Origin of the sequence: Isoptericola sp. BMS4 (genome assembly GCF_011634835.1) — a bacterium.
In the GTDB taxonomy this organism is placed as follows: Bacteria; Actinomycetota; Actinomycetes; order Actinomycetales; family Cellulomonadaceae; genus Isoptericola.
This window is the reverse complement of sequence record NZ_SIRP01000001.1, coordinates 3,777,748-3,834,288: the sequence shown is the minus strand read 5'-3', so window position 1 is coordinate 3,834,288 and position 56,541 is coordinate 3,777,748. Positions and strand designations below refer to the sequence as shown.

52 protein-coding genes and 2 tRNA genes (1 of these 54 only partly in view) are annotated in these 56,541 nt (G+C 73.9%); 30 read left to right on the top strand and 24 right to left on the bottom strand.

Annotated elements, in window-relative coordinates; all coding sequences use genetic code 11:
• Nucleotides 1-781, bottom strand: partial view of an NAD(P)/FAD-dependent oxidoreductase gene (locus tag EYB28_RS17290; RefSeq protein WP_166850453.1) — the 5' portion only. The gene continues 593 nt to the left of window position 1, outside the view; 781 of the gene's 1,374 nt are visible here — the first part of the coding sequence; it begins with the start codon at nt 779-781; its stop codon lies beyond the left edge, outside the window.
• Nucleotides 782-914: 133 nt separating this feature from the next.
• Here EYB28_RS17290 and EYB28_RS17285 point away from each other — a divergent pair, with 133 nt between their 5' ends.
• The 8 genes from EYB28_RS17285 to EYB28_RS17250 all read left to right on the top strand — a co-directional run bounded on the left by EYB28_RS17285 (nt 915) and on the right by EYB28_RS17250 (nt 8,552).
• Nucleotides 915-1,718 carry a thymidylate synthase gene (locus EYB28_RS17285; RefSeq protein ID WP_166850450.1) on the top strand — a complete coding sequence of 268 codons (804 nt, stop codon included), beginning with the start codon at nt 915-917 and terminating at the stop codon, nt 1,716-1,718.
• Between the two features lie 31 nt (nt 1,719-1,749).
• Nucleotides 1,750-2,280, top strand: coding sequence for a dihydrofolate reductase (locus EYB28_RS17280; RefSeq protein ID WP_166850447.1), 531 nt, complete (start codon nt 1,750-1,752; stop codon nt 2,278-2,280).
• Between the two features lie 198 nt (nt 2,281-2,478).
• Nucleotides 2,479-3,498 carry a sugar ABC transporter permease gene (locus EYB28_RS17275; RefSeq protein WP_166850444.1) on the top strand — a complete coding sequence of 340 codons (1,020 nt, stop codon included), beginning with the start codon at nt 2,479-2,481 and terminating at the stop codon, nt 3,496-3,498.
• Between the two features lie 11 nt (nt 3,499-3,509).
• Entirely contained in the window at nt 3,510-4,172 is a 663-nt protein-coding gene (locus EYB28_RS17270; RefSeq protein ID WP_166850440.1) for a YesL family protein, read from the top strand.
• A 14-nt stretch (nt 4,173-4,186) separates the two neighbouring features.
• Complete coding sequence (locus EYB28_RS17265) at nt 4,187-5,695, top strand: extracellular solute-binding protein (RefSeq protein WP_166850437.1); 1,509 nt, start codon at nt 4,187-4,189, stop codon at nt 5,693-5,695.
• A gap of 73 nt (nt 5,696-5,768) precedes the next feature.
• Nucleotides 5,769-7,115, top strand: coding sequence for a glycoside hydrolase family 28 protein (locus EYB28_RS17260; RefSeq protein ID WP_166850434.1), 1,347 nt, complete (start codon nt 5,769-5,771; stop codon nt 7,113-7,115).
• A gap of 7 nt (nt 7,116-7,122) precedes the next feature.
• On the top strand, nt 7,123-7,632 hold the full coding sequence (locus tag EYB28_RS17255) for a hypothetical protein (RefSeq protein WP_166850431.1): 510 nt from the start codon (nt 7,123-7,125) through the stop codon (nt 7,630-7,632).
• On the top strand, nt 7,629-8,552 hold the full coding sequence (locus EYB28_RS17250; RefSeq protein ID WP_166850428.1) for a carbohydrate ABC transporter permease: 924 nt from the start codon (nt 7,629-7,631) through the stop codon (nt 8,550-8,552). Before EYB28_RS17255 ends, EYB28_RS17250 begins: the two co-directional genes overlap by 4 nt.
• Before the next feature lie 68 nt (nt 8,553-8,620).
• Here the strand turns inward: EYB28_RS17250 and EYB28_RS17245 are convergent, their stop codons facing one another.
• From EYB28_RS17245 to xylA, 4 genes are all read right to left on the bottom strand, one after another.
• Nucleotides 8,621-10,000, bottom strand: coding sequence for a serine hydrolase (locus EYB28_RS17245; RefSeq protein WP_166850425.1), 1,380 nt, complete (start codon nt 9,998-10,000; stop codon nt 8,621-8,623).
• Nucleotides 9,997-11,556 (bottom strand): pectinesterase family protein, encoded by a 1,560-nt coding sequence (locus EYB28_RS17240; RefSeq protein ID WP_166850422.1) that lies wholly within the window; start codon nt 11,554-11,556, stop codon nt 9,997-9,999. The genes EYB28_RS17245 and EYB28_RS17240 overlap by 4 nt, the downstream gene beginning before the upstream one ends.
• A 124-nt stretch (nt 11,557-11,680) precedes the next feature.
• On the bottom strand, nt 11,681-13,165 hold the full coding sequence (locus tag EYB28_RS17235; protein ID WP_166850419.1) for a xylulokinase: 1,485 nt from the start codon (nt 13,163-13,165) through the stop codon (nt 11,681-11,683).
• Between the two features lie 107 nt (nt 13,166-13,272).
• Entirely contained in the window at nt 13,273-14,439 is a 1,167-nt protein-coding gene (xylA, locus tag EYB28_RS17230) for a xylose isomerase (protein ID WP_166850416.1), read from the bottom strand.
• Nucleotides 14,440-14,531: 92 nt separating this feature from the next.
• Here xylA and EYB28_RS17225 point away from each other — a divergent pair, with 92 nt between their 5' ends.
• The 3 genes from EYB28_RS17225 to EYB28_RS17215 all read left to right on the top strand — a co-directional run bounded on the left by EYB28_RS17225 (nt 14,532) and on the right by EYB28_RS17215 (nt 16,595).
• A complete protein-coding gene (locus EYB28_RS17225; RefSeq protein ID WP_166850414.1) occupies nt 14,532-15,791 on the top strand; it encodes an ROK family transcriptional regulator in 1,260 nt (419 codons plus the stop codon).
• A gap of 84 nt (nt 15,792-15,875) precedes the next feature.
• A tRNA-Arg gene (locus EYB28_RS17220) sits at nt 15,876-15,948 on the top strand.
• A gap of 122 nt (nt 15,949-16,070) precedes the next feature.
• Nucleotides 16,071-16,595: a DinB family protein gene (locus EYB28_RS17215; RefSeq protein WP_166850412.1), complete on the top strand. Its 525-nt coding sequence runs from the start codon at nt 16,071-16,073 to the stop codon at nt 16,593-16,595.
• Between the two features lie 3 nt (nt 16,596-16,598).
• On the opposite strand, the gene EYB28_RS17210 is transcribed toward EYB28_RS17215, so the two are convergent.
• Entirely contained in the window at nt 16,599-17,918 is a 1,320-nt protein-coding gene (locus tag EYB28_RS17210; RefSeq protein WP_166852681.1) for an MFS transporter, read from the bottom strand.
• 312 nt (nt 17,919-18,230) lie between these two features.
• On the opposite strand from EYB28_RS17210, the gene EYB28_RS17205 reads away from it, so the two are divergent.
• Nucleotides 18,231-22,670, top strand: coding sequence for a hypothetical protein (locus EYB28_RS17205; RefSeq protein WP_370459497.1), 4,440 nt, complete (start codon nt 18,231-18,233; stop codon nt 22,668-22,670).
• 104 nt (nt 22,671-22,774) lie between these two features.
• Nucleotides 22,775-23,068 (top strand): hypothetical protein, encoded by a 294-nt coding sequence (locus EYB28_RS17200; RefSeq protein ID WP_166843772.1) that lies wholly within the window; start codon nt 22,775-22,777, stop codon nt 23,066-23,068.
• A gap of 106 nt (nt 23,069-23,174) precedes the next feature.
• Here the strand turns inward: EYB28_RS17200 and mscL are convergent, their stop codons facing one another.
• The 3 genes from mscL to EYB28_RS17185 all read right to left on the bottom strand — a co-directional run bounded on the left by mscL (nt 23,175) and on the right by EYB28_RS17185 (nt 24,867).
• The gene (gene mscL, locus EYB28_RS17195) at nt 23,175-23,576 is read right to left on the bottom strand and encodes a large conductance mechanosensitive channel protein MscL (protein WP_166850409.1); all 402 of its coding nucleotides are present in this window, start codon (nt 23,574-23,576) and stop codon (nt 23,175-23,177) included.
• A 103-nt stretch (nt 23,577-23,679) separates the two neighbouring features.
• Nucleotides 23,680-24,438: an SAF domain-containing protein gene (locus EYB28_RS17190; protein ID WP_166850407.1), complete on the bottom strand. Its 759-nt coding sequence runs from the start codon at nt 24,436-24,438 to the stop codon at nt 23,680-23,682.
• 93 nt (nt 24,439-24,531) lie between these two features.
• Nucleotides 24,532-24,867 (bottom strand): FmdB family zinc ribbon protein, encoded by a 336-nt coding sequence (locus EYB28_RS17185; RefSeq protein ID WP_166850404.1) that lies wholly within the window; start codon nt 24,865-24,867, stop codon nt 24,532-24,534.
• A 220-nt stretch (nt 24,868-25,087) separates the two neighbouring features.
• On the opposite strand from EYB28_RS17185, the gene EYB28_RS17180 reads away from it, so the two are divergent.
• Nucleotides 25,088-27,655: a penicillin acylase family protein gene (locus tag EYB28_RS17180; protein WP_370459518.1), complete on the top strand. Its 2,568-nt coding sequence runs from the start codon at nt 25,088-25,090 to the stop codon at nt 27,653-27,655.
• Here the strand turns inward: EYB28_RS17180 and EYB28_RS17175 are convergent.
• The gene (locus EYB28_RS17175) at nt 27,633-28,322 is read right to left on the bottom strand and encodes a 5-formyltetrahydrofolate cyclo-ligase (protein WP_166850398.1); all 690 of its coding nucleotides are present in this window, start codon (nt 28,320-28,322) and stop codon (nt 27,633-27,635) included. The two genes, EYB28_RS17180 and EYB28_RS17175, sit on opposite strands and share 23 nt — an antisense overlap.
• 125 nt (nt 28,323-28,447) lie before the next feature.
• On the opposite strand from EYB28_RS17175, the gene EYB28_RS17170 reads away from it, so the two are divergent.
• The 4 genes from EYB28_RS17170 (at nt 28,448) to EYB28_RS20645 (ending at nt 31,341) form a co-directional block, all read left to right on the top strand.
• Nucleotides 28,448-29,089, top strand: coding sequence for a GNAT family N-acetyltransferase (locus tag EYB28_RS17170; protein WP_166850395.1), 642 nt, complete (start codon nt 28,448-28,450; stop codon nt 29,087-29,089).
• A gap of 89 nt (nt 29,090-29,178) precedes the next feature.
• Nucleotides 29,179-30,360: a hypothetical protein gene (locus EYB28_RS17165; RefSeq protein ID WP_166850392.1), complete on the top strand. Its 1,182-nt coding sequence runs from the start codon at nt 29,179-29,181 to the stop codon at nt 30,358-30,360.
• 51 nt (nt 30,361-30,411) lie between these two features.
• Nucleotides 30,412-30,487: transfer RNA gene (locus EYB28_RS17160), tRNA-Ala, on the top strand.
• A gap of 176 nt (nt 30,488-30,663) precedes the next feature.
• Entirely contained in the window at nt 30,664-31,341 is a 678-nt protein-coding gene (locus tag EYB28_RS20645) for an NUDIX hydrolase (protein WP_370459496.1), read from the top strand.
• On the opposite strand, the gene EYB28_RS17150 is transcribed toward EYB28_RS20645, so the two are convergent.
• The 3 genes from EYB28_RS17150 to EYB28_RS17140 form a co-directional block, all read right to left on the bottom strand.
• Nucleotides 31,290-31,955, bottom strand: coding sequence for an MBL fold metallo-hydrolase (locus EYB28_RS17150; protein ID WP_205710952.1), 666 nt, complete (start codon nt 31,953-31,955; stop codon nt 31,290-31,292). The two genes, EYB28_RS20645 and EYB28_RS17150, sit on opposite strands and share 52 nt — an antisense overlap.
• A gap of 56 nt (nt 31,956-32,011) precedes the next feature.
• Nucleotides 32,012-32,656: a TetR/AcrR family transcriptional regulator gene (locus EYB28_RS17145; RefSeq protein ID WP_166850389.1), complete on the bottom strand. Its 645-nt coding sequence runs from the start codon at nt 32,654-32,656 to the stop codon at nt 32,012-32,014.
• A 161-nt stretch (nt 32,657-32,817) separates the two neighbouring features.
• The gene (locus tag EYB28_RS17140; RefSeq protein WP_166850385.1) at nt 32,818-33,774 is read right to left on the bottom strand and encodes a zinc-binding alcohol dehydrogenase family protein; all 957 of its coding nucleotides are present in this window, start codon (nt 33,772-33,774) and stop codon (nt 32,818-32,820) included.
• A gap of 64 nt (nt 33,775-33,838) precedes the next feature.
• On the opposite strand from EYB28_RS17140, the gene EYB28_RS17135 reads away from it, so the two are divergent.
• Entirely contained in the window at nt 33,839-34,522 is a 684-nt protein-coding gene (locus EYB28_RS17135; protein ID WP_166850382.1) for a TetR/AcrR family transcriptional regulator, read from the top strand.
• A 219-nt stretch (nt 34,523-34,741) separates the two neighbouring features.
• Here the strand turns inward: EYB28_RS17135 and EYB28_RS20640 are convergent, their stop codons facing one another.
• The 3 genes from EYB28_RS20640 to EYB28_RS17120 are packed head-to-tail and all read right to left on the bottom strand — an operon-like array spanning nt 34,742 to nt 36,697.
• Entirely contained in the window at nt 34,742-34,909 is a 168-nt protein-coding gene (locus EYB28_RS20640) for a hypothetical protein (protein WP_370459495.1), read from the bottom strand.
• A gap of 49 nt (nt 34,910-34,958) precedes the next feature.
• Complete coding sequence (locus EYB28_RS17125; RefSeq protein ID WP_240930614.1) at nt 34,959-35,885, bottom strand: NADP-dependent oxidoreductase; 927 nt, start codon at nt 35,883-35,885, stop codon at nt 34,959-34,961.
• Nucleotides 35,882-36,697 (bottom strand): SDR family oxidoreductase, encoded by an 816-nt coding sequence (locus EYB28_RS17120; protein WP_166850377.1) that lies wholly within the window; start codon nt 36,695-36,697, stop codon nt 35,882-35,884. The genes EYB28_RS17125 and EYB28_RS17120 overlap by 4 nt, the downstream gene beginning before the upstream one ends.
• A gap of 168 nt (nt 36,698-36,865) precedes the next feature.
• Here EYB28_RS17120 and EYB28_RS17115 point away from each other — a divergent pair, with 168 nt between their 5' ends.
• Nucleotides 36,866-37,471: a TetR/AcrR family transcriptional regulator gene (locus tag EYB28_RS17115; RefSeq protein ID WP_166850374.1), complete on the top strand. Its 606-nt coding sequence runs from the start codon at nt 36,866-36,868 to the stop codon at nt 37,469-37,471.
• A 31-nt stretch (nt 37,472-37,502) separates the two neighbouring features.
• On the opposite strand, the gene EYB28_RS17110 is transcribed toward EYB28_RS17115, so the two are convergent.
• Genes EYB28_RS17110 through EYB28_RS17100 form a run of 3 tightly spaced genes read right to left on the bottom strand, consistent with a single transcriptional unit; the run spans nt 37,503 to nt 39,648 of the window.
• Nucleotides 37,503-37,853: a CHY zinc finger protein gene (locus EYB28_RS17110; protein ID WP_166850371.1), complete on the bottom strand. Its 351-nt coding sequence runs from the start codon at nt 37,851-37,853 to the stop codon at nt 37,503-37,505.
• Nucleotides 37,850-39,031 carry an FAD-dependent oxidoreductase gene (locus EYB28_RS17105; protein ID WP_166850368.1) on the bottom strand — a complete coding sequence of 394 codons (1,182 nt, stop codon included), beginning with the start codon at nt 39,029-39,031 and terminating at the stop codon, nt 37,850-37,852. The genes EYB28_RS17110 and EYB28_RS17105 overlap by 4 nt, the downstream gene beginning before the upstream one ends.
• Nucleotides 39,028-39,648: a TetR/AcrR family transcriptional regulator gene (locus EYB28_RS17100; protein ID WP_166850365.1), complete on the bottom strand. Its 621-nt coding sequence runs from the start codon at nt 39,646-39,648 to the stop codon at nt 39,028-39,030. Before EYB28_RS17100 ends, EYB28_RS17105 begins: the two co-directional genes overlap by 4 nt.
• Before the next feature lie 150 nt (nt 39,649-39,798).
• Here EYB28_RS17100 and EYB28_RS17095 point away from each other — a divergent pair, with 150 nt between their 5' ends.
• A complete protein-coding gene (locus tag EYB28_RS17095; protein ID WP_240930613.1) occupies nt 39,799-40,425 on the top strand; it encodes a maleylpyruvate isomerase family mycothiol-dependent enzyme in 627 nt (208 codons plus the stop codon).
• Here EYB28_RS17095 and EYB28_RS17090 read toward each other — a convergent pair.
• Genes EYB28_RS17090 through EYB28_RS17080 form a run of 3 tightly spaced genes read right to left on the bottom strand, consistent with a single transcriptional unit; the run spans nt 40,403 to nt 42,947 of the window.
• Nucleotides 40,403-41,284, bottom strand: a complete 882-nt coding sequence (locus tag EYB28_RS17090; RefSeq protein ID WP_166850359.1) for a metal ABC transporter permease — start codon at nt 41,282-41,284, stop codon at nt 40,403-40,405. The genes EYB28_RS17095 and EYB28_RS17090 overlap by 23 nt on opposite strands.
• Nucleotides 41,281-42,021 (bottom strand): metal ABC transporter ATP-binding protein, encoded by a 741-nt coding sequence (locus tag EYB28_RS17085; RefSeq protein ID WP_166850354.1) that lies wholly within the window; start codon nt 42,019-42,021, stop codon nt 41,281-41,283. Before EYB28_RS17085 ends, EYB28_RS17090 begins: the two co-directional genes overlap by 4 nt.
• Nucleotides 42,018-42,947 carry a metal ABC transporter substrate-binding protein gene (locus EYB28_RS17080; protein ID WP_166850352.1) on the bottom strand — a complete coding sequence of 310 codons (930 nt, stop codon included), beginning with the start codon at nt 42,945-42,947 and terminating at the stop codon, nt 42,018-42,020. Before EYB28_RS17080 ends, EYB28_RS17085 begins: the two co-directional genes overlap by 4 nt.
• A 78-nt stretch (nt 42,948-43,025) precedes the next feature.
• Between EYB28_RS17080 and EYB28_RS17075 the strand changes: the two genes are divergently transcribed.
• The 3 genes from EYB28_RS17075 (at nt 43,026) to EYB28_RS17065 (ending at nt 46,804) form a co-directional block, all read left to right on the top strand.
• The gene (locus EYB28_RS17075; RefSeq protein WP_166850349.1) at nt 43,026-43,547 is read left to right on the top strand and encodes a VanZ family protein; all 522 of its coding nucleotides are present in this window, start codon (nt 43,026-43,028) and stop codon (nt 43,545-43,547) included.
• A 75-nt stretch (nt 43,548-43,622) separates the two neighbouring features.
• Nucleotides 43,623-45,272, top strand: coding sequence for a hypothetical protein (locus tag EYB28_RS17070; protein ID WP_166850346.1), 1,650 nt, complete (start codon nt 43,623-43,625; stop codon nt 45,270-45,272).
• An 89-nt stretch (nt 45,273-45,361) separates the two neighbouring features.
• Nucleotides 45,362-46,804: a family 20 glycosylhydrolase gene (locus EYB28_RS17065; protein ID WP_240930612.1), complete on the top strand. Its 1,443-nt coding sequence runs from the start codon at nt 45,362-45,364 to the stop codon at nt 46,802-46,804.
• A 72-nt stretch (nt 46,805-46,876) separates the two neighbouring features.
• On the opposite strand, the gene EYB28_RS17060 is transcribed toward EYB28_RS17065, so the two are convergent.
• The gene (locus tag EYB28_RS17060; protein WP_240930611.1) at nt 46,877-48,661 is read right to left on the bottom strand and encodes a dolichyl-phosphate-mannose--protein mannosyltransferase; all 1,785 of its coding nucleotides are present in this window, start codon (nt 48,659-48,661) and stop codon (nt 46,877-46,879) included.
• Between the two features lie 38 nt (nt 48,662-48,699).
• On the opposite strand from EYB28_RS17060, the gene rsmI reads away from it, so the two are divergent.
• Complete coding sequence (gene rsmI, locus EYB28_RS17055; protein ID WP_166850340.1) at nt 48,700-49,596, top strand: 16S rRNA (cytidine(1402)-2'-O)-methyltransferase; 897 nt, start codon at nt 48,700-48,702, stop codon at nt 49,594-49,596.
• A gap of 22 nt (nt 49,597-49,618) precedes the next feature.
• Here rsmI and EYB28_RS17050 read toward each other — a convergent pair whose 3' ends face one another.
• Entirely contained in the window at nt 49,619-50,215 is a 597-nt protein-coding gene (locus EYB28_RS17050; RefSeq protein WP_166850337.1) for an isochorismatase family protein, read from the bottom strand.
• Nucleotides 50,216-50,693: 478 nt separating this feature from the next.
• Here EYB28_RS17050 and EYB28_RS17045 point away from each other — a divergent pair, with 478 nt between their 5' ends.
• From EYB28_RS17045 to EYB28_RS17025, 5 genes are all read left to right on the top strand, one after another.
• A complete protein-coding gene (locus EYB28_RS17045; RefSeq protein WP_370459494.1) occupies nt 50,694-51,458 on the top strand; it encodes a sorbosone dehydrogenase family protein in 765 nt (254 codons plus the stop codon).
• A gap of 60 nt (nt 51,459-51,518) precedes the next feature.
• On the top strand, nt 51,519-53,327 hold the full coding sequence (gene metG, locus EYB28_RS17040; RefSeq protein WP_166850334.1) for a methionine--tRNA ligase: 1,809 nt from the start codon (nt 51,519-51,521) through the stop codon (nt 53,325-53,327).
• A gap of 4 nt (nt 53,328-53,331) precedes the next feature.
• Nucleotides 53,332-54,264: a TatD family hydrolase gene (locus tag EYB28_RS17035; protein ID WP_166850331.1), complete on the top strand. Its 933-nt coding sequence runs from the start codon at nt 53,332-53,334 to the stop codon at nt 54,262-54,264.
• A gap of 148 nt (nt 54,265-54,412) precedes the next feature.
• A complete protein-coding gene (locus EYB28_RS17030) occupies nt 54,413-55,525 on the top strand; it encodes a ubiquitin-like domain-containing protein (RefSeq protein WP_166850328.1) in 1,113 nt (370 codons plus the stop codon).
• A gap of 189 nt (nt 55,526-55,714) precedes the next feature.
• Nucleotides 55,715-56,541: ubiquitin-like domain-containing protein (locus tag EYB28_RS17025; protein ID WP_166850325.1), on the top strand; the 827-nt coding region annotated here is incomplete at its 3' end.

The window sequence follows — 56,541 nt, the reverse complement described above, 5'->3', positions numbered from 1 at the left end:
GCCCGGAGGGGAACGACTCGCCGGACGAGAGGGTGACGACACCGCCCTCGGCGGACTCCAGCGCCGTGCCCAGGTGCACGTGCGCACCGCGGCGCCGGAGCTGATCGACCACCCAGCGGCCTGGCCGCTCCGTCACCTCGGGCAGGATGCGCGGGCCGCGCTCGACGAGGTGGAACGCGAGCTCGCCGGCGTCGATCTCCGGGTAGCGGCGCAGGAGGTCGTGCGCGAGCGACAGCAGCTCGGCGAAGCCCTCCACGCCGGAGAACCCGCCGCCGACAAACGTCACGGTGAGCAGGCGTTCCCGCTCCGGTCCGCGCGGCAGCCCCGCCGCCCGGTCGAACGACGTGAGCAGCCGGTCGCGGATCGCCACGGCCTCCTCGACGTGCTTCATCCCGATCGTGTGCCCGGCCACGCCCGGTACGGGGAAGACGCGCGTGACCGCGCCCGCCGTGACCACCACGTCGTCGTAGTGCAGCCGGTAGGGGGCGCCGTCGCGCGGTCGCACGACGACGGCGTGGTCCGCGTGGTCGATCCGCACGACCGACCCGTCGACGAGCCGCGTGCGGCGCAGGTGGCGGCGGTGCGCCACCGCGGCGTGGCGCGCCTCGACCGACCCGGCCACCACCTCCGGCAGGAACGGCTGGTAGGTCATGTACGGGCGTGGGTCCACCAGCACCAGCTCGACGTCCCCGCGGCGCAGTTCGCGGCGCAGCCGCTTCTCCAGCTCCCGGGCCGCCGTGAACCCCGCGTACCCGCCACCGACGATCACGATGCGTCGCATCACTACCTCCTGTGCCGCGCCCGTCGGGCGCTCTCACCATGTCGACCGAGAGGCCGGGCCCGGCGTGACGCCCGGGGGAGTGACGTCCGTCGCTTCCTCCGTCCGGAGGAGGCGCGACCCTAGACTGGCGCCCATGGCTGCCATCCCCACCCCGTACGAGGACCTGCTGCGCGACGTGCTGGAGCACGGCACGCACAAGGACGACCGCACGGGCACGGGCACGCGCAGCGTGTTCGGCCGCCAGCTCCGCTACGACCTGCGGCAGGGGTTCCCGCTGGTCACGACCAAGCGGGTGCACCTCAAGTCGGTGGCGTACGAGCTGCTGTGGTTCCTGCGCGGCGACTCCAACGTGCGCTGGCTGCAGGAGCACGGCGTGTCGATCTGGGACGAGTGGGCCGCGCCCGACGGCGACCTCGGCCCGGTGTACGGGGTGCAGTGGCGGTCGTGGCCGACGCCGGACGGGCAGCACGTGGACCAGATCGCCGGGGTGATCGAGCAGATCCGCACCAACCCGGACTCGCGCCGGCTGATCGTCAGCGCGTGGAACGTGGCCGAGCTCTCGAGCATGGCGCTGCCGCCCTGCCACCTGCTGTTCCAGTTCTACGTGGCGGACGGGAGGCTGAGCTGCCAGCTCTACCAGCGCTCGGCGGACCTGTTCCTCGGCGTGCCGTTCAACATCGCCTCCTACGCGCTGCTCACGCACATGGTGGCCGCGCAGACGGGGCTGGGGGTCGGCGACTTCGTCTGGACCGGCGGCGACTGCCACATCTACGACAACCATGTCGACCAGGTGCGCACGCAGCTGGAGCGCGACCCGTACCCCTACCCGACGCTGCGGCTGGCCCCGCGCGACTCGATCGTCGACTACACGTACGACGACATCGAGGTGCTGGGCTACCAGCACCACCCGGGCATCAAGGCCCCCGTCGCGGTATGAGGACACCGGTGGGCAGCGCGGGAGGTGCCGGGTGATCGGGCTGATCTGGGCGCAGGCGCGCGACGGCGCCGGACGGCCCGTCATCGGCGTCGGGAACACGATCCCGTGGCGCGTGCCCGAGGACTTCGCGCACTTCAAGGCGACCACCGCCGGCCACCCCGTGGTCATGGGTCGCCGCACCTGGGAGTCGCTGCCGCGCCGCCCGCTGCCCGGGCGGACCAACGTCGTCGTGACGCGCCGTCCCGGCTGGTCGGACGACGGCGCCGTGCCGGCGACGTCCGTGGAGGACGCCCTGGCGATCGCGGCCGCCGCCCCCGGCGGCGAGGAGGTCTGGGTGATGGGCGGCGGTGAGGTCTACGCCGCGGTCCTGCCGCTCGCGGACCGGCTCGTCATCACCGAGATCGACCTCGCCGTCGAGGGCGACGCCTTCGCCCCCGCCGTCGACGGGACCGCGTGGGAGGTCGCCGACGACGGCGCGTGGGCGACGTCGTCGGGGCCGGGCGGGCTGCGCCACCGCGTGCGCACCTACCGCCCGACACCGGGGAGCCGACCCGCCCTCTGACGGCGGAGAGGTCGCTCGGCCGCCTCCTCCGGCGGGGGAGCCGACGCTCACATCACGATCTCGACACCGATCCGCGGAAGGCGCTTGCCCAGTGTGGTGCGCGTCATGTACCGTCCGAGAAACCGGTTACCGAGGGTTGCTGACGACGCGGTCGGGCATCCCGCTGATCGGCTCGAGGACGAGCAGAGGAGCACACCGATGGTGGGAGTGACGAGCGCGGGAGACGCGGTGAGCGCGGCGGCGGCGACCGCGACCGCGACCGACCCCCGCACGCCGACGCCGGCGTCGGCGTCGGTGACGGCGCCGCCCGCGCCCCGCAAGCGCCGCTCGACGTTCTGGCGGCACCGCACGCTGTACCTGATGGCGGTCCCCGGGATCGTCTACTTCCTGATCTTCAAGTACGCCCCGATGGGCGGCCTGGTGATCGCGTTCCAGGACTACCTGCCGTTCCTCGGCATCACCGGCAGCCCCTGGGTCGGGTTCGACCACTTCGTGCGCTTCTTCTCCGAGGACACGTTCTACGTGCTGCTGCGCAACACGCTGATGATCTCGCTGGGGATGCTCGTCTTCGCCTTCCCGGTCCCGATCGTCCTGGCGCTGCTCCTCAACGAGGTCCGGACCCGGTGGTTCAAGCGCAGCATCCAGTCGGTCGTCTACCTGCCGCACTTCCTCTCGTGGGTGATCGTCGTGTCGATCTTCTACGTGCTGCTCACCACCGACGGCGGCTCGATCAACAACCTGATCGTGTCCTGGGGCCTCGACCCGATCCCGTTCCTCACCGACCCGGACTGGCTGCGGCCGATGTACATCTTCCAGGAGATCTGGAAGGGCGCCGGCTGGGGGACGATCGTCTACCTCGCCGCGATGACGGCGGTCGACATGCAGCTCTACGAGGCGTCCGAGCTCGACGGCGCGGGCCGGCTGCGGCAGGCCTGGCACATCACGCTGCCGGCCATCCGCCCCACCATCATCGTCATGTTCATCCTCGCCATCGGGGACTTCCTCGAGCTCGGCTTCGAGCACATGTTCCTCGTGATGAACTCCCTGAACCGCGAGGTCGCCGACATCTTCGACACCTACGTGTACACGGCGGGCATCGAGAACGGGCAGCTCAGCTACGCCGCCGCCGTCGGACTGTTCAAGGGCCTCGTCGGCCTCGTCCTCGTCGTCTTCGCGAACCGGCTCGCCAAGCGGTTCGGCGAAGAGGGCGTCTACTGAGGACGGCCGGCGTGTTCTCCTTCGAGGGCTTCGTCCGCATCGACGCCATCTGCCGCGGCCTGTTCCGGCTCGCCTACCTGAACCTGCTCTGGCTCGCGACGACGCTGCTCGGCCTGGTGGTGCTCGGGTTCGGCCCGGCGTCGTACGCCATGGCGACGTACCTCGACGGGTGGCTGCGCCACGGGGAGACCCCGCCGCCCACCCGCACGTTCGTGGCCGCCGTCCGCGAGGCGACCGGCCGGTCCATGCTCGTCGGCGCGGTCCTCCTCGGCGCGGGCGCCGTCATCGTCACCAACGTCTTCCTCGCCCCGGTCTGGATCGTGCAGGCGCTCAACGTCGTCGCGCTGGTCGTGCTCGGCGTGGCCGCCGCGTACGTGTTCCCGGTGATGACGGCCACCGACCTCCCGACGGCGGGGCGGCAGCTCGCCGCAGCGCTGCTGCTCGGCTTCGGGTCGCTGCACTGGACCATCCTCGGCGCGACCGCCGTCGGGCTCGTCGAGTGGCTGCTGTGGCAGTACGCGACGCCGCTGCTCCTGCTCTTCGGGGCGTCGCTGCCCGCGTTCGCCGTCGCCCTGGTCACCCGCATCGTCTTTCGTCCGTTGGTGGAGTCCCCGGAGGTCCCGCTCCGCTCCGCCGTGCACCCGAACGCGCCTGTGACGGAGCAGGCGTCATGAGAGGAGCTACACCCATGAGCAAGCAGACGTTCGTCAAGGGCGCCGCCGCTGCGGCGGTGACGGCGCTCGCACTCACCGCGTGCAGCGGTGGGTCCGGCGACGGCGGCGGCGAGGCCGACGACGGCCCGATCACCTGGATGGCGATGCTCCACACGCCGGTGACCCCGGACGCCGACGGCCCGATCCACACGGCGCTGGAGGAGTACACCGGCCAGGAGTTCGACATCCAGTGGGTGCCGGACGCGTCCAAGGAGGAGAAGATCAACTCCGCCCTGGCGTCCGGCGAGCTCGCCGACATCGTGTCCCTCACCGTCACGGACAGCACGACGGTGCGCCAGGCGCTCGGCGCCGGCCAGTTCTGGGACGTCGAGCCGTTCCTCTCCGAGTTCCCGAACCTGTCGAAGATCGACCCGCAGACCATCGAGGCCGCCAAGCTGGACGGCACGCTCTACGGGGTCCCGTTCCAGAAGATCAAGACGCGCTACGGCGTCGTGGTGCGGCAGGACTGGCTGGACAACCTGGGCCTGGAGGTGCCGCACACGATCGAGGACCTGGAGAAGGTCGCGGTCGCCTTCACGAACGACGACCCGGACGGCAACGGCAAGGACGACACGACCGGGTTCATCGACCGCGAGGAGAGCTTCCTCGTCGGGTTCCGCTCCCTGACCGGATACTTCGGCGCCGGCGACAAGTTCTCCGTGGACGACTCGGGCCAGGTGCACGCCGCGTTCACGACGGACGAGTTCAAGGACGCCATGGAGTGGTACCGCGGCGTCTACGAGCAGGGCGCCGTGAACCAGGAGTTCGTCACCGTGCAGAAGACGAACCAGCAGGACGCCATCGCCCAGGGCAAGGGCGGCATCGTGGTCACGGGGCTGTTCGAGGCCAAGAACTACCTGGCCCTCGCCGAGAGCGCCGACCCGAAGACCCCCATGAAGTGGGCGCTGGTCAACGACATCACCTACGACGGACAGCCGCACCGCATCATCTCCGACACCGGTGGCGGCATGGGCGGGTGGCTGGCCCTGCCGAAGTCCGAGGTCAAGAACGAGGACGAGGTGCGCAAGGTGCTCGGCTTCATCGACAAGCTGATCGACGAGGAGCCCTACACGCTGATGACGAACGGCATCGAGGGCACCCATTACGAGGAGGACGCCGAGGGCGTCGTCACGATCACCGACCAGACGGCCTGGGAGCAGGACGTCCAGCCCTACTCCTCCTCGCGCCCCTCGGAGAAGGTGAAGACCTTCAAGAGCTCCACGCCGTACGTCGACGAGGCCAACGAGAAGATGGCCGAGCAGGAGCCGGACGCCGTCGTCAACCCGACACAGTCGCTCACCTCCGAGACCTTCGACCGCCAGTGGTCGACCCTCGAGGACCGGGCCATGGACGCCTACAACCGGTACCTCACCGGGCAGATCGAGATGGCCGACTACGAGGCCGTCGTCGAGGACCTGCGCGGCCAGGGCCTGGACGACATCGAGCAGGAGTTCACCGACGCCTACGCCGAGGTGAACGGCTGACCCAGGCACGACCCGGTGGGGTGCCGGCACGCCCGGCGCCCCACCGCCCCTACCGACCCAGAGAGGGCGACCAGTGCAGACCACCCCGCTCGACCAGCCCGGTACCACCGACGCGCACGGGCTCGAGACCGCGGCGCTCCAGGCGGCCATCGACGCGGCCGCGGACGCCGGGGGAGGGCGCGTCGTCGTGGCCGCCGGCCGGCACCGCACCGGCGCACTCCGGCTGCGCAGCGGCGTCGAGCTGCACCTCGAGGCGGGCGCACGGCTGGAGTTCGTGCCCGACCCGGCGCTGTACCCCGCGGTGGACGCCCGCTGGGAGGGCGCGACGTCCGTGATCCACCAGCCGTGCCTGTACGCCCACGGCGAGACGGGCGTCGCGATCACGGGGCTCGGGACGATCGACGGCGGCGGCCAGGCCTGGTGGACCACGTTCCGTGAGCGTCGTGCGGAGCTCGACCACCCGCGCCCGACGCTGCTCGGGATCCACGAGTGCGCCCGGGTCACCGTCCGCGACGTCACCCTGACGAACTCCCCGGCCTGGACGGTGCACCCGCTGCTCTGCGAGGACGTGAGCATCTCCGGCGTGCGGATCGTCAACCCCGCCGACTCGCCCAACACCGACGGCATCAACCCCGAGTCGTGCCGCAACGTGCGCATCAGCGACTGCCACATCGACGTCGGTGACGACTGCATCGCGATCAAGGCCGGCACCGAGCGCACGGCGGAGCGGGTGCCGTGCGAGAACATCACCGTCACCGGCTGCACGATGGTCCACGGGCACGGCGGCGTGGTGCTCGGCAGCGAGATGAGCGGCGGCATCCGCAACGTCGTCATCACCGGGTGCGTGTTCTCCGGCACCGACCGCGGGATCCGGTTCAAGTCCCGTCGCGGCCGAGGTGGCGTCGTCGAGGACGTGCGCGTCACCAACGTGATCATGGACGGGGTGCTGTGCCCGTTCGTCATCAACCCCTTCTACTTCTGCGGCCCGGACGGCAAGGAGCCATGGGTCGGCGACCGTGCCCCGCACCCGGTGGACGAGCGGACGCCCGCGTTCCGCCGGATCCACCTCGCGCACGTCACCGCCCGGGGCGTGCACGCCGCGGCCGCCCACCTGTACGGCCTGCCGGAGCAGCCGCTCGCCGAGATCACGGTCGACGACGTCGCCGTGTCGTTCGCCGACGACGCCGTCGCGGGCGTGCCCGCCATGGCGGACGGCGTCGACCCCGTGGCCCGTGCCGGCTTCCGCGTCGGGTACCTGGCCGACTCCGAGTTCACGCGGATCCGCGTGGTCGGGGCCGAGGGCCCGGAGCTGCGCGCGGAGCACAGCCCCACCCTGCGCCTGACGGACGTGGCCGGCGACGTCGAGCTCGACGAGGTCACGCAGGAGTTCACGGACGCCGACGCCGAGGTGAACGGCTGAGATGGCCATGACCGGGACGCCCGCACCCCGCCGCGGCGGCTCGCCGCCGCGGTGGCCCGACCCCCCGGCGACGCCCACGATCCGGCGCACCGCCGAGATCTGGGTCGCCGCCGTCGCCGCCGGCCTGACGACCCTGCTCCTCGGGGCGTTCACCCTCGTGGTGAACGGCGTCGACGCAGCGACGTTCGCCGACACGCTCTACCCGGCGCTCACCGGGGCGGGTGCGCTGGCCGAGGGCGTCCCGGTCGACGCCGCCTACGAGGCGGCACGCACGCTCGCGGCGTGGTTCGGCCTGACGGTCGTGGTCGTCCTCGGCCTCACCGTCGCCGGCGTCGCCCTCGCCCGCCGGCGTCCTGCCCGCAGGACGACCGGGTGGTGGTTCCTCGCCGCGGGGCTCGCCTGCCTCGTCGGCAGCCAGCTCCTCCTCTATCCGATCGCCTTCGGCTTCTTCGTCACGGCGGGGCTGTTCGCCCTGCGCAAGCCCGACCAGCAGTCCGAGACCGGGAGTTCCAGATGAGCAAGAATGTCGCGGCAGCGCCCGCCCGACCCACGAGCAGCACGGGCCGGCCCCGCCGGCCCACGCTCGGGGTGCGCGTCTTCCAGGTGGTCAACGTCGTCGTCCTGACGGGCTTCGCGCTGATGTGCCTGATCCCGTTCCTCAACGTGCTCGGCAGCTCGCTCGCCACCCCCGGCGAGCTCGCGACGCGCCCGTTCGTGCTGATCCCGCAGACCTTCACCCTCGACGCCTACCGGTACATCCTGTCGACGTCGACGATCTTCCAGGCGATGGGGGTGTCCGTCGTCGTCACGGTGGGCGGCACGTTCCTCAGCCTGCTGGTCACCGCACTGATGGCGTACGCGCTGTCCAAGCGCTACCTGCGCGGACGCCGGGTCATCAACTTCATGGTCGTGTTCACCATGCTGTTCAGCGGCGGCATGATCCCCACGTTCATCGTGGTGCAGAAGCTGGGGCTCATCGACTCGCTGTGGGCACTGATCCTCCCGGTGCTGGTCAACGCGTTCAACTTCGTCATCATGCGCAGCTTCTTCCAGGGCATCCCCGACAGCCTCGAGGAGGCGGCCCGCATCGACGGGTGCTCCGAGCTCGGCGTGTTCTGGCGGATCGTGCTGCCGCTGTCGCTGGCGTCGATCGCGACGATCGGCCTGTTCTACGCGGTCTTCTACTGGAACACGTACCAGCACGCGATCCTCTACATCAACGACTCGGAGAAGTGGCCCATCCAGGTGCTGCTGCGCCAGATCGTCATCGTCGCCTCGGGCATGAACGCCGACGAGAGCTCGGTGGACATCGTGCCGCCCGCCCAGTCGGTGAAGATGGCCGTCATCTTCGTGGCGACGCTCCCGATGCTGCTGGTCTACCCGTTCATCCAGCGCTTCTTCGTCAAGGGCGCGCTGATCGGCTCGGTCAAGGGCTGACCGGGAATCGAGCGTCCCGATCCGGACCCCACACCTCAGGGACGAGGTCCGGACCGGACGCTCGATGCTTACTGCGCCTCGCCGTAGGCCGCGTGGAACGTCCACGCCGGGTCGGCCGCCTCGCAGAACGCCTGCGACTGCACCGCGAGCGTCCCGTCGGCGGCCCGTGCGAGCCGAAGTCGCAGCGTGGCCAGGTCGTCGCCGTGCAGCGCGCAGCGCACGTCCAGCACGTCGTCGTCGCTCCAGCCGGCGGTGACGACGGCCGGGACGCCCCCGACGCGCGTCGCCACCGGCCCGTCGAACCGCAGCGGCACGTCCCAGCCGCCGGTGGCGTCCCACCCGCCGTCGGTCCGCAGCCGGCCGCCGTCGGCGTCGAGGGTCAGGTCGAGCCTTCCGGGCCCTCGCCCCGGCGTCAGGCTGGTCAGGCGCGCGTCGACGGCGCGGGGTACCGCGCCGGCCCGACCCGGGGCCGGCCACTCCAGCGGCAGGTGCTCCGCCGCGTCGACGTCCGCCCCGGCACCGACGGCGGCCGCCAGCGGGTCGACGACCAGGTCGAGCACGTCGTCGAGGAGCCGCTGGTCCCCGCTCGCGCACGCCTGGGTGTCCGCCGTCACGACCACGACGACGCCGGTCGCGGGGTCGCCGTACACGATCTGCCCGCCGAGGCCGAACATCAGCCAGCCGCCGCGCGCGGGCAGCCACAGCTGGTAGCCGTACCCGGCCCGCAGCGACGCGCCCCACGTCTGGGTGGCGGTGTCCGCCCGGCGACCGGTGGCGGCCGCGAGGTAGTCCTCCGGCAGCAGCCGGACGCCGTCGTGCACGCCGCCCGCGACCATGACCTCGGCGAGCCGCCGCAGGTCGCGCGGGGTGCAGATCAGCCCCGACCCCCCGCTGCTGACCCCCTCCGGTCCGGTGAGGTACCGCAGCCCGGGATCGACGCCGAGCGGGTCGAGCAGCCGCGGGCGCAGGTACCCGGCGACGCTCGTGCCGGCGAGCCGCTCCACCAGCGCCGCGAGCACGTACGACCCGCTCGTGTCGTAGGTGAACAGCGTGCCCGGCGGGTGCGTGGGCTCGACCCGGAAGTACGACTCGAGCCAGGTCCCGTCGTACCGCTTGTACGTGGTGGCGCGGTGCGGGCCGCGCATCGCCAGCACGTGGCGCAGCGTGGTGGCCTCGAGCCACGGGTGCGCCGGCTCCGTCCCGGTGACCAGCTCGGGGAAGTGGCGCACGACGGGGTCGTCGAGGCTCAGGGCCCCCTCGTCGGCCAGCAGTCCCACCGCCAGCCCGGTCAGCGTCTTGGACACGGAGTACATGCGTTGCGGGGTGTCCGGGCCGAGGGGGTCGCAGGCGGCGCTCGCGACCTCGCGGCCCCGCACGCCCACGTGGACGGTGTGCAGTGCGATGTCGAGCCGGGCGGCGCGGGCGGCGAGGGGGGTCAGGTCGATCACGCGACCACCTCCCGTGCCGCGGCGGTGGCACACGCGATCCCCAGGTCGTCGAGGCCCGCGGCGACCTCCCGGGCGACGGCGGCAGCGCCGGACCGGGAAAGGGTGCCGTCGTCGGCGGACGAGCGCAGGCTGCCCGCCTCGCCCTGCGCCTGCCACAGCCCCAGGGTGCGGTGGGCGACGTCGAGCAGCCGGACGTCGTCCGCTCGCGCCACGTCGCGGACCGCCTGCGCCAGGGGGCGGTGGGTGGCCCGGGCGCGGCCGCCGGCGAACCGCCGGCCGCTGACGGGGGTGAGCAGCACGGGCGTCGCGCCCCGGGCCCGGACGCCGACGACGGCGCGGCGCAGCAGGGCCGGCACCTCCCGGTAGGGGTCGGGCGGGTCGGTAGGGGCGTCGTCGCCGCTGCCCAGGAGGACGACGTCGCCGGGCCGGACGGCGGCCAGGGCGGTGAGCAGGCCACCGGAGGCCACCCACGCGGCGAGCGAGCCGCCGGCCGGGTGGGCGACGACGTCGCGCCCCGTGGTCCCGGCCAGCGCGGCGGCCCAGCCGCGGCGCGGGCCGCCGGTCGGGCCGCCCGCCGTCCGGTCGGCCAGCACGTGCAGGCGCCCGTCCGTGTGCGGCGGGCCGTCCCACCCCGCCAGGTGCGCGGCGACGACGTCCGCCGGCGCGGGGCCGGCGTCGGTGGCGTCCGCCAGGGGCAGGTCGTGTCCCGGCGAGGCCTCGGCCGCGCCTGGCGCGAGACGCGACCCGGCCTCGGCGAACCGTGCGTCGTCCCGCCAGGAGTACCCGCCCATGTCGTCCCACCGGTCCGCGGCGACGTGCGGGCCGACCTCGCAGGCCACGAACATGGCCTGGCCGACGGCGTCGGGGCGGCCGCCGACGTGCCAGGGCCGGGCGAGCCGGACGCCGCCGTCGGGGACGCCGTCGCCGGCGGTGAGGGCGACCCGGTGGAAGCACAGGCCGCGGGGGTTCTCGACGGGCGTGCTCGGCGCCGCGACGTACCCGGGGCCGACGCTGCGCACCTCGCCGCCCTCGACGAGGGCGGTCGCGCGTCCGTAGACGAAGTCGACGTCGCCCACCACGAGGCAGTCGCGCAGGTGGACGTGGCTGACGGAGGACCAGGACGGGGTGTCGAGCATCAGCGTGTCCTGCTGCCCGAGCAGGTGGCAGTCCTCGACCCGGACGCGGGTGCCGCGCGTGCGCAGCGCGATCGCCTGCGAGTCGGGCAGCCCGGGGTTCGCGCCCTTGTCGAAGGTGTTGCGGATCGTCAGGCCGCGCAGCGTGACGTCGTCGGCGTCGACCGTGACGGTTGCGCACCGCTGCACGAGCGGCATCCCGGTGGGGTCGGCGTCGCCCTGGCGCAGGTCGTGGGTGAGCACGACGTCGCGCGGGTCGCCCGTGGACGAGCGGACCAGCAGCGGGGCGGCGCGCGGGGCGACCACCACCTGGCCCACGTACTCCCCGGGGTGCAGCACCACCTCGGTGACGTCGGGATCCGCGAGAGCTTCGCTCAGGCCGGGCAGGAGGTCGGCGTCGTCGCCGACGTGGAGCGTGGGCATGCCGCCCACCCTAGTAACCGGTTTCTCGGATGACCAGCGCCGCCGGGAAGAACTGTGGGTACGACGATGGCGAGGATCCGGGCACGGATCCTCGCCATCGTCGTACCCACGACCCCGGGCGGGGTCAGGCCAGGTCGCGGACCGCGGCGTACTGCTCGCGCACCACGGGCTGCGGGTCGGCGTCCAGCGTGGCGACCACGTCGGTGGACCACGACGGCGCCCCGGCCCCGGCGTCGGCCGCCACGGCCAGCACCGTCGCCGCCTGGCGGGCGGCACCGTCGGCCACGTACTCGCCCGGCTCGGGGACGGAGATCGGCACGCCGAGCACCTGCGGCGCGATCCGCTGCACCGCGGGAGACTGGGCGGCCCCGCCGATGAGCAGCACCCTCTCCACGGGCACGCCCTGGGCGCGCAGCGCGTCGAGCCCGTCGGCGAGCCCGCACAGCATGCCCTCCACGTACGCGCGGGCCAGGTGCTCGCGGGTGGACGTCGCGAGCCGGATGCCGTGAAGCGTGCCCGTGGCGTCGGGCCGGTTCGGGGTGCGCTCGCCCTCGAGATAAGGCACGAGCACGAGCCCGTCCGCCCCGGGCGGCGCGGCCAGCGCGAGCCGGGCGAGCTCGTCGACGTCCACGCCCAGCACGGACCGGGCGGCGTCGAGCACGCGGGCCGCGTTGAGCGTCACCGCGAGCATGAGGGCGTTGCCCGTCGCGTCGGCGAACCCGTTGATCGCGCCCGACCCGTCCGCCGTCCGGCGCGGCGCCACCGCGGACACCACGCCGGAGGTGCCGATGGAGATGGCGATGTCGCCCGGGCCCATGCCGAGGCCGAGCGATGCCCCGGCGTTGTCCCCGGCGCCGGGGCCGAGCAGCGCTCCGCCGCCGACGCCGGCCCCGGCGACGCCCGGGTGCGCGACGCCGCCCGGCTCGGTCGGCGCCAGGACGCGGGGCAGCACGACGTCGTCGCGGCCGAACGCCAGGCGCAGCAGGTCGCGGCGGTACGCGCCCGCGCCGCCGTCCGCCTCCGCGTCGTAGTAGCCGGTGCCCGACGCGTCGGAGCGGTCGGTGACGAGCGCGTCGAGCCGCGGACCGAGCGGCGACTCGCCCTCGGGGCCGTACCCGGCGATGCGCCAGGTCAGCCAGTCGTGGGGGAGCGCGACGGCGGCCACGCGCGCGGCGTTCTCGGGCTCGGCGTCGCGCAGCCAGCGCAGCTTCGTCACGGTGAGCGAGGCGACGAGCACGGAACCGACGGCGTCGGCCCAGGCCTGGGCGCCGGTGGCGCGGTCGCCGTCGCCGAGCTCGCGGACCAGGTCCTCGGCGGCGTCCGCGGAGCGCGTGTCGTTCCACAGGATCGCGTCCCGGACCACGCGCCCCTCGGCGTCGAGCGCGACCAGGCCGTGCTGCTGGCCACCGACAGAGATCGCGGCGACGTCGTCCAGCCCGCCGGCGTCGTCCGCCGCGGCGAGGAACGCGTCCCACCAGTGCCGCGGGTCGACAGCGGTGCCGTCGGGGTGCTTCGCCGACCCGGACCGGACCAGCCGCCCGGTCTCGGCGTCGCGCACGACGATCTTGCAGGACTGCGTGGACGTGTCCACGCCGGCGACGAGGGGCATCGTTGCTTCCTTCGAGGATCTGTCGGATGGTTGCGGGCGCGAGTTTGGCGCTATTTCGTCGGAAATAGCGCCAAACTCGCGCCCACAACACCGGGCGGGTGGCTGGGTCAGCCGATGAGGTGCTGCAGCGCGAGCTGGTGCAGCCGCACCAGACCGTAGTCGCGCTCGGCCACCGCGTCGACGTCCACGTCCTCGTAGGCCGAGGTGTCCGCGAGGAAGTCGTCGAACGACTCGCCCGCGGCCAGGGTCGGCTGCCCGAGCTCGAAGATCCCGGCGTGCTCGAAGGCCTTGGTGACCTCCGGGTCCTCCCGGTAGGCCTTCGCCTTGGCGGCCAGCATGTCGTAGGTGGCCATGTTGGCCTTCGCCGACTCCCAGACGCCGTCGAGGTGCTCGGTGCGGCTCGGCTTGTAGTCGAAGTGCCGCGGACCCTCGTAGCGCGGGCCGCCGTTCGGGAACCCGTTCTCCAGCAGGTCGACCGTGAAGAACGCGGAGAGCAGGTCGCCGTGGCCGAAGACGAGGTCCTGGTCGTAGCGCGGGCCGTGCTGGCCGTTGAGGTCGATGTGGAACAGCTTCTCGCGGTACAGGGCGAGGGCGAGGCCGTGCGTGTAGTTGAGGCCGGCCATCTGCTCGTGGCCCGTCTCCGGGTTGAGGCCGACGATGTCGCCGTGGTCGAGCGAGTCGATGAGGGCGATCGCGTGGCCGATGCTCGGCAGGAAGATGTCGCCGCGGGGCTCGTTCGGCTTCGGCTCCAGGCCGATGCGCAGGCCGTAGCCCTTGGACTTGATGTAGGCCGCGACGGTGTCGATGCCCTCCGCGTACCGCGCGTGCGCGGCGTGCAGGTCCTTGGAGTTGTCGTACTCGGTGCCCTCGCGGCCACCCCACATGACGAACGTGGAGGCGCCCATCTCGGCGGCCAGGTCCACGTTGCGCAGCACCTTGCGCAGGCCGTAGCGGCGCACCTCGCGGTTGTTCGAGGTGAACGCGCCGTCCTTGAAGATCGGGTGCGTGAAGGTGTTCGTGGTGACCATCTCGCAGACGAGGCCGGTCTCCTCGGACGCCTTCTTCACCGCGTCGATGTGCTTCTGCCGCTCGTCGCCCTCGGCGCCGAACGGGAACACGTCGTTGTCGTGGAACGTGAAGCCCCACGCGCCGAGGTCGGCGAGCCTGCGCACCGACTCGGCCGGGTCGAGCTCCGGTCGGGTCGCGGTGCCGAACGGGTCGTTGGCCGGCCAGCCGACGGTCCACAGTCCGAAGGAGTACTTGATGTCGCTCACGGCTTCTCCTCGTCGAGTCGTTAGCCGGGCACGGCCACGGCTGTTTGTTGTATGGCTGAACTATTGCGTGCCGCTGGGCTAGAGTCAAGATCGTGAGTGCCGAGGCGACGACGACGCAGCGCGAGCCCGGACGGGCCGCGCCCGACGGCGCCCGGGCGTCCCGCCAGCACACCCTGCGCGAACGCAACCTGCGGCTCGTCGCCCGCGAGGTCTTCTCCCCGTCCGGCGCGGGCACGACGGCCCCGGAGGCCGCCCCGGCGGTGACGCCACCACCGTCCCGCGCCGACGTCGCCGCCGCCACCGGGCTCACCCGCGCCACCGTCTCCACGCTCGTCGACCGGCTCGTCCGGGGCGGGCTCGTCGCCGAGCTCCCGCCCGTCGCCGCCCAGCGCGCCGGCCGCCCGGCCGTGCCCCTCGTGCCCGCCGCGCGCACCGTCGTCGGCCTCGGCATCGAGGTGAACGTGGACTACCTGGGCGTGCGGGCCCTCGACCTCGCCGGCGAGCGCGTGGCCGACGTCGTCGAGCAGGGGACGTTCCACGACTCCGACCCCGCCGTCGTGCTCGCCCGCCTCGGCGAGCACGCCGCGCGCGTCGTCGCCCGGCTCGAGGCCGAGGGGATGCGGGTCGCCGGCGCCCGGCTCGCCCTGCCCGGCCTCGTCGACACCCGCACCGGCGAGCTCGAGGTGGCGCCCAACCTCGGCTGGTCCGCCCTCGACCCCGTCGCCCTGCTCGGGCTGGACGACCTGCCCGTCGAGGTGGCGAACGAGGCGAAGCTCGCCGCGCTCGCCGAGCTCGCCGGCGACGTGCCGCCGTCGTTCCTCTACGTCTCCGGCGACGTCGGCGTGGGCGCGGGCATCGTCGTGGAGCGGCAGCTCTTCCTCGGCGAGCGCGGGTGGAACGGCGAGATCGGGCACGTCGTCGTCGATCCCGCCGGGCCCCGCTGCTCCTGCGGTGCCGCCGGCTGCCTGGAGCAGTACGCCGGCAAGGAGGTGCTGCTGCGGGCCGCGGGCCTGCCCGCCGACGCTTCGCCCGGCGACCTGCTCGCGGCGCTGGAGGGTGGCGACGGCGCGGCGCGGGAGGCGCTGCACCGGGCCGGGCGCGCCCTCGGCTCGGCCCTCGCCGACCTGGTCAACCTCGTCGGCGTGTCGACCGTCGTGCTCGGGGGCGTCTACACCGAGCTGGTGCCCTGGCTGCGCGGCGACGTCGTCGACGTGCTGGGTGAGCGGGTCCTCGCGGCGCCTTTCGTCGACCTCGACCTGCGCGCCGCCCGGGCGGGCGAGCGTGCGGCGCTGGACGGCGGGGCGCGCGAGGTGCTGCGCGAGGTCGTCGCCGACCCCGCCGTCTGGGTGTGATTGCCCGGCGGATGCCCGCGGGCGCTACCCTGTGGGAGGTCCGCGGTGCTCGCTCGCCGTCGGCCCGTCGCCGTACGGCGACGCGCGCCTGTAGCTCAGTGGATAGAGCACGGCTCTCCTAAAGCCGGTGTCGGAGGTTCGAGTCCTCTCAGGCGCACATCTCAGGCACCTTCCTGCCCGGCGTCCGTCTCTGTTCGTCAGGATTGCGACGACCGATCCTGACGAACAGAGACGCACGATGCGCGGCGGGCGGTCAGCGGGCGGCCGTACGCTGGCGCCATGCCGCTCTCCGACGTCGAGCCACGCCTGGACTCTCCCGACCCGGCCGCGCAGTTCGCCGCCTACCTCGACTACTACCGCGTCGCGGTGGCGCGGAAGCTCGAGGGGCTGACCGACGCGCAGCTCACCACGAGCCGGCTGCCGAGCGGCTGGACGCCGCTGGAGCTGCTCGCCCACCTGGTGCACATGGAGCGCCGCTGGTTCGTGTGGGGCTACCTGGGTGAGCAGGTCGCGGAGCCCTGGGGCGACCACGCCGACGGCGACCCGGAGCGTCCGTGGCGGGTGCCGGACGGTGCCACCGTCACCGACCTGCTGGACCGGCTGCGGGCCGGCGGCGAGCGCACCGGCGAGATCCTGGCCGCGCACGCCCTGGGCGGCCGAGCCGCCGTCGGGGGCCGTTTCGACGCCGGGACGACGCCGCCCACGCTGCTGTGGATCTGCTTCCACGTGCTGCAGGAGTACGCCCGGCACGCGGGCCACCTGGACGTCGCGCGCGAGCTCGCGGACGGCGCGACGGGGGAGTAGCCGTCAGCCGGCGGCGTCGTCGGGCCCGATGGCCTCCGTGTGCGCGATGTGCGCCAGCTGCGGCCACACGAGCACGAGCGTGAGGCCGGCGCCGACGAAGCCGAACCACATCGGCGCGGTGAGGCCCCAGTGCTCGGCCAGCACCCCGCCGAGCGCGTTCCCGACCACGATGCCGCCGAACAGCCCCATCATGTAGACGGAGGCCACGCGTCCCTGGAACCTTTCCGGCACGGCGCGCTGGCGGACGGTGTTGGACACCGTGCCCCACACGAAGCCGTACAGGCCGAACACGAACAGGGTCGCCATCGCCGCCCAGCCGGCAGGGGCGAGGGCCAGCGCGAGGTGGAACAGCACCTCCAGGCTCAGGCAGGCCTTCATCAGCGTGGCCAGGGAGAACCGCCGCTCCAGCCGCCCGTACACCACGGTGCCCACGAGCCCGCCGAGCGCCGCCGACGTCGTCAGCAGGCCGAACCCCACCTCGCCCATGTGCAGGTGGTCGAGGGAGTACGCGACGAGGATCCCCCACGGCGCGGCCCAGGTGGCGTTGAAGACCAGGATGACCAGCGCGAGCGTCCGCACGGGCGGGTGGTTCCAGAGCCAGCGCAGCCCCTCGGCGACCTCCTGCCGCGCGTGACGCCGTCGCCGGCCGTCAGCGTCGCCCCCGCGTCCGGCGCCTCGGGTCGGCGCCGGCAGCACGATCCGGCTCACCAGCAGCACGGCGAGCACGACGCACAGCACCTGCACGACGAACGGCCACGCCATCCCGGCCGCGAACAGGAACGCGCCCAGCGGCGGGCCCACGAGCTGGTTCGCGGTGAGGAAGCCCGCCTGCAGGCGGGCGTTGCCCATGCCGAGATCGGCTGGCCGCACGAGCATCGGCAGCAGCGTCTGCGACGTGGTGTCGGCGAACACCTCGGCCACGCCCATGAGCAGCATGGCGCCGAGCACGACGCCGATGCTCACGTGCCCGGTGACGATGACGACGCACAGCGCGGCCACGACGGCGGTGCGCAGCAGGTTGGCGACGACCACGAGGCGTCGCCGGTCCAGGCGGTCGGCGAGGACCCCCGCCCAGAGGCCGAAGACCAGCCACGGCAGGCGCTGCAGCATCGCGGCGAGCGCCACGAGGAAGGCCGAGTCGGTCTGGGACGCCACGAGCAGGGGACCTGCGGCCAGGGCGACGCCGTCGCCGATGTTGCTGGTCCAGGACGCCGACACGAGCCAGCGGAACCCCGTGCCCATCCGCGCCGGCACGACGGCCTCGACGAGCCGCGCCGCCGGGCCGGGTCTCGCCGGCTCGCGGCCGGGCCCGGCGCCTGTCATGCTCGTCACGAAACGGCAGCCTAGGCGCCCGTTGCGTCCCTGGCATGGGCAAATGTCGGACTTCGGGTTGCGAGAACGCCACGTCCCAGATATTGACGCGGGGCTTGTCGAGCGGTCACACTGCCGGTGTCAGCGCGCATCGCCCGCCCCCTGCGCGGTGCGCGCTGTCAGGTGCCGGGTCAGCCCGGCCTCGACGCCCCTTCGGACCCCCCGCCGGAGGGGCGTCGGCTTTGCCCCGACGTCGCGACCGGTGCGGCCGTCGTCGGCGTGCCGACGCCCGCGGGGCGCCCGCGCCGTTCTACCGTGCTTGGCGTGAGAGCCGTCCGACGATCCACCGCCACGACCGCGGTCGCCGCCCCCGACGGGGCGCCCGCCGAGCCGGGCGCGCGCCCGGCCGGGGACCGGAGCGCCCCGAGCCGCGACGGGAACGACGGCCGGCGTCAGGAGCGTCCCCCGCAGGGTTCCCGCCCGTCGTCGCCCGGGGACCCCGGCGCCGACCAGGGCCCGGGCGCCGGTGCGCCGCGCAGCGCCCCCACGCCGGCCGACACCGTCGAGTCGGCGGTCCGCGGATGGCGCACCTCCCTCGTCGAGATGGTCGGCGGGTCGTCGCTGTCCGACGTCGGGCTGCTCGGCGAGGCCGTCATCGACCTGTCCGCGGCGCACCCGTCCGGGGTGGCGCAGCTCTTCGCCGGCAGGCCCACCCGGCTGTCCAACCTGGTGCGCGAGGCCGACGCCCTGCCCACCGCCCGCCGTCGGGCCCGCGCCGTGGCGTCCCGCTCCGCCGAGTACGCGTCGCGCTACGGCATCGCGCCCACCTACCTCGCGATCGGCGTCGCCACCTGGGTGGAGCACGGCGACGGACCCGAGGTGCCGTTCGGCGGCGGTGGCCCGCAGCGCCACGACGTCGCCGCGCTCGCGCGCGTCGCCTCCGGCCCCGGGGAGGGCGCGGCGGACGGCCCGGCGCCGGACGACGGCGACGCCGGCGCCCCGCTGCCCGCGCCCGACGACGAGGCGCCCGCCCTGACGAGCTCGATCCCCGTGGTGACCATGGCGTCGCGGGAGGCGGCCGAGCTCCCGCCGGCACGCCCCCAGGACCCGGCCGACGACGCGCCCGAGGCACCCGCACCGGGCCGCGTCGTGCACGCCCCGGTGGTGCTGCGGCCCGTGACGATCACCCCGCGCGGCGACGGCGGCACCGACTACGACCTCACGCTCGAGCCCACCGTCGAGATCAACCCGGTGGTGGCGCGCACCCTGCGCGCCCGCGGCGCGCTGCTCGACCCCGCGTCGCTCGCGAAGGCCACGTTCACCCTCGCCGGGTTCGACCCGGCGGACGTCCTCGCGCGGATCACGTCCCTCGGCGAGGCCGTGCTGGACGACTTCCAGCTCGACCGCCGGGTGCTCGTCGGCACGTTCGTGCACCCCGGCCAGTCGCTCGTCGACGACCTCGACGAGCTCGCGCCGTCGCTGCACCGGCACGAGATCGTCGCGGCGCTCGCGGGCGTCGACGAGGCCGCGGGCCGACTCGGCGCGCTCGAGCTGCCGGAGCTCCGCCGCGGTGACGCCGACCCGACACGGGAGCGCGGCGTCGGCGACCTGGACCCGCAGCAGCGGCACGTCCTCGACGCCCTGTCGACCGGTGGGCACTTCTTCGTGGACGCCCCCGTGGGATCGGACGTCGCCGGCACCCTCGCGGCGGTCGTCGCCGAGGCGGCGTCGGCGGGGCGCTCCGTGCTGTACGTGACGGGGCACCGCCGCGCCGCGGACCGGCTCTCGCTGCGGCTCGCGGACCTCGAGCTCGACTCCCTGCTGCTCGACGTCTCCCCGCAGCCGACCTGGCGCGAGGACGTGACGCGGCGGCTGCTGTCGGCGATGGCGAGCGAGCCGGAGCAGGTCGACGCCGACGCCCCCGCACGGGTCCGCGACGCGCTGATCGGCACCCGCGCCCAGCTGTCCGCGTACATCGACGCGCTGCACGAGCGGCGGGCCCCGTGGCAGGTGTCCGCGTACGACGCGCTGCAGGCCCTGGCGCGCCTCACGTCCGAGCGCCCGGCGCCGTCGACGGCGGTACGGCTGCCGTCGGAGGCCGTGGGCAGGCTCGACTCCGGGCGGCGGCGCGAGCTCGCGGCGAACCTGGAGCGGGCGGCGGAGCTGGGCGCGTTCACGCTGCGGCCGTCGTCGACGCCGTGGTTCGGCGCCCACCTGCTCACCGACGACGACGCCCGCCAGGCGCTCGTGCGCGTGGAGCGGCTGCGCGACGTGACGCTGCCGCAGCTGCGCCGCCAGCTCGCCTACACGGGCGAGGTCACCGGCCTGACCACGCCGACCACCGTGCGCCGGTGGGGCGAGCAGCTCGCGATGCTCGGCGGGATGCGCAGCACGCTCGACGTGTTCCACCCGATGGTGTTCGAGCGCACGGCGGCCGACCTCGTGCAGGCGACGGCCTCGCGGCGGTGGCGCGCCGAGCACGGCGTCGAGATGGGCTGGTTCGCCCGCCGCCGCCTGCGCAAGCGCGCCAAGGACATGGTGCGCCCGGGGATGCGGGTGCCCGACCTGCACGCCGCCTTGGTGCAGGTGTCGGAGCAGCGGGAGGTGTGGGCCCAGCACGCGCAGCGCGGCGGCTGGCCCACCCTGCCGGAGGGGCTCGCGTCGATCGAGGACACGTACGAGGCGGTGCGCATCGACCTCGAGGCGCTCGAGCCGGTGCTCGCGTCCACCCCCATGGCGGGGGGCCTGCTCGACCTCGACCTGGACGGGCTTGCGGAGCGGCTGCAGCGCCTCGCGGGCGACGCCGAGGCGCTGGGCTCCCTGCCCGAGCGCACCCGGCTGCTGCGCGACGCGCGAGCCGCGGGCGTCGGGGACCTGGTCGACGACCTCGCCGACCGCCGGGCCCCGGCCTCCCTCGTCGGCGCCGAGGTCGAGCTGGCCTGGTGGTCGTCGGTGTTCGAGCAGCTGCTGGCCGCCGACCCCGCGCTGGCCGGGCAGGACGGCGCCGGTCTGGACGCGCTCGCGCGCCGGTTCCGTCGCCTGGACCGGGAGCACCTCGCCGCCCTGTCGCAGCCGGTCCGGATCGCCGCCCGCGCCCACCTCGGCGCGGCGATGCGCGAGGACCGCGACGGCGCCGAGGCGCTGTTCACCGAGCTCATCGAGGGCCGGATGACGACATTGCGCGACCTGGCCGAGCGGCACGGCGACGTGCTGCGCCGGCTGCGCCCCGCGCTCGTCGCCACGCCCACGCTGGTGCCCCACCTGCTCCCGGCGCACCGCACCGCGGACCTGGTCGTCCTCGACGCGGTGCAGCACGTGCCGACCGAGGTCGTCGTCCCGGCGCTGGCGCGCGGACGCCAGGTCGTCGTGGTGGGCGACCCGCGCTCGGCGTCCGGGTCGAGCGTGCACGAGCTGGCCGCCCTGCTGCCCACCGTCACCCTGCAGCCCCACGACAACCGCCGGGACCCCGAGCTGACGCGGCTGCTGGCGGCGCACGGCTACGAGGGCCTGCTGCGTCCGGCCCCGCTGCCCCGCGCGGAGGCCCTGGTGCACCTGGACGTCGTGGACGGCACCGGGATGCCCGACCCGGCCTCGGGCAGCGTGGAGAGCACGCAGGCGGAGGTGGACCGCGTCGTCGAGGCGTCGATCGAGCACGCGCTCACGCGGCCGGAGGAGACCTTCGCGATCGTCACCGTGACGGCGGCGCACGCGGACCGCGTCCGCGAGGCGCTGCTGGCCGAGGTGCGGGCGAACCCGGCCCTCGCCCCGTTCTTCTCCGGTTCTCGGCCGGAGCCGGTCGTCGTCGCCGACATCACGGGCGTTGCCGGCCTGTCCCGGGACACGATCCTGCTGTCTGTCGGCTTCGGCCGGACGCCGCACGGCCGGGTGCTGCACCGCTTCGGCGTGCTCGGCGAGGCCGGCGGGGGCGCGATGCTGCTGGGGGCGCTGGGCGCCACCCGCAAGCGCCTCCAGGTGGTCTCCTGCTTCCGCGCCGACGCCCTGGACCCCGAGCGGCTGCGCGGCGCCGGGCCCCGGCTGCTCGCTGACGTGCTCGCGCTCGCCGAGCGCCGGTCCGGCGTCGCGGACCAGGTGCTGCTCGGCAACGGCGTGGACGTCGGGCGGGCGCCCGACCGGCTGCTCGTCGACCTGGGGGAGCGGCTGTGGCGCCTCGGGTACCTGGTGGAGACGGACTACGGCGCCGAGGACGGCGACCGCATCCCGCTCGCCGTCGGGCATCCCGACCTGCCCGGCGAGCTGCTCGTCGCGGTGCTCACGGACGACGTCGCGTACGTCGCGGAGCCGTCCGTGCGGGTGCGCGACCGCCAGCTCGCCGAGCGGCTCGAGCGCGTGGGATGGGTCGTGACGCAGGTGTGGTCGGCGGCCGCGTTCCTCGACCCCGACGGCGAGGCGGACCGGGTGCGCCGCCTGGTGCAGCAGGTGCGGGACGCCCGGCTCGGCACGCCCGGCGGCGTGGTGCCGCCCCGCGAGGTCGTGGTGCCCGTGCTCCCCGAGGAGGACGACGCCCCCACGCATCCCGGGGACGACGACGTCGCGCCGCCGGACGACACGGCGCAGGCCGCGATGGAGGACGCCACCGACCAGGTCGAGGGCGAGGCCGTGCAGGTCGCGGAGGGAGCCGACCCCCGTGCGGGCGCTGCAGACGAGGAGCGCGCGGGTGAGGGCTCCCCGGACGAGCACCTCGCGGACGCAGGGCCGGCGGAGGACGATGCCGTGGAGAAGGACTCGACGGCGGCGCAGGACTGAGGGCGCACCGTCACGACAACGACGTGGGGGTCGCTACCTGACGGGGTAGCGGCCCCCTCGTCGTTCTCGCGGAAAGGGCGGCGCCGAGGAGCCAGAATGGTGGGATGAGGACATCAGGGCCGCACGACGTGGACGTGCCCGACGAGCCCCCTGCCCGGTCGCCGGAAGCTGAGGCCGGCGGGCGCCGCGTCAGCGGGTCCGGCGTCCGGAGCACCGGCGACGACGAGACCCGAGGCAGCGGCACCGACAGCGGGAGATCTCCGGGCCGCCGTGGCCCCCGGCGTGCCGTGCGCCGCGGCGCGGAGCGCGAGGCGGTCCTCGGCGTCACCGAGGACGAGCGGGGCGGCCACGACTCCAACGACGAGCGGCTGCGCCGGGACGTCCCCCCGCACTGGTGAGGGGGACGCCCCGGCGCAGCCGCCGTCGACGCGCCGATGCCGTCGACGCGCCGATGCCGTGGGCCCGCGGCGCGCCGAGAGCGCGTGCCCGCGGGTCGTGCGCCGGTCAGGACCGCGGGCGGTCCGACTGCGTGGCGAGCAGGTCGCGGATCTCGGTGAGCAGGGCGACGTCCTGCGGAATCTCCTCCGGCTCCGGCTCCTGGCCGCGTGCGCGCCGCTCGGCGAGCTTGTTCAGCGGCATGACGACGACGAAGTACAGCGCCGCGGCGACGATGAGGAAGTTCAGCACCGCGTTGAGGAAGACACCGATGCTGAAGAGGGACTCGTTGATCTCGAACGACCACACGTCCGAGATGTCGGGCTTCCCGAAGATCGCCGCGATGAGCGGGTTGATGATCCCGTCGAGGAGCCCCGTGACGACGGCCGCGAACGCGGTGCCGATGACGATGCCGACGGCGAGGTCGACGACGTTGCCGCGCATGATGAAGGCCTTGAACCCAGCCAGCATTGTTCCCCCAGATCAGTGGGTCCCGGGCACGCCGCGGGACGGTGACTTCTGCCGGTGGACGATTCTCACGGCGCCCCGCGCACGGTGCAAACGTGGCGCGCGGTCAGGGGACGAGGACGGCGCCGACCGTGCCCCAGCCGGAGGCGGCTGACAGGCCGGGCGCGTCCTCGGGGGAGACCGCCACGAGGGTGATCCCGCCGTCGCCCGCGGCGCCGCCCGTGCCACCGGTACCGAGAAGGCCGCCCGCCACCCCGGTCTCGCCGTTCGCGGTCGCGGGGCGCGGGAGCACCAGCGCCCGGCGGGCGAGGTAGTCGCGCTCCGCCGGCGCGCGAGCCCCACCGTCGCGCCCGGAGGCTGCGTCGTCCACGCGGCTGAGCAGGTCGACGCGGTCGCCGGGCCGCAGCCAGCCGGCGGCGGTGTCGTCGAGGCGGACGGGGACGACCACCGTCCCCTCGGGCGCCTGGGCGGCCACCTCGCCGCCCGAGAGCAGGGCGGCGTGCAGTGGGAGGCCCGCGGGCAGCGCCACCGCGGGCGCCCGCCCCACGGCGTCGCGCGGGTCGGTGAGGACGCCGTCGGGCGCGAGCGCGGCGGGGACCGTGCGCGTCTCCAGGTCCGAGGCGCCGGCCTTCTTTCCCGCGACGAGCCGGTGGGCGGGGACGACGACCTCGACCGTGGGCGGGGGAGCGGGGCGCAACGCCTGGACGACGAGGGCGGCGGCGAGGGCGCAGCAGGCCGCCGCCACCACGTACCGGCCGCGCCACAGCAGTCCGCGCGCCCGGCGGGCCACGCGCCGTCGTGCCGCGGCGGCCTCGGCGTCGGGTGGTCCGCCCCGGGCAGGCGAGGGTCTCGGGTTCTGGGGCATGGCGGCGACGCTAGGTCGCCGGTGCCGGGCCCTCGCCGGGCCGGGCCAGAACGGTGGACGGAGCCGTGCGGGGGGCAGGCTCGTCCGGAGACGTCAGGCGGAGGCGGCCTTGGACGAACCGGAGGACGAGCTCGACGAGCTCGACGACGACGCCCCCGAGGACGACGAGCCCGAGCCGCCCGAGGACCCCGACCCGGAACCCCCGGAGGAGCTGCCGGACGACGAGCTGCCGGAAGACGAGGTCGACGTGCTCTTGCGGGAGTCGTTGCGGTAGAAGCCCGACCCCTTGAAGGTGACGCCGACGGAGCCGAACTGCTTGCGCAGCCGCCCGCCGCACTCGGGGCAGACGGTCAGCGAGTCGTCGGTGAACGCCTGGTGGACGTCGAAGGCGTGGCCGCAGTCGGCGCACCGGTACGCGTAGGTGGGCACGTGTTCTCCTCGGGGCTGACACCGCCGCCCCGGCCGGGACGGCTGGCACTCAAGTCGTGTGAGTGCCAATCATACGCCGGGCTGTAGTCTCGCCTCCGTGTCAGCGACCGCGACCCCCGCCGCACCCGGAAACCCGCCCGGAGACGACCCGTCGTCGGACGCCCCCGACCGGACCGGGGGCAAGCCCCGTCGGCAGCGCTCCCGGCTGCGTCGGGTCGTCGTGGGCCTGGCGGTCGTGGTGGTGCTGGCCCTCGTCGCGAGCACCGTGTTCGCCGTCGTCACCGTGCGCCGGCCGCTGCCGGAGCACGACGGCACGCAGAGCGTCCCCGGCCTGTCCGCCTCGGTCGACGTGCGGCGCGACGCCCAGGGCGTCCCGCACGTGTACGCGGACGACGCCGAGGACCTCTTCCGCGCCCAGGGGTACCTGCAGGCGCAGGACCGCTTCTTCGAGATGGACTACCGCCGCCACGTCACCTCCGGGCGGCTCGCGGAGCTCGTGGGCGACGTCCCGGAGGCGATCGAGGCGGACAAGGTGATCCGCACCTTCGGCTGGCGCCAGGTCGCCGAGGAGGAGTGGCACCTCGTCTCCGACGAGACCCGCGCCTACCTGCAGGCGTACGCCCAGGGCGTCAACTCCTACATCGCGGACCGGGACCCGGAGGAGCTCGCCGTGGAGTACACGGTGCTCGGCGCCACCGTCGAGGTCGACCAGCCGGAGCCCTGGGACCCCGTCGATTCCCTCGCCTGGCTCAAGGCCATGGCCTGGGACCTGCGCGGCAACTACGACGACGAGCTGGACCGCGCCCTCGCTTACAGCACCCTCGGGGACACCGACCTCGTCGACGAGCTCTTCCCCGCGTTCGACACCGCCGGCAACTCCCCGATCCTGCAGTCCGGCGACCTCGAGCCCACGGACGACGGCGACGACGCCACCGGCGGGTCCGACGAGCAGGTGTCCTCGGCGCTCGTCGCCGGGCAGGCGCCCGCCGCGGCCGCCGCCGTCTCGTCGGCCCGCTCCGCGCTCGACGCGATCCCCGTCCTCGTGGGCCGCGGCGACGCCGCGGGGTCCAACTCCTGGGTCGTGTCCGGGGAGCACACGGCGTCGGGCGAGCCGCTGCTCGCCAACGACCCCCACCTGTCGCTGTCGGCGCCCGGCATCTGGTCGCAGGTGGGGCTGCACTGTTCGGAGGTCACCGAGGCGTGCCCGTTCGACGTCGCGGGCTTCTCGTTCGCGGGCTTCCCCGGCGTCGTCATCGGGCACAACGGTGACCTGGCCTGGGGCCTGACCAACATGGGCGCCGACGTCACCGACTTCTTCATCGAGCGGGTCCGGGGCGACACGTGGCTGCGGGACGCCGAGGCCGAGGAGTGGGACCCGATCGAGACGCGGACGGAGACCATCCGCGTGGCCGGCGCCAGTCCCGTCGACATCACCGTCCGCAGCACGGACCACGGCCCGATCGTGTCGTCCGTCCTGGAGGACGTCGACGAGGTCGTGGGCTCGCCCACCGAGACCGGCACCGAGTTCGGCGAGTACGCCGTCGCGCTGTCCTGGACGGCGCTCCAGCCCGGGCGCACCGCCGACGCCGTCTTCGCCTTCGACACGGCGCGGGACGCCGACGACGTGCGGGACGCGGCTGCCCTGTTCGACGTCCCGGCGCAGAACATCGTGTTCGCGACCACCGACGGGCACATCGGCTACCAGGCGCCCGGCCGTGTGCCCGAGCGCGCCGACGTCGACGGCCCCGTGCCGTCCGACGGGAGCTGGCCGCGGCCCGGCTGGGACCCGGACTACGACTGGCAGGGGTGGGTGCCGGCCGAGCGGATGCCGCGCGCCCTCGACCCCGAGGACGGGTTCGTCGTGGCGGCGAACCAGGAGGTGCTGCCGTCCGGCACCGGCCCCTTCCTCACCCGCGACTGGGACTACGGCTACCGCTCCGAGCGGATCCGCACGCTCCTGACCGACCAGATCGCCACCGGCCGGCCGTTCACCGCCGCGGACATGAACCGCATCCAGAACGACGACTGGTCACCGTTCGCCGAGGCGCTCGTGCCGACGCTGCTCGACGTCGAGATCGACGGCTCGTACGACGCAGCCGGCCAGGAGGTGCTGGCGGACTGGGACTACCGCACCGGCGTCGACTCGCCCGCGGCCGCGTACTTCGCCGCCGTCTGGCGCAACCTGCTGGCCGAGACGTTCTGGGACGACCTGCCCGAGGGCATGCGCCCGGACGGCGGGTCGCGGTGGCTCGCCGTGGTGACCCGGATGCTCGAGCGCCCCGACGACCCGTTCTGGGACGACCGCACCACCGTGAACGTCGTCGAGACCCGCGACGAGATCCTCACGCGCGCGCTGACGACGGCGCGGCGCGACCTCACCGTCGAGCTCTCCAAGGATCCGGAGCAGTGGGACTGGGGCACCCTGCACACGCTGCGCCTGGAGCACCCCGTGCTCGGGGGGCCGACCGTGCCCGCGCTGGTGCGCGACTACATGAACCCCTCGCCGGTGCGCATGCCCGGCGGCTCGTCGATCGTCAACGCCACGGGGTGGGACGCCGGCTCGAGGAGCTTCGAGGTCACGACCGGGCCGTCGATGCGGATGGTCGTCGACCTCGCGGACCTGGACGCGTCCACCTGGGTGACCGTCACGGGCACGTCCGCGCACCCGGCGTCGCCGCACTACGACGACCAGCTCGACGAGTGGGCCACGGGCGAGACGTTCGCGTGGCCGTTCTCCCGCGAGGCCGTGGAGCAGGCGACCGAGGTCAGAGCGACGCTGACGCCCTGACGGGGTCACCCGCCGGTGCCGGCAACGGGCGCCAGCCCTCGGGCGTCACCACGGCATCGACGGGCACGTCGTGCTCCTCGGAGGGCAGGGGGTGCTCGTCCCCGTCGTACACCTCCTCCGGGAAGACGATCGCGACGACCGGCACGCCCGGGCGCACCTTCGTCAGCAGCCGGTCGTACCAGCCGCCGCCCTGGCCCAGCCGGACGCCGCGTCCGTCGACGGCGAGCGCCGGGGCCACGACCACGTCGGCCTGCGCGATCGCGTCGGCGCCGAGCGTCGGGCCGGACGGCTCGGGCGGCCGGCCCGGGGCTCGTTCGAGGAGGTCGTCGGGGCCGGCGTACTCGGCCCAGTCGCGGGCCAGCCCCGCGCCGAGCACGGGCAGCAGCACCCGCACGCCGCGCGCCGACAGGCGGTTCAGCAGCTCGCCGGTGCCCGGCTCGGCGGGCCGTGACGCGTACGTCGCCACGGTGCGGGCCTCGCGGACGGCGGGCATGGTGTCGAGGACGTCGGCGACGGCGACGGCGGCCTCCGCGCGCAGCCGGGACGAGCGCTCGTCGCGGTGCGCGCGGATGGCTCTGCGCAGTTCCTCCTTCGCCTCCGAGGGGCCCATCCCCGCGACGAGCGGGTAGGGCTGATGGGTCGAGGATCCCTTGCGGTCGCCGCGCATGGAGACATTGTGGCAGGGTCCGATGCCGAGGGGGTCCGGCGTGCGCCGGACGGTGCCGCTCGTCGGCGACCCGGAGGGGACGGCTCGGAGAAGAGAGCCCGCAACGGTGCTCGGATCGAGGTGGCATGACGCACAGGCTCGCCAGGGGGTGGTCCCTGTCCCGGCCGTGGCCGGTGACCCTGCGTGAGGACGGGCCGCACGGGGCGGTGGTGCTGCGACCGCTGCGCCGTCGTGACGGGCCCCGGTGGCTGCAGCTGAGGGCGGAGAACGCGCGCTGGCTGGAGCCGTGGGAGGCGACGGCGCCCGGCGAGCAGGTCGGGGCGGCGTCCTTCGGGGAGTACGTGCGCCTGCTGTCGGCCCAGGCGCGGGCGGGCACGTCGCTGCCGTTCGTCGTGGAGCTGGACTGCGCGCTGGTCGGCCAGCTCACGGTGTCGCAGATCGTGTTCGGCTCGCTGTGCTCGGCGAGCATCGGGTACTGGGTGTCGGAGCACGTCGCCGGTCGGGGCGTCATCCCGACGGCGGTCGCGATGGCGGGAGACTACTGCCTCACGGTGCTCGGGCTGCACCGCGTGGAGGTGAACATCCGGCCCGAGAACGCCGCGAGCCTGCGCGTGGTCGCCAAGCTCGGCTTCCGCGACGAGGGGGTGCGGCGCCGCTACCTGCACATCCAGGGTGCCTGGCGGGACCACCGCACGTTCGCGCTCACCACGGAGGACGTGCCCGAGGGGCTGCTCGCGCGCTGGCAGCGCACCCGCGACTCCGCGTAGGCCGCTCGTGCGGCCCGGCCGACTCCGGGTCGCCGGACACGCCGCGCCGGTGCCGACCCTGAGGTCGCGGGTTCCCCTACCGTCGTGACGTGGAGTATTCGGCATCAGGTCTCGCAGCCCTCGCGCTGGCGGTCCTGTGCCTGGGGTTCTGGGTGCCGCAGCGGATGCGGCTCCGCCAGCAGGTCGCCGACTCCCGCGTGGACGACAGGTTCTCCACCGGGCTGCGTGTCCTGGCGGTGGCCGACGGCGGTGCGGGGCGTCCGGCCGCCTCGCACGGTGGTCCGGCCCCTCGCCCGGCGCTCGGCCCGGCGGGCGGGACAGGAGAGGAGCGACGGATGGGTCACGACGACAGCGGGCCCCGTCGTGGGGCCGTCAGCCCGGCCGCTCGCGCGTCCCGCCTCGCCCAGCTCGAGCAGCGGGCCGCGCGCGCCCGCCGCCGACTGCTGCTCACCCTGCTCCTCGGGCTGGCGACGGCGGTCGGCTGGATGCTGGTCGCGGTCGGGCTCGTCGCCTGGCCGGTCGGGGCGGCGCCGTCGGCTCTGCTGCTCGCCGTGCTGGCCGCCGGCCGGGTCGCGGCACGGTCGGCCCGCCGCGCGGACGCCCGCTGGCTGGCGGAGCGCCGCAGCGCCGAGCGCCGGGCGACGCAGGCCCGCGCCCTCGCGAACGGCGGCCCGTACGCGCCCCGCAACCGTGCCCGCGTCACCGGCCACGCCGTGCACGGGTCGACGACGCACACGCAGATGATCCCGCGCGTCACCGTGACGGACCCCGGCCCGCAGGCAGCCGGTCGCGCACCGCGTCCCGGCGCCGACGACGGCCCCGGCGACGCGAACGCCGGTCAGGAGCCCGCACCCCGCCCCCGCCCCCGCGCGCTCGAGGACGAGGCGCCGGCGCGGCCCGACGCCGAGACGCCGAGCGCCGTGGCGCCGTCCCCGCCTCCGGTGGGCGGGGAGCCGTGGGAGCCCGTGCCCGTGCCCCTGCCGACGTACGTCACCAAGCCGCCCGCACCGCGCCAGTCGCCGCGCCCGATGACCGGCGCCACCCCCGCGGTGTCCCGCCCGGCGGCGCGCGGTCCGTTCCCGGGCACCGGGAACGGCGCCCCGAGCTCGGCCCCTGCCCGGGACGATGCCCCGGGGACCGGCGCCCGGGCCGACGACGGGCAGCCGGGCGACCAGGCGACGCGGACCGCCGGCGACGAGCCGCGCCCCCGCACCGAGACGCTCGGCCTGCCCCTGGACGAGATTCTCGCCCGCCGCCGCGCCGCCGGCTGACCCTCGATTTGCCCAGTCTCAGGGGCGGGAGCTAATGTTGGACCCGCTCAAGGGGCTATGGCGCAGTTGGTAGCGCGTCTCGTTCGCAATGAGAAGGTCGGGGGTTCGAATCCCCCTAGCTCCACCACCAGGGGAAACCCCGTTCGACCAGAGCAGATGCTTACGGTCGGACGGGGTTTCGTCGTTGCGCAGGAGTCGTCGTCCCCGTCCCGGGTGCTCCGGGGCGTCGTCGTGGTGGTTCAGGCCGGGGCTGTCGGCCCTCGCCCGAGATAGCGATTCGTCGTCGACCCGCCGATCCTCGAAGTGCTCGCTCTCGTGGCAGTTCCCCGCCGGGGCGGTCGAGCCGGGGGAGACGTTCGGCAGGCCGCTGTGCGTGAGACCGCTGAAGAGGCCGGCCTCGTCGTCGAGGCCGTCAAGATGCTCGGCGAGCGCGTCCACCCGAAGACCGACCGCCTCATGGGCTACGTCGCGTACGAGAGTGTCGGGCCAGCATGTCTTCAGGGCGGTGGCGAGGCCGGAACCGCCGTCTGTCACGACGACCCTCGGCGGCGGGATGCGTTCGAGAAGAGCGACCCAGGCGGCGCCGTCGATCGGCCAGGTCTCGCCCGAGGCGATCTCGGGCGGCGTGATCGCCCCCCGTCGAGGACGGCGATGATGATCGACATCGACAATCCGTCGCGGAGCATGAGCCTGCGCGTCGACGAGTCGGTGCTCGAGGAGCGTGCGCACGCTGGACGCCGCCGGCTACCGACCGCAGCAACCGCGAGCGGCCCGCCTCCGCGTCGATGCGCGCCTGTGCCGCGATGGCGTCCTCGGCCGACCGCGGTGCCATGCGCGACGTCGAAGCCGTGGAGCGGGCGACGCGCGAGCAGCATCTCCGGAGCGCGATCGCGCCTACCTGAGACGGAGGCAGCAGCTGGCTGTGGGTGTCAGCGGTTGTCGCCGGCCTGTACCCGGGCGATGATCGCGCCGACGCGTTGACGGATCTCGTCGCGCGAGTTGATGAGCCCGTACGGGGGACTGTCCTCCGTGGCACCCCACGGCACCAGGACGTCGAAGTCGAGATCTCGAACGAGTCGAAGGCTCTCGAGGTAGGTGGGGCGGAGAGTCTCGTCGAGGACGACGGCCTTCCACTCGCCGTGTTCGATCCAGATGAAGTCTCCGGTGAACAGAAACCGTCGGTCGCCGTTGTTCCACAGGTAGCTGGTGGTGCCGGGCGTGTGGCCCGGGGTAGGGATGACTTGGAGATCGTCTCCGATCATGTGTCGCTCGGCGAAGGTCCCCGCCACCGGCAGCGATCGACTGACCTCAGCGTGGTCGCGCTCGTGGACGTAGACGGGAACATCGAGCTCTGGTGCGCCGTACATGGCTTCATGGGCGTGATTGACCAGCAGCCGGCTCGCACCGCCGAGGGCGCGGATGGAGTCGGCTGATTCGGTCACGCCCGGGGAGTTGTAGACGACGACGTTGCCGGTGGGACGTTCGAGGATGAACGACCGCAGCAGCACGTCGTGCTGGTACGGCAGACGCGCCGTCGGGGTGGCGAGCAGGCCTGCGGTAAGGGTGGTCAGCGGGCGGCTGTGGGGAGTGTTCATCGTCCGATCCGTTCTCATGGCTCTTCGATGCGGGGGAGCCCGGGTGAAGGGTCTTGTCAGCCGGCGCGGCCGAGAGCCGTCATGCTGTCGGCGAAGGACAGCGCTGCCGGGGTGAGCGGGAGGTTGTGCGCACCGGGGCGGGTGCCGTCGATGATCAGCCGGGCGTAGCGTTCCCAGACGCCGGGATCTGAGTCGCGGGTGATGTCGGCGACCGCGCCCACCATGTAGCCCAGGAGGCAGATCTCCTCCGCGCGGAAGTCCGGCCGGAGCTCGCCGGCCGCGATCGCCTGCTCAACGAGCGCGCGCGCCAGGGGGACGAAGTGCTCCTCCAGGGCTGCGCTGAAGCGACTCCTCCGCCCGGGTTCGGCAAGAACGGCGTCGAGCCCACGGTCGGAGGCGCGCATCGTCATGACGCCGAACATCAGGTCTCGGACCGCCGCGCCAGCGTCCTCGACCTTGGCCGCGCCATGGGCGAGCGCGACGAGAGCGTCGAGCTTCTCGTCGAGCAGCACGTCGAGAATCGCGTCCTTGTCCGAGAAGTTCCGGTACACCGTGCCGACGCCGACCCCGGCAGCCCGGGCGATGTGGTTCAGTCCGGCTTCTGATCCGCGTTCGGCGAAGACGCGAGCAGCGGCGCCGATGATGCGGAGACGATTGCGCTCGGCATCGGCGCGCGGCCCGCGTGGTGACTGTGTGCTCACGGAGACGAGACTACTACGAAGCGGAATCTGATTATCCGGTTCCGCTTCAGGTAGCGGCCGGCCGCTGCTCGTGGGATGGGGCCGCACGTCGGTCTCCGATCGCCGATTTCCGCGGCTGCGTCCTCGCCGCGGCAGTGACGCGCCGCGCGCTTCCCGTCGTTCTACGCGACCATGATCACGGTGCGTTCGCCCCGGGCGTCGTCGTGCGCCCACGCGGCTTCGACATCGGCGAGGGGGACGGGGCGCGGCCTGACGACGAGATCGCCGCGCGTGATCGCGGCGGCCAACCCGGCGAGGTCGGCTCGTCCCATCGGGACCGAGCCGAACCCGCTGCCACTGATGCGAAGAGCGTTATGGCGGAACAGATGCCCGTCCAGCGTGATCGCCGTGCCGCCCATGCCGCCCATCTGCAGCCAGTCGAGTACCTTCACATGGTCGGTGCGCGCCGCGTCGATCGCCGCGATGGCGTTCTCGGTCGTCGCTCCCCAGACGTAGTCCAGGACGACGTCGACATCGGCCGCGGTGGCCGCGAAGGACGCGGCGGTCTGCTCGGCGTCCTCGGTGAGCGTGACGATGTCGTCCGCGCCCTCGGCCAGGAGCTGCTCGAGTCGCTTCTGGTTGCGACCGGCCGCGATGACGCGAGACGCTCCCATGAGCTTTCCGACCTTCACCGCCATTCCTCCGGCGTTTCCGGTTGCCCCGATCACCATCAGCGTCTGGCCCGGTTGGAATCCGGCGCGGGCGTGCAGGGCGACCCATGGCGACAGGGCCGGGTTCATGGTGGCTGCGACAGTCGCCGGATCGGCGTGCTGCGGGAGGGGGATCAGGGTGCTCGGATCGACGGCGATGCGTTCTGCCAGGGTGCCGCTCTCAGGCGCCATCACCATGGCGAGACTGTCATCGCCGCGCCGCACGACTGCGTCGATGCCGGCGACGATGGGCGGTCGCTTGGTGTTCGTGTAGTGCTTTCCGGCCGCGGTGCCGCGCGTGGCGGGATGGATGCCGACGGCGAGAACGTCGACGAGCTCCTGCCCTGCTGCGGCGACGGGAGCCTCGATCGGGGCGGGGCGAGGCGGTTCGTCGAACGACGTCACGACGGCGGCGGTGATGAGAGGCATGATTCTCCTTAAGAGACACAGGTGTATCTAAAAACACGGTACTCGCTGACGATAAGATGCACAAGTGACTCTTGATCGATCGCCGTCGCCGGGCGAGGCCGCCGCAGGCGCGGAAGGCCGGCCGGCCACCCGGCGAAGGGGTGCCGAGCTGGAGGAGGCGCTGCTGCAGGCCGCATGGGCGATCGTGGTCCGCGACGGCTACTCGGGGCTGACCTACGAGGCAGTCGCCAAGGCGGCGGGCACGGCGCGCGCCGTGCTGTATCGACGCTGGCCGCAACGGCACCTCCTGCTGGAAGCTGCGCTGCGCCGTTTCTGGGCCCCGATCGAGGTCCCCGATACCGGTTCGCTACGCGCGGACGCGATCACGCTGCTGGAGCGGATCAACGACGAACGCGCTGATCTCATCGCCGTGCTGGGGGCGAAGCTCGCCGACTACTACCGCGACACGGGCGCGACCCTCACCGAGCTCCGTGACAAGATCGGCATGGCCGGCCGGGAAGCGCCCTTCGACGCCGTGCTCGCACGGGCGCTGGATCGTGGCGAGCTGCGGCATCCTCCCGCAGCTCCCCGAATCGCGAGCCTCCCTCTCGACCTGCTTCGCCACGAGATGATGATGCGATCCGGCCGAACCACCGTCGACGTCATCGTCGAGATCGTCGACCTGATCTGGCTGCCCCTGCTCAACGCGTCACCCCACCCGACAAGCGGCAGTGCGAGCGGTATTGCGATCGCCCGCCAGCGCGGCTGAGTCCTCGAAGGGCGGGTCCACTTCCCAGGCCCAGCGATCACCCGGTCGGCGTCGATGCCCAGGTGCCCAGCAGGGTGAGAGCGTCGGCATCGGGAGGCCCAGCTTCCGCAAGGTGGACAACCAGCTGTTGACCGGGCGCGCCGTGAATCGCCCTGGGTCTCTTGGAGACTCGTGGTCTGCCCCCGGCTTCCGTGGAGCCAGACTGCTGGGTCAGTACACTTAGGCCACGGTGATCGTTGCTGTGTCCTCGAACTCTACGGGTGTCAGCCATCCGAGCGCGGAGTGCCGGCGCTGGCGGTGGTGGAAGATCTCGAGGTGCTCGACGATCGTGTTGGCAAGTTCCAGACAGGTGCGCCACCGGCGACGGTCCAGGAGCTCGGCCTGCATGCGCGACCAGAAGCTCTCGATCAGCTGGAGCTCATCGGGTCGGGACGGTTCAGCGTGTGACGATCACCTTCCCATGGACATGACCAGACGACTGCAAGGTGACCGCGTCGCGGATCTCGCTGAGGGGGAACCGGGCGGCGATCGGAACGGTCACGTCGCCCCGGATGACCGCCTCGGCGAGGCGCCCGAGAGACGCGGGGTCGGCCGCGCAAGCACCGGTGGCGTGCACGCCGGGCAGGTGGTGCTCGGAGGCGACGGTGGCGATGCGCGCCGCAGGAACACCCAGAGCGAGGGCGGCCTCGGCGGTCTCCGCACCGTGCAGGTCGATCGCGGCGGTGATGCCGCCGGACGCGGTCTCGCGGACCCGCTCCGACAGGCCGGGGCCGTAGGCGACCGGTGCCGCACCGAGCCGTCGCAGGAAGTCGAAGGTGCCTGGCGCGCCCGTGCCGATCACCTCGGCTCCGGCGAGCCGGGCGAGCTGGACCGCGAGGACACCCACGCCTCCGGCGGCGCCACCGATCAGCACGACGTCGGAAGGTCCCGGCCGGATCGCCTCGACGGCAGCGAGGGCCGTCAGACCTGGCGTGGGCAGGGCCGCGGCGGTGGCGTCGTCGATGCCGTCCGGGGTGGGCACGAGCAGGTGCGGTGGTGCCGGCGGCACGCGCAGGACCACGTGGTCGGCGGCGGCGCCGACGAGCACGCCGCCGTGGACGCGGTCGCCCTCCGCGAACTCGGTGACCCCGTGCCCGACCTCGTCGACCACGCCGGCGAGGTCGCAGCCGAAGCCGGACGGGCCGGTGATGCCGAACCTGGCCGCGTGGTGCGCCGAGGCCGCGATCTGCCGGTCCATCGGGTTCAGCCCGATCGCACCGACGGCGAGACGGATCTCTCCGGGGCCGGCGTGCGGGTCGGGGACCTCGCGCACGTCGAGCACCTCCGGGCCGCCGAAGGCGGACCGGTGGACGACGCGGCTCACGCGGCACCGCCCGTGCCGCCGGTGAGTGCCCGCTCGATGATCCGGCCGTACATCCATACCGAGCTCGACCGCGGGAGGAGGTACTTACCGGCGACGTCGGCAAGCTTGTTCCTGAGGCCAGGGATGACGTGGACGCGCCTGCCGAGGTTGTCGAGGGCGGTGCGCGCGACCTGTGCGGGGTCCATCGTGGCTCCGCCCAGCTTGCTGAAGTCGATGCCGACGGCGTTGTCCAGCCCCTCGGTCCGGGTCGGCCCCGGGGAGACCACCAGCACGTCCACGCCATCCTTCTTCCACTCGTGGCTCAGGGCCTGGCCGAGCGAGAGGACGTACGCCTTCGCCGCCGCGTAGTTCGCCTCGTACGGCACCGGGCTGGCCGCGATGCTGGAGGACACGAGGACGAGGGCGCCGCGCCGGCGGCGGACGAACTCGCGCCCGAAGCGGTGCGCCAGCTGGAGCGGTATCGCCGCGTCGAGGGAGAGAACGTCCAGCTCGTCCGCCAGTGCGTTGTCCACGAGGGGCCCGGCGTAGTAGATGCCGGCGTTCGCGACGACGATCCCGACATCGAGTCCGGCGACCTCCTGCGAGAGCTGGTCGATCGCCCCGTGGGCGAGCAGGTCCAGCGCGACGGTCCGGCACTCGACGCCGTGCTCGCCCGAGATCTCGGCGGCGAGCTCGTCGAGGCGGTCCTTCCTGCGGGCGACCAGGACGACGTTCATTCCAGCGGCGGCGAGCTGCTCGGCGAACTGCCGGCCGATACCGGACGACGCCCCGGTGACGATCGCGTGTGCGCCGTAGGCGCGGAGGTCTCTCATGCTGTCGGTCCCCTCTGGTGTGGCGGCGTCGGGCGTGAGCGAGCAGCCCGATGACCGGGTCGGTGGCTCCCCGGCGGCGCCCGCACGGATTTCCATGCAGGCGTTCAAGAAGTCGGTACGACAGTACGACTTCTTGAACGGCGATTCAAGAAGCCGTACTGTCGTCACATGGCGAGGACTGGACGGCCCAGAGGATTCGACCCGGCCGCCGCGCTCAGGAGCGCGCGCGACGTCTTCTGGGCCTCCGGCTACGGCAGCACGTCGATCCAGGCGCTCGTGGACGAGGTCGGCCTGGAGCGCGGGAGCCTCTATGCGGCCTTCGGGGACAAGCGCCGGCTCTACTTCGAGGCCGTGAAGCTGTACTGGTCCGAGTACGAGGAGTCGCTGCGGTCGGCGCTCGCGCGCGTCCCGCTGCTCCCCGCGCTGCGCGACGTGCTGGTCATGCCCGCGCAGCTCGGAGCGGTGGCCTCCGACCCCCGGGCCCCGCACGGCTGCATGATGGGCAACACCGTCGCCGAGCTCGTGCCGCAGGACGCCGAAGCGACCGCGCTGGTCGCGGAGTCGTTCTCCCGGTTCGCCCGGTTGACGGCGGAGGCGCTCCGACAGGCTCAGGAGCGCGGCGAGATCACCGTGGCGTCGTCCCCCGAGGCGCAGGCGCACATGCTCCTCGTCCTGGCCGAGGGGACGGCGCTCCTGGCGAGGACGGGCACCGACCCCGAGCTGGCCTCGGCGGCCGTCGACGCCGCCATCGCCGGACTTCGCCCGACCGGCTGAGCCCCCGGACACGATGCTCCGACGCGGGAGCTCACCCGAAGTAGACGGGGTGGTGCAGGGCGCAGCGCGGGTTGAAGCCCGCGCCGCAGCGGGGGCAGGCGTCGGTGCTCGTGTAGGCGGCGATCGTCAGCTCGGTCCAGCAGGCGCCGCAGAGGACGGCGTGCTCGCCGCTCGCCCCGGCCGGCCAGGGCCGGAGGGCGTGGTCGGCGGTCTGGTCGTGGCACAGGTGACAGGGGTAGTAGGTGTCGCAGCACGCGGCGCGGATCGCGACGATGTCCAGGTCGGTCCGGTAGTGGACGCAGCGGGTGTGCTCGTCGACCGTCGGGCCGTGGACGACCGGCCCGGTCGCGCGGGCCGGTCTGTGCGGGCGTGCGGGGCTCATGAGGTGAGCTGGAGGCGGCGCTGGAGCAGGGCGGAGACGGGCCGGAACGACGCCAGGCGCAGCGGCAGGTCGCGCAGCCAGAGCCGGAAGGGGTCGGCGGGGGCGTACAGGCCCTTGACCTGGCGGCCGAGCTGCTGCTTGCGCTCGGCCTCGGGGCGGATCTCGGCCTCCCACTCGTGCAGGGCGGTGGGCAGGTCGTCGGGGTGGCGTTCGAGCGCGGAGCCGAGGGCGTCGGCGCCGGCGACGGCCAGCGACGAGCCGTACCCGGCGAACAGGGTGACGCACCATGCGGCGTCCCCCAGCAGCACGACCCGGCCACGGCTCCAGCGGTCGACCACCATCTGGCTGATGGTGTCGAAGTAGACGGACTCGGCGCCGTCGAGCTGGGCGAGCACCTGAGGTGCGACCCAGCCCATGTCGCCGTACGCGCGGGGGAGGGCCACCCGCGGCCCCTCGGCGAGCTCGTCCTGGGGGTGGTCGGTCCGGTAGCCGAAGAACGCGACGGCGCGCTCCGGCCCCACGCTCACGACCGCCAGGGTGCGCCCGGTGTCGGTGAGCGACGCCGTCACGCCCGGCTCGACGCCGTCGGGCACCTGGTCCAGCATGAACACGCCCACCATGTGGTCCAGGTCGAGGCGCACGTCCTCCTCGGGGCCGAACACGAGCCGCCGGGTCGTCGAGTGGAGGCCGTCCGCGCCGACGAGCAGGGCCGCCCGTTCGACGGTGCCGTCGTCCAGCGTGACGTCCACGCCGTCCGGGTCCTGCCGGACGTCGGCGATGCCGCTGCCGAACCGGATCTCGACGCGGCCGGACGCGGCGTCCGTCACGGCCGTGTACAGCACGTCCTCGATGTCCCCGCGGAGGATGTTGAGCGACCTGCTGCCCATCATCGCCCGCACGGTGGGGCCCGGCACCGAGAAGCGGGTGCGGCCGTCGGGCCGCACGTAGTCCATGCGGTCGGGGGTGATGTGCCGCTCGGCGAGCCGGGGGAGCACGCCGAGGCGCTCGGCGGCGTCGTACCCCTGCCCGGCGAACGTCACGGCGTAGCCGCCGGAGCGGCGCCCCGCGGCGCGCTCGACGACGAGGACCTCCCAGTCGGCGCGGTCCAGGCGCAGCGCCGTGGCCAGACCGGCGATGCCGGCCCCGACGACGACGGCCCGGCGGTGGTGCGTGGTCATGTCCGGTCTCCCTCGGTGGTGGTGAGTCCTGTCGCGACGAGGTCGACGAGCAGGTCGAGGCTCTGGCGGTACGTGTCTGACAGGTGCTGCGTGTTCAGCGGGAGCAGCAGCACGGACTGCAGCGCGCCCACGACGACGGCGGGGTCGTCGCCGACCAGCTCGCCGCGCCGCTGCCGGTCCGCCACGTAGTCGACGAGCGCGGCGGACGGGTCGTCGGCGCCCAGCGCGGCCACCTGCTCCGGGTCGAGGCGCGCGGCGACCGCCCCCAGCTCCTCCGGGTCGGTGACGAGCCGTCGCCACAGCGAGTTGTTCTCCAGCACGTCCACGGTCGCGTGCAGGAACCGGCGCAGCGCCTCGCGGGTGTCGTCGGTGGACAGCAGCGCACGGTCGACGACCTGGGCCTTGACCGCACCGGCCTCGTCCAGCATGAGCTGCAGGTACAGCGACTCCTTGGAGTCGAAGAACTGGTAGAACGTGCTCTTCACGATGCCGGCGGGGGCCACCAGCTCGTCCAGGGAGGTCTTGCGCAGGCCTCGGTCGGTGAACAGGCTCCGGCCCGCGTCGAGCAGCGCCCGGGTGATGCGGGCGCGTTCCTCGGCAGTGAACCCTCGGGGCACCGTGTCTCCTCTCGCCGCTAAAAACAGACTATCGCATTTGTTTTCATGGGCCGTCCGGGAGTCGTGGCACGGAGACGAGCACGGGGCGGACCGCCCGACGGCGGGCGACCCGTCGTCCTCCCGCGCCGTCGGCGGGCTACGCTCGCGGTCGTGACGACCTCGCTGACAGGCATCCAGGAACGCGAGCGGGCGGCGCTGGTCGCGGACCTGCGCGGGCTCGCCCCGGAGCAGTGGCGCGGTCCGACGCTCTGCGACGGGTGGGACGTGGAGGAGGTCGTCGCCCACCTGGGCGCGGCCGCCACGTCGACCCTGTGGCGGTGGGTCCGGAGCATGGTCGGCGCCCGGTTCGACACCGACCTGCACAACCGGCGTCGGCTCGAGGCGTTCCGCGGCGCCACCCCGGAGCAGACCCTGGACCGGTTCGCCGCCGCGGGCACGATCGCGCTGCCGTTCGCGAACAGCCCGGCCGGGCTCGGGGAGCTCGTGGTGCACGCCGAGGACGTCCGCCGGCCGCTCGGGCTTGCGCACACGCCCGACCCCGACGGGCTGCTCGCCGTCGCGCGGTTCTTCGCGAGCCGCGACTTCGCGGTGAACAGCCGGTCCCTGGTCCGCGGGCTGAGCCTTGCGGCCGACGACGCCACCTTCCGGCACGGCAGCGGGCCCGAGGTCCGCGGCCCGCTGCTCGGGCTGGTGATGACGATGGCCGGCCGCCGCGCGCCCCTGGCGGACCTCTCCGGCGACGGCGTCCCGGAGCTCAGGCGGCGGCTGAGCGGCTGAGCTGCCGGCGTCGTCGTCGCGCCGTGAGCTGCCGGCCCAGCAGGCCGTGGCGCGGGCTCGCGAGGTACACGACGGCGAAGACGGCGCCCTGCACGAGCACCACGAGCCCGCCGGACGCGGCGTCGAACCAGTACGACAGGTAGATGCCGGTGACGGAGGCGGCCGCGGCCACCACGGGCGCCACGACGAGCATGCGCCCGAACCGGTCGGTGAGCAGGAAGGCGGTGGCACCGGGGATGATGAGCATCGCCACCACGAGGATCACGCCCACCACCTGCAGCGCGACGACCGTGGTCAGGGCGAGCAGCCCGAGCAGGAGGGCGCCGAGCCGGCGGGGCGAGAGGCCGATGGCGTGCGCGTGGACGGGGTCGAAGGCGAACAGCACGAGGTCGCGGCGCTTGGCCAGCAGGACGGCCATCGCGACCGCCGCGAGGCCCGTGACCTGCAGCAGCTCGGTGGTGGAGACGCCGAGGACGTTGCCGAAGATGATGTGGTTGAGGTCGGTCTGGCTGGGCGTCACGGAGATCAGCACGAGGCCGAGCGCGAACAGCGTGGTGAACACGATCCCGATCGCGGCGTCCTCCTTGAGCCGGCTCGTGTCGCGCACGGCGCCGATGAGCGCGACGGCGAGCACCCCGAAGGCGAGGGCCCCGAGGGCGAACGGCGCGCCGAGCACGTAGGCGAGGACGACCCCGGGCAGGACGGCGTGGGAGACGGCGTCGCCCATGAGCGACCAGCCGATCAGCACGAGCCAGCACGAGAGCAGCCCGCAGACCACCGCGGCGAGGGTGGTGGTGATCAGGGCCCGGACCATGAAGTCGTACGACAGCGGTTCGAGCAGCAGGTCGACCGGGCTCATCCGGCGGCCTCCCGGTCCAGCACGTCGAGCCCGAACGCCCGGGCGAGGTGGGAGGGCTCGAGGGCGCGCCCGACCGGCCCGTGGAACAGCACACGCCGCCGCAGCAGGACGGCCTCGTCGGCGAGGCGCGGCAGGGCGTGCAGGTCGTGGGAGGAGACCAGCACGGTGCACCCGTCGTCGGCGAGCCCGCGCAGCAGCCGCACGATCGTGGCCTCGGACCGCTTGTCCACGCCGGCGAAGGGCTCGTCGAGCAGCAGGACCCGCGCCCCCTGGGCGATGCCGCGCGCGACGAACGCGCGCTTGCGCTGGCCGCCGGAGAGCTGCCCGATCTGGCGGCCGGCGAGCTCCGTGAGCTCGACGCGGTCCAGGGCGTCGTCGACGGCGGCACGGTCGGCCGCCCTCGGCCTGCGGGTGGGGCCCATGCCCGCGTAGCGGCCCATCGTCACGACGTCCCGGACGCTCACGGGGAACTGCCAGTCCACGGCCTCCGACTGCGGGACGTACCCGAGCAGGGCGCGACGTCGGGCCCGCGCCGGGTCCAGGCCCGCGACGCGCACCGTGCCCCGCTCGGGCCGCACCATGCCGGTGAGGGCCTTGAACAGGGTCGACTTGCCCGACCCGTTCATCCCGACGAGCCCGCACACGCGTCCGGGCTCCACGCGCAGCCGCACCTCCTCGAGGGCCACGACCTCGCCGTACCGTACCGTCAGGTCGTCGACGGCGATCGCCGCGCTCACGACCCCTGCCCGGTGAGGCCGTCGACGATCGTGCGGGCGTCGTGGCGGATCAGGTCGAGGTACGTCGGCACCGGCCCGTCGGCCTCGGACAGGGAATCGACGTACAGGACGCCGCCGAAGCGGGCGCCGGTCGCCTCGACGACCTGCCGCATGGGCCGGTCCGAGACGGTCGACTCGCAGAACACGGCCGGGACGTCGTTCGCCTCGACGAACTCGATGGCGGACGTGATCTGCCGCGGCGTGGCCTGCTGCTCGGCGTTGACCGGCCAGATGTACCGCTCGGTGAGCCCGGCGTCGCGCGCCAGGTAGGAGAACGCGCCCTCGCACGTGACGAGGGCGCGCTGGTTCTCCGGCAGCGCCGCGAGCTCGTCGACGAGCTCGTCCTGCACCTGCTGCAGCTCGGCCCGGTACGCCGTCGCGTTGGCCGCGAACTCGTCGGCGTGCTCGGGGTCCAGGTCGGCGAACGCCTCGGCCATGGTGTCCACGTAGCGCTGCACGTTCAGCGGGCTCATCCACGCGTGCGGGTTGGGCGTGCCTGCGTACGCGTCCGCGGTGATGTCGATCGGCTCGACGCCCTCGGAGACCACGACGTGCCGGGCGTCGGCGCTCTCGACGAACTGCGCGAACCATGCCTCGAGGTTGAGGCCGTTGTCGAGGATCAGGTCCGCCTCGGCGGCCTTGCGCACGTCGCCCGGGGTGGGCTCGTACCCGTGGATCTCCGCGCCGACCTTGGTGATCGACTCCACCCGCAGGTGCTCGCCCGCGACGTTCTCCGCGATGTCCGCGAGCACCGTGAACGTGGTCAGCACCACCGGACGGTCGTCCCCGGTCCGCGAGCCCGCGGCGCCGGGGACCGCGCACGCCGCCGGCACCGCGGCCAGGGCGACGAGCAGGAGCGAGGCGAGCGCACGACGAGGTTTCGGCATACTGAAAACAATAGTTGGGACATGGGTGATGGCGTCAAGACCCGCCGTCGGCGCGACCGGCGCTAGGATCCCGTCGTCGTGATCTACGACGTCCTCGTCTTCCACCGCACCGTCGCGGAGCTGGCGCTGTCCCTGCTGGTCCTGGTCTGCGTCGTCCTCGGCGCCGTGCTGGCCCGCCGCCCACGGCGCGGGCGCCGCGCGCTGTGGGTGCTGACGGCGGTGTGGGTGCTCCCCGTGCTCGCCCTCACCCTCGTCCCGGACCTCAAGTCCCTCGGCGAGGCGCCGGGCCCCGTCGGCTGCACCGTGCAGTTCTCGGTCCCCACGCTCCATCCGATCGACCTGGCCAACATGGCGCTGTTCTTCGTGCCGGCCTACTTCGCCGCCCTCGCGAGCCGCCGCCCGGCCCTGGCCGCCCTGGCGGGCACGGCCCTGTCGGCCGGGGTCGAGGCGCTGCAGGCGGTGCTGCCCGTCCTCGGGCGCGCCTGCGACACCGACGACTGGCTCACCAACACGGTGGGCGTCGTGGCCGGAGCCCTCGTGGCCGCCGGCGTGGCGCTCGTGGTGGGGCGTCGGGGGCCGGGCCGCGACCTCGCCCGGTGAGGCCCGGCGGCGGGGACGACGACGGCGCACGGACGGGTGTCGACCGCGGGGCGGTCCATGCGCGAAGATGTGGACGTGCCCCTTCGGAACGTCCGATTCGTCCTGCCTGTCCTCCTGGTCTCGAGCGGTGTCGCGGCGCTCGCCGGATGCGGGTCCCCGCCGGCCCCCGACGTGCAGGACGACCCGGCGTCGGCGCCGGCGATCTCGGTGCACGAGCTCGAGGAGCACACGGTCCTGCTCGACTCCACGGACCCCGCCGAGCTCGCGCTGACGGTGAGCCAGACCGTCTACGAGCGGGCCGAGACGGTCGTCCTGGCCGACGCCGCCGACGAGAGCTCCTGGCCCGGGCTGGCCGCGGTCGCGGTGGCCGCGAGAGCCCCCGCCCTCCTCGCCCGCGGCGGCGTGGCCGACGGCGGCCTCGGCGACGAGCTGGAGCGGCTCGGCGTGCGTTCCGCGGTCGTCGTCGAGGGCACCGACGCCCCGGCCGGCGACGGTGCGGACGGCAGCGCGGACGACGGTGCGGCCCCTGGGTCCGGGCAGGGCGAGACGAGCGACGAGGGCGCCGCGCTGCAGGCCGCGGAGGCGGCAGGCGTCCAGGTGGTGAGCGTGGAGCCGGAGACGGTCGAGGGCGAGCACGGGTACCCGGCGCTGGACCCCAGGGACCTGGACGACCTGGCCGCCGACCTCGAGGAGGCGGGGACGCCGGTGCCGACCGGGGACGGTCGCGAGGACGCGACGGCCGATGCCGGCCTGCTGCGCGAGGTGCTCGCCGTCGTCGACCCCCGACCCGGGCAGACGGCGGCGATCGCGTCGCTGCGCGCCGCGGGCGCCGTCGCCGTCGAGGTCCCGGACGGCGACCTCGGTGCCCCCGCCGCCGTGCGGACGCTCGACGAGGCACAGGCGCTCGCCGTCGTGGGCCTCGGGCCCACCTTCGGCACGCCCGAGGAGTTCGCCTGGCGGGTGGCCGCCGCGGAGCGTGCCGCCCTGCTGCCCACCGGGACCCAGCACCTGCTGCCGGGGCGGTACGTGACGACGGCGGCGGACCGATGGGACGACCCGCAGGCCGCCGTCGAGCAGGCGCGCACCGCCGCCGCCGCGTACGAGGACGACGACGCCGGCGGGGAGGGCGGACCCGTCGTCCCCGCCCTCGAGGTCACCGTGGGCACCGGTACGGGCGCGGGCGTGAGCGACGACGACGTGGACGCCGTGCGCCCCCTCGTCGCCGCCGCGCAGGACGCCGGTGCCTACGTGCTGCTCGACCTGCCGGTCGCGGGGCCCGAGCCGCTGGTCGAGCAGGTGGCGGCCCTGGACCCGCTGCTGCAGCGGCCCGGGGTCGGCCTCGCCGTGCACCCCGAGCAGCGGCTGGGCGACGGCGTGGCCACCACGTCGCACGAGATGAGCGCCGCCGAGCTGCAGGGCGTCGTCGACCACCTCGCCGCCCTCGTCGCGGGCGAGGGGCTGCCCCCGGCGATGCTCGTCGTCCACCAGACGCGGCCCGAGTCGGTGTCGGAGCGTGAGGAGCTGCGCCCGGTGCCGCAGGTGGAGGTCGTGCTGGCCGCGGACCGGACCGGGGGAGCGACCACCGGGGAGTGGGTGTGGGACCACGTGAGCGCGGACGTGCCCGACGGCGTGCACCTCGGGTGGTCCGGGCTGGCCGCCCCGTACCCGGGGGCCGGCGAGACGGTCCCCGAGGACCCGGCGCCGGTGCTGGTCGCGGCCTCCTGACGGCGGTCGCCCGGCCCGTTGACGGGATTCGGCAGGATCATTAACGTTTTGCCTACGCCCAAGGACGAGCCGTCTGGAGACTGATCCCGTTGCTTCCGCTGATCCCCTGGCCCACCGACGTCGAGGGGACCGACGCGCCGGCCGTCCCCGTGCCCGGCCTCCGCGTCCTCGCCCCCGACGACGCCCTGGCGGACCTGGCCGCGGAGGCGCTGTCCGCCGCCGGCCTGCCGCTCGCCGACGCCACCGCCCCGGGCGTCGTCGACCTCACGCTCGCGCTCGGCGAGGACGCCGGCCCCGTCGGCTCGGACGACCCCGAGCGGTACACGCTGCGGGTGGCCGGCGACGGGATCACCGCGACCGCCCCCGAGCGGGTCGGGCTCGCGCACGCCGTGCGCACCCTGGCCCAGCTCGCCGCCGCCCGCGACGACGACGGCGCGCTGCCCGGCGTCGTCGTGCGCGACGCGCCGCGCTACCGGTGGCGGGGCCTGTCGTTCGACGTGGTGCGGCACTGGTTCGGCCCCGAGGACATCCGCGCCGTGGTGGACCTCGTGGCCTCGCTCAAGCTGCGCGTGCTGCACCTGCACCTCACCGACGACCAGGGCTGGCGCCTCGAGATCCCGTCGCGCCCCGAGCTGGAGAAGGCGTCCGACAACCAGGTGGGCGGCGGCACGGCCGGCTTCCTCACGGTGGACGACTACCGCGCGCTGCAGGAGTACGCCGCCGCCCGCTTCGTGACGATCGTGCCCGAGTTCGACATGCCCGGACACGTCAACGCCGCGACGCACGTCTACGGCGGGCTGAACGCCGACGGCCTGCCCACCGACGCCTACGACGGCATCGACGTCGGGTTCTCCCGGCTCTGGTTCGACAACCCCGCCACCGAGCCGTTCCTGCGCGACGTCATCGGCGACGTCGCCCGCATGACCGACGGCGCGTGGGTGCACGTCGGCGGCGACGAGGTGCACACCATGGAGGTCGAGGAGTTCGCGCGGTTCGTCGAGCTCGCCGCGCGGATCGTCCGCGAGCACGGCAAGACGCCGATCTTCTGGCAGGAGGGCGCCCGCGGCCCCGTCGAGCCCGGCACCCTGCTGCAGTACTGGGACCCGAAGGGCGAGGACGTCGACCGCTTCGTCGCCGCCGCCCGCGCCGGCGCGCGCTTCGTCATGTCGCCCGGCAACCACGCCTACCTGGACATGAAGTACACGCCGGAGCACCCGCTCGGCCTGGACTGGGCGGGTCACGTGGAGCTGCGCGACGCCTACGACTGGGAGCCGACGGCGGTGATCGCCGGGCTGCCCGCGGACGCCGTCGAGGGCGTGAGCGCCGCGATCTGGACCGAGACCCTCACCACCCGCGACGAGCTGTTCTCCATGCTGCTGCCCCGCCTGGGCGCCGTCGCCGAGGTGGCGTGGACGGCACCGGACGGCAAGGACTGGGAGTCGTTCCGCACCCGGACGGCCGCGCAGGCCCCCGCCTGGACCGCCGCCGGCCGGGCGTTCCACCCCACGCCCCAGGTCGACTGGCACAACTGAGACGTTGTGGGCGTGAGTTTGGCGCTATCTTCCGAGGAATAGCGCCAAACTCACGCCCACAACACGCTGGGGTCAGACCCAGGACGGCAGCAGCATCAGCCGCTGCCAGTACCCGTACGGCACCTCGGTCGCCGTCCACACCGGGTAGAACACCGCCGAGACGGCGACGACCAGCGCCAGGACGACGGCGATCACCGCGACCACGCGCCGTCGTCCCGGCCGGCCCTCCGTGCGCTCCAGCGCCACGACCATGGGGTACACGAGGGTGAGCACCACCCAGGGCGTGAACACGATCGAGTAGAAGGTGAAGATGGTCCGCTCGCCGAACGGCGGCGCGTAGGCGAACCACGGCAGCCAGCCGGCCACGGTGCCGCTGAGCACCGCGATGGCCCGCCAGTCGCGCAGCCGGACCCCGAGCCACACCGTCACGACGATCGCCAGCGCGGCCAGCAGCCACAGCAGCGGGTTGCCGAGCGACGTCACCGCGCGCACGCAGGCCTCCGCCGCGTCCGCCGGGCAGCCCGCCGTCCCGGGCTCGTTCTTCTCCCAGAAGAACGAGGTGGGGCGCCACTGCACGATCCAGCCCAGCGGGTGCGAGGCGTACGGGTGGTCCGACGACAGCCCGGTGTGGAAGTCCCACATCTGCCGGTGGTACTCGAGCAGGCTGCGCAGGGGGCCGGGCAGCCAGCCGGGCCCTTCGCCGGGGTGCGCGGCCGCCCAGTCGCGCAGGTACGCCCCCTGGGTGGCGAACCACGACCACCACGACGCCACGTAGACCACCAGGGCGGTCGGGACGATCGAGAGGAAGGCGGGCACGGCGTCCACCACCAGCCCGTCCTCCCACCACCGGCCCACGCCCACCGCCCGCCGCGCGGTCAGGTCCCACAGCACGGTGAGGAGGCCGAGCACCGCGACGAACCACAGCCCCGACCACTTGGTCCCGCACGCCAGGCCGAGGCTCACCCCGGCCGCGAGGCGCCACCCGCGGAAGCCGAGTCGCGGCCCGTACCGGGCGACGGAGCCGCCGGCGTCCACGATCGCGGCCACCCGCGCCGCGAGCCGCCGTCGTGCCCGTTCCCTGTCGACGACGAGGCAGCCGAACGCGACGAGCACCCACAGCATGACGAACTGGTCCAGCAGCGCGGTGCGCGAGTGCACGATCGCCTCGCCGTCGACCGCCAGCAGCAGGCCTGCCACGACGCCCGCCAGCGACGACGAGAACAGTCGCCGGGCGATCCGCACCAGCAGGAACACGGCGAGGACCCCCACGACCGCGCTGGCGAGCCGCCACGCGAAGGCGCTGGTGGCGCCGCCCCCGGCCTCCATGCCGAGCCAGATCATCCACTTGCCGACCGGCGGGTGCACGACGTACGCGGCCTGGTCGAGGAACGTGTGCACGTCACCCGCCTCGAACGCGGCGTTCGGCTCGTCCGGCCACTGCGCCTCGTACCCCAGCTCCCCGAGGGTGAACGCGTCCTTGACGTAGTACGTCTCGTCGAACACGAGCGCGTGCGGCCGGCCGAGCTGCCACAGCCGCGCCACGGCCGCCAGCAGCGTCACCGCCAGGGTGCCGAACCAGCCCCAGAACCGGTCGCGGCGGCGCAGGTCGAGCTGCAGGCGCCGCCGGCCCAGCAGCCGGCGGGTCAGCCGGTGCTCCGTCGAGGGCTCGTCGGCGGGCTCGTCCCCCGGGGAGGTGAACGGCGGCTCGGGACGCGCCCACGGGTCCGGCGGGGGCTCCGGGTCGGCGGCGTGCCTGCCGACGACCGCCTGCGTGCCGGTGCTCGCCGCGCGGGCCCCGTCGCGGGGCTCGCCGTCGGCGGTCGGTTCTCCGGTCGCGCCTGCGTCGGGATCGGTCACCCGCGTCATCGTAGAGGCGCCGTGGGACGCTGGTCACCATGACCGCCGACCCCCGTGACGCCCCCGCCCCTGACGCCGCCCCGCTCCCCGAGGCGGGGTCCGTCGTGCTGGCCGCGACGCCGATCGGCAACGCGGAGGACGCCTCGCCCCGCCTGCTCCGGCTCCTCGCACGCGCGGACGTCGTCGCCGCCGAGGACACGCGCCGCCTGCACGCGCTCGCCGCCCGGCTGGGGGTCACCGTCGGCGGCCGCGTCACCTCGTACCACGAGCACAACGAGACGGCCCGGGCCGACGAGCTGCTCGACGTCGTCGCCGGCGGCGGCACCGTCGTCGTGGTGTCCGACGCGGGGATGCCCGCCGTGTCCGACCCGGGCTACCGGGTCGTGGCGCGCGCGGTCGAACGGGGCCTGCGGGTGACGTCGGCCCCCGGCCCGTCCGCGGTGCTCACGGCCCTGGCGCTCTCCGGGCTCCCCACCGACCGGTTCACGTTCGAGGGGTTCGTGCCCCGCAAGGCGGGGGAGCGGTCGCGGTGGCTCGGGGCGCTCGCGGCCGAGCCGCGCACCATGGTCCTCTTCGAGGCGCCGCACCGGATCGCGGCCACGCTGCGCGCGATGGCGGACGTGCTCGGCGGCGACCGGCCGGCCGCCGTCTGCCGCGAGCTCACCAAGACGTTCGAGGAGACGCTGCGCGGCCCCCTGGCCGACCTCGCCGCGGAGGCCGAGGAGCGTGCCGCGGCGGGCGACGGGCTGCGGGGGGAGATCTGCGTCGTGGTGGGCGGGGCGCCGACCACGACGCCGAGCGTCGAGGACCTCGTGGGCGAGGTCCTGTCCCGGGTGGAGGCCGGCGAGCGCATGAAGGCGGCGGTCGCCGAGGTGGCTGCCGCGGCCGGCGTGCCCAAGCGCGACCTGTACGCCGCCGCGCTGGCCGCGCGGTAGCGGACGGCTCGGCCGCCACCGGCTACACGGACGCCGTCAGCTCGACCCCGGCCGCGGCCAGCTCGTGGCGGGCCTGCTCGCCCTGCTCCTCCGAGACGGGCGCGGTGAGGTCGGTCAGCACCCGGGTCGCGAACCCCTTCGCGGCGGCGTCCAGAGCGGTGTGCTTGACGCAGTGGGACTCCGCCAGCCCGACGACGTCGACGGCGGAGACGTGGGCGTCGCGCAGCACCTGCTCGAGCGACCGCCCGGCGTCGTCCGCGCCGTCGAAGCCGGAGTAGCCGTGCGAGTACTGGCCCTTCTTCACCGAGACGTCCGGGTCGAGCTCGGAGAGCGCCGGGTGCAGCGCGGCGTTCGGGCTGTCCGCGACGCCGTGCACGGGCCACGAGTTCACGAAGTCCGGGCGAGAGCTGAAGTGCTCGCCCGGGTCGATGTGCCAGTCCTGCGTCGTGACGACGACGGCGTACCGGCCGCGGTGGCCCGCCGCGTACCCGGCGACGTCGTGGGCCACCTGGTTGCCGCCGTCCACGGCGAGCTCGCCGCCCTCGCAGAACGTCGGCTGCACGTCGACGACGATGAGGGCGCGCCGGGGGAGCGGCGGGGGCGTCGTGGTCTCGCTCATGTCCTCCACCCTGCCACCGTCCGGCCTGCTTCGGCAGGGGTGCGCGGCGCCCGGTCTGCGCCCAGGATGGCGGGATGAGCCGTATCCGTCCCGTCCGCGGCGGCGTGCTGTCCGCCCTGCTGGCCGCCGCGCTGCTCGGTGCGTGCACCGGCTCGCCGGGGACGCAGGAGCCGCAGGTGTCGGCCCCCGGCACGCGGGCGCCGGAGTCGTCGCCCGCGCCGGGGACTTCGGTCGGCACCGTGGTCGACGGGCTCGACGCCCCGTGGGGCCTGGCGGAACGCTCCGACGGCACGCTGCTGATGTCGCTGCGCGACGCCGGCCGGCTCGTCGTCGTCGACCCGGACGCCGGCACGACGACGGACGTCACGGGCCCCGGTGCGCGGGAGCTCGCGGCGGGGACGGACCCGGACGGCGAGGGCGGCCTGCTGGGCGTGGCGCTCTCGGCCCGCGGGGGTCGGACGCCGCGGGGGACGTGTTCGTGTACCGCACGGGCACCGACGGCAACGCCGTGCTGCGCGGCACGCTCGACGGCACGGAGCTGGGGCAGCTCACCACGGTGCTGGAGGGCGTCCCGAGCGCCGACTTCCACGACGGCGGCGCCCTCGCGTTCGGCCCCGACGGGTACCTGTACGTCGGCACGGGCGACGCCGGCGTCCGGGAGGCCGCGCAGGACCCGGCCACCCTCCAGGGCAAGATCCTGCGCATGACGGCCGAGGGTGCCCCCGCGCCGGGCAACCCCGACCCCGGGTCGCCGGTGTGGACGTCGGGGCACCGCAACGTGCAGGGGTTCGGCTGGGACGCCGACGGGACGATGTACGCGAGCGAGTTCGGGGAGAACGCCTACGACGAGCTGAACGTGATCGAGGCGGGCGCCAACTACGGGTGGCCCGAGGTCGAGGGGCCGGGCGGCGCGGAGGACAGCGGGTTCACCGACCCGGTCGCGTGGTGGCCGACGGTCGAGGCGTCGCCGTCCGGGCTCGCCGTGACCTCCGACGCCGTCTACCTCGCGGCCCTGCGCGGGGAGCGTCTGTGGCGGGTGCCGATCGCCGGGTCGTCGGCCGGCGGCAGGCACGCGCTGGGGGCGCCGCAGGCGCTGCTGGCCGGCGAGCTCGGGCGGCTGCGCAACGTCGTCGCGGTCGGCGCGTCGGACGCCGACGGGCTGTGGCTGCTGACGAACAACACCGACGGGCGCGGCGAACCGCGCGACGGCGACGACCGGCTGGTGCGGGTCGAGATCGAGTGACCGTGCCGGTGGGCGGAACGCCTCGTCCGGGCCGCCGTGCGGGCCCTTAGGATTGCCCGCATGACCCACATCCTCTCGGCCGTGGCATGGCCCTATGCCAACGGCCCGCGGCACATCGGCCACGTCGCCGGCTTCGGCGTTCCCTCCGACGTCTTCAGCCGGTACATGCGGATGGCGGGTCACGACGTGCTGATGGTCTCCGGTACGGACGAGCACGGGACGCCGATCCTCGTGCAGGCCGAGCAGGAGGGCGTGTCGCCGCAGGAGCTCGCGGACCGGTACAACCGCGTCATCGTCGAGGACCTCACCTCCCTCGGGCTGTCCTACGACCTGTTCACCCGCACCACGACGCGCAACCACTACGCCGTCGTGCAGGAGATGTTCCGCACCGTCCACCAGAACGGGTACATGGTCGAGAAGACGACCATGGGCGCGATCTCGCCGTCGACCGGCCGCACGCTGCCCGACCGCTTCATCGAGGGCACCTGCCCGATCTGCGGGTACGACGGCGCCCGCGGCGACCAGTGCGACAACTGCGGCAACCAGCTCGACCCGATCGACCTGAAGAACCCGCGCAGCCGCATCAACGGCGAGACGCCCAAGTTCGTCGAGTCGAACCACTTCTTCCTCGACCTGCCGGCGTTCGTCGACGCGCTCGCCTCGTGGCTGGAGACCCGCACGGGCTGGCGGCAGAACGTGCTGAACTTCAGCCGCAACCTGCTCGACGACGTGCGCCCGCGCGCCATGACGCGCGACATCGACTGGGGCATCCCCGTGCCGCTCGAGGGCTGGGAGTCCAACCCGAACAAGCGGCTGTACGTGTGGTTCGACGCCGTCATCGGCTACCTGTCCAGCTCGATCGAGTGGGCCCGCCGCAGCGGCGACCCGGAGGCGTGGCGCGCCTGGTGGACGAACCCGGACGCCCGGTCGTTCTACTTCATGGGCAAGGACAACATCACGTTCCACTCCCAGATCTGGCCGGCGGAGCTGCTCGGCTACGACGGCAGGGGGGCCAAGGGCGGCGCGCCCGGCCCGTACGGGGAGCTGCAGCTGCCCACGGAGGTCGTGAGCAGCGAGTTCCTCAACGTCGAGGGGCAGAAGTTCTCGTCCTCGCGCGGCGTCGTCATCTACGTGCGCGACATGCTCGCCCGCTACCAGACGGACGCCTTCCGCTACTACGTGGCGGCGGCCGGGCCCGAGAGCCAGGACGTCGACTTCACGTGGGACAGCTTCCTGCGGCGCACCAACGACGAGCTCGTCGCGGGCTGGGGCAACCTCGTCAACCGCACGGCGAGCATGGTGCACAAGAACTTCGGGCAGATCCCGACGCCGGGCGAGCTGGCCGACGTGGACCGCGACGTGCTCGCGACGACGTCGAAGGCGTTCGGCACGGTCGGCGACCTCGTCGAGGCGAACCGCCAGCGGGCCGCCGTGTCCGAGGCGATGCGGGTGGTCGGCGACGTCAACCGGTACGTCTCGGAGACGCAGCCGTGGAAGCTCAAGACGGACCCGGACCGGCTCGCGACGGTGCTGCACACGGTGACGCAGGCGGTGAGCGACTGCAACACGCTGCTCAGCCCGTTCCTGCCGCACTCCGCCCAGAAGGTGCACGAGACGCTCGGGGGGACGGGGACGTTCGCGCCGCAGCCGCGCATCGACGAGGTCACCGACCTGGACGACGACGCGCGGCACTACCCGGTCATCACCGGCGACTACCAGGCTGATCAGCATGGCGAGCACGGCTTCCCGACGTGGACGTCGCGGCCCGTCGCGGCGGGCACCCCGATCGACAAGCCGACCCCGGTGTTCACCAAGCTCGACGACTCGATCGTGGACTCCGAGCTCGAGCGGCTGCGCGAGAAGGCCTGACGGGGTGGGGCGCAAGCGCGAGCGCGGCTTCCCGGCCGACCCGGAGCCGCTCGGTGTCCCCGTCGTCGACAACCACACCCACCTGGACGCCATCGCCGGCGTGCTGGACGAGCGTGCGCTCGGCGGGGCGCCCGTGCCGACCGTCGCCGACCACCTCACCCGCGCGGCGGCGGCCGGCGTCGACCGGCTCGTGCAGGTCGGCTGCGACCTGCCGTCGATCGCCTGGACGGACACGCTCCTGACCGACGACGCGCACCGCGGCAACCTGCTCGGGGCGGTGGCGATCCACCCGAACGAGGCGGTGCTGCACGCGGGGGTCCGGGAGGTCGGCCCCGACGGGCTGGAGCCGGACCCACGGCCGCACCACGACGTGCCGCTCGACGACGCGATCGCGCGCGTCGCCGACGTCGCCCGGGCCAACCCGCGGGTGCGGGCGATCGGCGAGACGGGGATGGACCTGTACCGCACCGGGCCGCAGGGCGAGAAGGCGCAGCGCGAGTCGTTCCGCGCGCACGTCGCGCTGGCCAAGGAGCTCGGCCTGGCGCTGCAGATCCACGACCGGGACGCGCACGCGCAGGTGATCGACGTCCTGCTCGCGGACGGCGCGCCCGAGCGCACGGTCTTCCACTGCTACTCCGGCGACGAGGAGATGGCGAGGCTCGCCGCCGCCCACGGCTGGTACCTCTCGTTCGCCGGCCCGGTGACGTACCCGAAGAACGACCACCTGCGCGCCGCGCTGCGCGCCCTGCCGGCCGAGCTGGTGCTGGTCGAGACGGACGCGCCCTACCTGCCGCCGCACCCCTACCGGGGGCAGCCGAACGCCCCGTACGTGGCCGCGCACACCGTGCGCGCGATGGCGGCCGTGCTGGAGCGCCCGCTCGACGAGCTGTGCGCCACGCTGTCCGCCACCTCCACCCGCGTCTACGGCACCTGGTGAGACGGGAGTGCCGACGCGTCTTCCCCGGTGGGCGAGGCTCCGCTACGGTCTGGTGACCGTGGCGAGTGCGAGGAGAGCGGCGCGACCGCGCGTCCGGCGAGGCCGGCGCGGACCCCTGCCGGCACCGGCCCGGCACGCCGTGCGGGGGATGGTGCTGCTCGCGCTGGTCGGCGGGTCGGTCTCCGTGGTGCAGGAGCACCGCACGGTGACGATCGACCTCGACGGGCACGTCGCCACCGTGGACGGCTACGGCGACTCCGTGGGCGACCTGCTGGCCTACCACCACATCGACCTGGGGCCGGACGACCTGGTGCAGCCGGCCGTGTCCGCCTCGGTGCGCGACGGCGGCGAGGTGGTCGTGCGCAGCAGCCGCGAGGTGACCGTCGAGATCGACGGCGAGACCACGACGTTCCCCACGACGGCGCACACCGTCGGCGAGCTGCTCGCCGCGATGGGCCCGCGGGGCGACGGCGCCGTGTCGTCGGCGTCCCGCTCCACGGTGCTCGGGCGGAGCGAGGTGCGGGTCTCGACCGTCAAGACGGTGCAGGTGGCGGTGGACGGCTCGGTGCTGCCGATCCGCACGTCGCAGTCGACGGTCCGCGACGTGCTCGACACGGCGGGGATCACGCTCGGCAAGCACGACCGGACGTCCGTCCCGCTCGGCGCCGCGGCCGTGGACGGGATGGTCGTGCTGGTGAGCCGGGGCGAGTCGGAGTCGGACACGAAGACCGAGGTCATCCCGTTCGAGACGGAGACGATCGAGTCCGACGAGCTGCCGAAGGGCTACGAGGTGGTCCGCACGGCGGGCGTGCCGGGGGAGCGGGTCACCACCTACCGGGTGCGCACCCTCGACGGCACCGAGATCGAGCGCACCGTGAAGTCGCGGGAGGTCACCCGCGAGCCCGTGGACGAGGTGATCGTCGTCGGCACGCTCGAGGTGGCGGAGGCGGACCCCGACCCCGGGTCGGCCAAGGCGGTCGCCCGCGGCCTCGCGGCGGAGCGCGGGTGGGGTGACGACCAGTTCTCCTGCCTGGACAGCCTGTGGACCAAGGAGTCGGGCTGGCGCTGGAACGCCGAGAACCCGTCGAGCGGCGCGTACGGCATCCCGCAGGCCCTGCCGGGCTCCAAGATGGCGACGGCCGGCGACGACTGGCGCACCAACCCGTCCACGCAGATCCGCTGGGGGCTCGGGTACATCGCGGGCCGGTACGGGACGCCCTGCGGGGCCTGGAGCCACTCCATGAGCGTCGGCTGGTACTGAGAGAAGCAGCACAGATCACTGCCCGACTTTCGGGACACGCTGGGGCAGAACCGGGCATCTCTACCACAGTCATGCTTGGCGGACGATCACGATCCGGTTACGGTCTTCGGAGCCGCCGGATCGACGCCGGACCCGACAGCCAGCCGGGACCCCGCCCTCGTAGCCGGGAAGCACGACGACTGGATCCGTGTGAACCCCACGAACGACACTCCGAGCTCCGTCACGCCGGGAGCCACCACCGCGGTGGCGACCCGGCGTCGCTGGCCCCTCGTCGCCGGTCTCACGGCGGGCGCGATCGTCCTCGCCGGAGGGGCAGCGGCCGCCTACGGGCAGGCCCACAAGACCGTCACCCTCGACGTGGACGGCGAGATGCGCACGGTCGACACCTACTCGGGCTCGGTCGCGGGCCTGCTCGAGTCCGAGGGCGTCGTCGTGGGCGACCGCGACGCCGTCACCCCGAACGCCGACTCCGCGCTGCGCGACGGCTCCGACGTCGTCGTGCGCTACGGCAACGAGGTGACCGTGGACGTCGACGGCAAGCAGGACGACGTATGGGTCACGGCGCTCGACGCCGACGAGGCCCTCGCCGGCCTGGCCGCCCGGGGCTCGGACGTCTCGCTGGTGGCCTCGCGCTCCGGCGACCGCGCCTCGCTCCCGCTGCGCCTCGACACCGACCAGCCGGTCGCCGTCGTCGCCGACGGCACCACCTCCGTGGTGGACGACGGCAGCGTCGGCCTCAAGGCGATCCTCACCGGCCTCGACCTGACGGTCGACAAGGACGACAACGTCTACGTCGAGCAGCAGAAGGCCGACGAGCCCGGCGACCCGACCGTCCGGGTGGTCGTGGAGCGCGTCGAGACGAAGAAGGTCACCAAGACCTCCGTCGTCGAGCACAAGACGCGCACCGAGACCGACGACGACCGGTACGCGGACCTCGGCAGCACCGTCAGCCAGGAGGGCAAGGACGGCGAGCGCACCAAGGTCTTCCGCGTCACGACCGTGGACGGCGAGGTCGT

Excerpts from the sequence above, each read along its gene's own strand:
- EYB28_RS17050 (WP_166850337.1), bottom strand. The coding sequence starts at position 50,215 with ATGAGCGAGACCACGACGCCCCCGCCGCTCCCCCGGCGCGCCCTCATC.
- EYB28_RS17110 (WP_166850371.1), bottom strand. The coding sequence starts at position 37,853 with ATGAGCCCCGCACGCCCGCACAGACCGGCCCGCGCGACCGGGCCGGTC.
- rsmI (WP_166850340.1), top strand. The coding sequence starts at position 48,700 with ATGACCGCCGACCCCCGTGACGCCCCCGCCCCTGACGCCGCCCCGCTC.
- EYB28_RS17120 (WP_166850377.1), bottom strand. The coding sequence starts at position 36,697 with ATGAGAGACCTCCGCGCCTACGGCGCACACGCGATCGTCACCGGGGCG.
- EYB28_RS17265 (WP_166850437.1), top strand. The coding sequence starts at position 4,187 with ATGAGCAAGCAGACGTTCGTCAAGGGCGCCGCCGCTGCGGCGGTGACG.
- EYB28_RS17210 (WP_166852681.1), bottom strand. The coding sequence starts at position 17,918 with ATGACAGGCGCCGGGCCCGGCCGCGAGCCGGCGAGACCCGGCCCGGCG.
- EYB28_RS17175 (WP_166850398.1), bottom strand. The coding sequence starts at position 28,322 with ATGCGCGGCGACCGCAAGGGATCCTCGACCCATCAGCCCTACCCGCTC.
- EYB28_RS17215 (WP_166850412.1), top strand. The coding sequence starts at position 16,071 with ATGCCGCTCTCCGACGTCGAGCCACGCCTGGACTCTCCCGACCCGGCC.
- EYB28_RS17285 (WP_166850450.1), top strand. The coding sequence starts at position 915 with ATGGCTGCCATCCCCACCCCGTACGAGGACCTGCTGCGCGACGTGCTG.
- EYB28_RS17200 (WP_166843772.1), top strand. The coding sequence starts at position 22,775 with ATGAGGACATCAGGGCCGCACGACGTGGACGTGCCCGACGAGCCCCCT.
- EYB28_RS17080 (WP_166850352.1), bottom strand. The coding sequence starts at position 42,947 with ATGCCGAAACCTCGTCGTGCGCTCGCCTCGCTCCTGCTCGTCGCCCTG.
- EYB28_RS17190 (WP_166850407.1), bottom strand. The coding sequence starts at position 24,438 with ATGCCCCAGAACCCGAGACCCTCGCCTGCCCGGGGCGGACCACCCGAC.
- EYB28_RS20640 (WP_370459495.1), bottom strand. The coding sequence starts at position 34,909 with ATGCAGGCCGAGCTCCTGGACCGTCGCCGGTGGCGCACCTGTCTGGAA.
- EYB28_RS17030 (WP_166850328.1), top strand. The coding sequence starts at position 54,413 with ATGGTGCTGCTCGCGCTGGTCGGCGGGTCGGTCTCCGTGGTGCAGGAG.
- EYB28_RS17275 (WP_166850444.1), top strand. The coding sequence starts at position 2,479 with ATGGTGGGAGTGACGAGCGCGGGAGACGCGGTGAGCGCGGCGGCGGCG.
- EYB28_RS17255 (WP_166850431.1), top strand. The coding sequence starts at position 7,123 with ATGACCGGGACGCCCGCACCCCGCCGCGGCGGCTCGCCGCCGCGGTGG.
- mscL (WP_166850409.1), bottom strand. The coding sequence starts at position 23,576 with ATGCTGGCTGGGTTCAAGGCCTTCATCATGCGCGGCAACGTCGTCGAC.
- EYB28_RS17170 (WP_166850395.1), top strand. The coding sequence starts at position 28,448 with ATGACGCACAGGCTCGCCAGGGGGTGGTCCCTGTCCCGGCCGTGGCCG.
- EYB28_RS17115 (WP_166850374.1), top strand. The coding sequence starts at position 36,866 with ATGGCGAGGACTGGACGGCCCAGAGGATTCGACCCGGCCGCCGCGCTC.
- EYB28_RS17150 (WP_205710952.1), bottom strand. The coding sequence starts at position 31,955 with ATGAACACTCCCCACAGCCGCCCGCTGACCACCCTTACCGCAGGCCTG.
- EYB28_RS17140 (WP_166850385.1), bottom strand. The coding sequence starts at position 33,774 with ATGCCTCTCATCACCGCCGCCGTCGTGACGTCGTTCGACGAACCGCCT.
- EYB28_RS17235 (WP_166850419.1), bottom strand. The coding sequence starts at position 13,165 with ATGCCCCTCGTCGCCGGCGTGGACACGTCCACGCAGTCCTGCAAGATC.
- EYB28_RS17240 (WP_166850422.1), bottom strand. The coding sequence starts at position 11,556 with ATGCCCACGCTCCACGTCGGCGACGACGCCGACCTCCTGCCCGGCCTG.
- EYB28_RS17250 (WP_166850428.1), top strand. The coding sequence starts at position 7,629 with ATGAGCAAGAATGTCGCGGCAGCGCCCGCCCGACCCACGAGCAGCACG.
- metG (WP_166850334.1), top strand. The coding sequence starts at position 51,519 with ATGACCCACATCCTCTCGGCCGTGGCATGGCCCTATGCCAACGGCCCG.
- EYB28_RS17090 (WP_166850359.1), bottom strand. The coding sequence starts at position 41,284 with ATGAGCCCGGTCGACCTGCTGCTCGAACCGCTGTCGTACGACTTCATG.
- EYB28_RS17105 (WP_166850368.1), bottom strand. The coding sequence starts at position 39,031 with ATGACCACGCACCACCGCCGGGCCGTCGTCGTCGGGGCCGGCATCGCC.